The 55792-nt window shown below is 43.8% G+C and carries 72 protein-coding genes, 1 rRNA gene and 1 other annotated feature (1 of these 74 cut by a window edge); of the genes, 70 read left to right on the top strand and 3 right to left on the bottom strand.

Annotated features, from left to right (window positions below; genetic code table 11):
* The 4 genes from clpC to pssA form a co-directional block, all read left to right on the top strand.
* A protein-coding gene (gene clpC / locus AC58PV_RS33720) for an ATP-dependent protease ATP-binding subunit ClpC (protein WP_310502688.1) crosses the window boundary here: on the top strand, positions 1–1522 show its 3' portion. It extends 923 nt beyond the left edge of the window; 1522 of the gene's 2445 nt are visible here — the last part of the coding sequence; its start codon lies beyond the left edge, outside the window; the stop codon is at positions 1520–1522.
* A gap of 246 nt (positions 1523–1768) precedes the next feature.
* Positions 1769–3136 carry a DNA repair protein RadA gene (gene radA / locus AC58PV_RS33715; RefSeq protein ID WP_497437362.1) on the top strand — a complete coding sequence of 456 codons (1368 nt, stop codon included), beginning with the start codon at positions 1769–1771 and terminating at the stop codon, positions 3134–3136.
* Between the two features lie 39 nt (positions 3137–3175).
* The gene (gene disA, locus AC58PV_RS33710) at positions 3176–4255 is read left to right on the top strand and encodes a DNA integrity scanning diadenylate cyclase DisA (protein ID WP_082593528.1); all 1080 of its coding nucleotides are present in this window, start codon (positions 3176–3178) and stop codon (positions 4253–4255) included.
* Positions 4256–4340: 85 nt separating this feature from the next.
* Positions 4341–5099 (top strand): CDP-diacylglycerol--serine O-phosphatidyltransferase, encoded by a 759-nt coding sequence (pssA, locus tag AC58PV_RS33705; protein ID WP_068661861.1) that lies wholly within the window; start codon positions 4341–4343, stop codon positions 5097–5099.
* 78 nt (positions 5100–5177) lie between these two features.
* Here the strand turns inward: pssA and AC58PV_RS33700 are convergent, their stop codons facing one another.
* Entirely contained in the window at positions 5178–5573 is a 396-nt protein-coding gene (locus tag AC58PV_RS33700; RefSeq protein ID WP_056618352.1) for a hypothetical protein, read from the bottom strand.
* Between the two features lie 152 nt (positions 5574–5725).
* Between AC58PV_RS33700 and AC58PV_RS33695 the strand changes: the two genes are divergently transcribed.
* From AC58PV_RS33695 to salA, 62 genes are all read left to right on the top strand, one after another.
* Positions 5726–6793 (top strand): PIN/TRAM domain-containing protein, encoded by a 1068-nt coding sequence (locus tag AC58PV_RS33695; protein ID WP_497437360.1) that lies wholly within the window; start codon positions 5726–5728, stop codon positions 6791–6793.
* A 100-nt stretch (positions 6794–6893) separates the two neighbouring features.
* Positions 6894–7601, top strand: a complete 708-nt coding sequence (gene ispD / locus AC58PV_RS33690) for a 2-C-methyl-D-erythritol 4-phosphate cytidylyltransferase (protein WP_497437359.1) — start codon at positions 6894–6896, stop codon at positions 7599–7601.
* Complete coding sequence (ispF, locus tag AC58PV_RS33685; RefSeq protein WP_497437357.1) at positions 7598–8083, top strand: 2-C-methyl-D-erythritol 2,4-cyclodiphosphate synthase; 486 nt, start codon at positions 7598–7600, stop codon at positions 8081–8083. Before ispD ends, ispF begins: the two co-directional genes overlap by 4 nt.
* Before the next feature lie 36 nt (positions 8084–8119).
* Positions 8120–9577, top strand: a complete 1458-nt coding sequence (gene gltX / locus AC58PV_RS33680) for a glutamate--tRNA ligase (RefSeq protein WP_497437355.1) — start codon at positions 8120–8122, stop codon at positions 9575–9577.
* A 344-nt stretch (positions 9578–9921) separates the two neighbouring features.
* The gene (gene cysE, locus AC58PV_RS33675) at positions 9922–10578 is read left to right on the top strand and encodes a serine O-acetyltransferase (RefSeq protein ID WP_497437354.1); all 657 of its coding nucleotides are present in this window, start codon (positions 9922–9924) and stop codon (positions 10576–10578) included.
* Complete coding sequence (gene cysS / locus AC58PV_RS33670; protein ID WP_497437353.1) at positions 10575–11975, top strand: cysteine--tRNA ligase; 1401 nt, start codon at positions 10575–10577, stop codon at positions 11973–11975. The genes cysE and cysS overlap by 4 nt, the downstream gene beginning before the upstream one ends.
* Positions 11972–12406, top strand: a complete 435-nt coding sequence (locus AC58PV_RS33665) for a Mini-ribonuclease 3 (RefSeq protein WP_497437352.1) — start codon at positions 11972–11974, stop codon at positions 12404–12406. Before cysS ends, AC58PV_RS33665 begins: the two co-directional genes overlap by 4 nt.
* Positions 12407–12441: 35 nt before the next feature.
* On the top strand, positions 12442–13182 hold the full coding sequence (gene rlmB / locus AC58PV_RS33660) for a 23S rRNA (guanosine(2251)-2'-O)-methyltransferase RlmB (RefSeq protein WP_497437350.1): 741 nt from the start codon (positions 12442–12444) through the stop codon (positions 13180–13182).
* A gap of 5 nt (positions 13183–13187) precedes the next feature.
* Positions 13188–13700, top strand: a complete 513-nt coding sequence (locus tag AC58PV_RS33655; protein ID WP_497437349.1) for an NYN domain-containing protein — start codon at positions 13188–13190, stop codon at positions 13698–13700.
* Positions 13701–13819: 119 nt separating this feature from the next.
* A complete protein-coding gene (gene sigH, locus AC58PV_RS33650) occupies positions 13820–14464 on the top strand; it encodes an RNA polymerase sporulation sigma factor SigH (RefSeq protein WP_028557511.1) in 645 nt (214 codons plus the stop codon).
* Between the two features lie 223 nt (positions 14465–14687).
* The gene (rpmG, locus tag AC58PV_RS33645) at positions 14688–14837 is read left to right on the top strand and encodes a 50S ribosomal protein L33 (protein WP_079418041.1); all 150 of its coding nucleotides are present in this window, start codon (positions 14688–14690) and stop codon (positions 14835–14837) included.
* A gap of 19 nt (positions 14838–14856) precedes the next feature.
* Entirely contained in the window at positions 14857–15069 is a 213-nt protein-coding gene (gene secE, locus AC58PV_RS33640) for a preprotein translocase subunit SecE (protein ID WP_047683213.1), read from the top strand.
* 24 nt (positions 15070–15093) lie between these two features.
* Positions 15094–15627: a transcription termination/antitermination protein NusG gene (nusG, locus tag AC58PV_RS33635; RefSeq protein WP_028557509.1), complete on the top strand. Its 534-nt coding sequence runs from the start codon at positions 15094–15096 to the stop codon at positions 15625–15627.
* 134 nt (positions 15628–15761) lie between these two features.
* Complete coding sequence (gene rplK / locus AC58PV_RS33630) at positions 15762–16187, top strand: 50S ribosomal protein L11 (protein ID WP_028557508.1); 426 nt, start codon at positions 15762–15764, stop codon at positions 16185–16187.
* Positions 16188–16303: 116 nt separating this feature from the next.
* Positions 16304–16996 carry a 50S ribosomal protein L1 gene (gene rplA, locus AC58PV_RS33625; protein ID WP_028557507.1) on the top strand — a complete coding sequence of 231 codons (693 nt, stop codon included), beginning with the start codon at positions 16304–16306 and terminating at the stop codon, positions 16994–16996.
* A 54-nt stretch (positions 16997–17050) separates the two neighbouring features.
* Positions 17051–17203 (top strand) — a sequence feature (ribosomal protein L10 leader region).
* Between the two features lie 68 nt (positions 17204–17271).
* A complete protein-coding gene (gene rplJ, locus AC58PV_RS33620) occupies positions 17272–17781 on the top strand; it encodes a 50S ribosomal protein L10 (RefSeq protein WP_068661872.1) in 510 nt (169 codons plus the stop codon).
* A gap of 65 nt (positions 17782–17846) precedes the next feature.
* Positions 17847–18212, top strand: coding sequence for a 50S ribosomal protein L7/L12 (gene rplL, locus AC58PV_RS33615; RefSeq protein ID WP_057313458.1), 366 nt, complete (start codon positions 17847–17849; stop codon positions 18210–18212).
* Between the two features lie 192 nt (positions 18213–18404).
* Positions 18405–19001, top strand: a complete 597-nt coding sequence (locus tag AC58PV_RS33610) for a class I SAM-dependent methyltransferase (protein WP_497437348.1) — start codon at positions 18405–18407, stop codon at positions 18999–19001.
* A 355-nt stretch (positions 19002–19356) separates the two neighbouring features.
* Positions 19357–22896 (top strand): DNA-directed RNA polymerase subunit beta, encoded by a 3540-nt coding sequence (gene rpoB, locus AC58PV_RS33605; RefSeq protein ID WP_497412840.1) that lies wholly within the window; start codon positions 19357–19359, stop codon positions 22894–22896.
* A gap of 69 nt (positions 22897–22965) precedes the next feature.
* Positions 22966–26586: a DNA-directed RNA polymerase subunit beta' gene (gene rpoC / locus AC58PV_RS33600; protein ID WP_497437347.1), complete on the top strand. Its 3621-nt coding sequence runs from the start codon at positions 22966–22968 to the stop codon at positions 26584–26586.
* Between the two features lie 181 nt (positions 26587–26767).
* Positions 26768–27019, top strand: a complete 252-nt coding sequence (locus AC58PV_RS33595) for a ribosomal L7Ae/L30e/S12e/Gadd45 family protein (protein WP_056618306.1) — start codon at positions 26768–26770, stop codon at positions 27017–27019.
* Positions 27020–27181: 162 nt separating this feature from the next.
* On the top strand, positions 27182–27601 hold the full coding sequence (rpsL, locus tag AC58PV_RS33590; RefSeq protein ID WP_028557500.1) for a 30S ribosomal protein S12: 420 nt from the start codon (positions 27182–27184) through the stop codon (positions 27599–27601).
* Positions 27602–27645: 44 nt separating this feature from the next.
* Positions 27646–28116, top strand: a complete 471-nt coding sequence (gene rpsG / locus AC58PV_RS33585; protein ID WP_028557499.1) for a 30S ribosomal protein S7 — start codon at positions 27646–27648, stop codon at positions 28114–28116.
* 38 nt (positions 28117–28154) lie between these two features.
* A complete protein-coding gene (fusA, locus tag AC58PV_RS33580; protein ID WP_497437345.1) occupies positions 28155–30230 on the top strand; it encodes an elongation factor G in 2076 nt (691 codons plus the stop codon).
* Positions 30231–30269: 39 nt separating this feature from the next.
* Positions 30270–31460, top strand: coding sequence for an elongation factor Tu (tuf, locus tag AC58PV_RS33575; RefSeq protein WP_068661877.1), 1191 nt, complete (start codon positions 30270–30272; stop codon positions 31458–31460).
* A 413-nt stretch (positions 31461–31873) separates the two neighbouring features.
* On the top strand, positions 31874–32182 hold the full coding sequence (gene rpsJ, locus AC58PV_RS33570; RefSeq protein WP_028557496.1) for a 30S ribosomal protein S10: 309 nt from the start codon (positions 31874–31876) through the stop codon (positions 32180–32182).
* A 43-nt stretch (positions 32183–32225) separates the two neighbouring features.
* Positions 32226–32849 carry a 50S ribosomal protein L3 gene (gene rplC / locus AC58PV_RS33565; RefSeq protein WP_056618299.1) on the top strand — a complete coding sequence of 208 codons (624 nt, stop codon included), beginning with the start codon at positions 32226–32228 and terminating at the stop codon, positions 32847–32849.
* A gap of 16 nt (positions 32850–32865) precedes the next feature.
* Positions 32866–33492, top strand: a complete 627-nt coding sequence (gene rplD, locus AC58PV_RS33560) for a 50S ribosomal protein L4 (RefSeq protein WP_068661878.1) — start codon at positions 32866–32868, stop codon at positions 33490–33492.
* Entirely contained in the window at positions 33489–33779 is a 291-nt protein-coding gene (gene rplW, locus AC58PV_RS33555) for a 50S ribosomal protein L23 (RefSeq protein WP_056618288.1), read from the top strand. Before rplD ends, rplW begins: the two co-directional genes overlap by 4 nt.
* A gap of 29 nt (positions 33780–33808) precedes the next feature.
* Positions 33809–34639: a 50S ribosomal protein L2 gene (gene rplB / locus AC58PV_RS33550; protein ID WP_068661879.1), complete on the top strand. Its 831-nt coding sequence runs from the start codon at positions 33809–33811 to the stop codon at positions 34637–34639.
* Between the two features lie 84 nt (positions 34640–34723).
* Positions 34724–35002, top strand: coding sequence for a 30S ribosomal protein S19 (rpsS, locus tag AC58PV_RS33545; RefSeq protein ID WP_068661880.1), 279 nt, complete (start codon positions 34724–34726; stop codon positions 35000–35002).
* Positions 35003–35031: 29 nt separating this feature from the next.
* Positions 35032–35364 (top strand): 50S ribosomal protein L22, encoded by a 333-nt coding sequence (gene rplV / locus AC58PV_RS33540; protein WP_028557490.1) that lies wholly within the window; start codon positions 35032–35034, stop codon positions 35362–35364.
* A gap of 13 nt (positions 35365–35377) precedes the next feature.
* A complete protein-coding gene (rpsC, locus tag AC58PV_RS33535) occupies positions 35378–36040 on the top strand; it encodes a 30S ribosomal protein S3 (protein ID WP_028557489.1) in 663 nt (220 codons plus the stop codon).
* Positions 36041–36043: 3 nt separating this feature from the next.
* Entirely contained in the window at positions 36044–36478 is a 435-nt protein-coding gene (rplP, locus tag AC58PV_RS33530; RefSeq protein ID WP_068661881.1) for a 50S ribosomal protein L16, read from the top strand.
* Positions 36468–36665: a 50S ribosomal protein L29 gene (gene rpmC, locus AC58PV_RS33525; protein WP_028557487.1), complete on the top strand. Its 198-nt coding sequence runs from the start codon at positions 36468–36470 to the stop codon at positions 36663–36665. Before rplP ends, rpmC begins: the two co-directional genes overlap by 11 nt.
* Before the next feature lie 27 nt (positions 36666–36692).
* Positions 36693–36956 carry a 30S ribosomal protein S17 gene (rpsQ, locus tag AC58PV_RS33520; RefSeq protein ID WP_068661882.1) on the top strand — a complete coding sequence of 88 codons (264 nt, stop codon included), beginning with the start codon at positions 36693–36695 and terminating at the stop codon, positions 36954–36956.
* 35 nt (positions 36957–36991) lie between these two features.
* Positions 36992–37360, top strand: a complete 369-nt coding sequence (gene rplN / locus AC58PV_RS33515; protein ID WP_028557485.1) for a 50S ribosomal protein L14 — start codon at positions 36992–36994, stop codon at positions 37358–37360.
* A gap of 55 nt (positions 37361–37415) precedes the next feature.
* Complete coding sequence (gene rplX, locus AC58PV_RS33510) at positions 37416–37769, top strand: 50S ribosomal protein L24 (RefSeq protein ID WP_081787661.1); 354 nt, start codon at positions 37416–37418, stop codon at positions 37767–37769.
* Between the two features lie 33 nt (positions 37770–37802).
* Positions 37803–38345, top strand: a complete 543-nt coding sequence (gene rplE / locus AC58PV_RS33505; RefSeq protein WP_057313451.1) for a 50S ribosomal protein L5 — start codon at positions 37803–37805, stop codon at positions 38343–38345.
* A 36-nt stretch (positions 38346–38381) separates the two neighbouring features.
* The gene (locus AC58PV_RS33500) at positions 38382–38567 is read left to right on the top strand and encodes a type Z 30S ribosomal protein S14 (protein WP_029196455.1); all 186 of its coding nucleotides are present in this window, start codon (positions 38382–38384) and stop codon (positions 38565–38567) included.
* Positions 38568–38600: 33 nt separating this feature from the next.
* On the top strand, positions 38601–38999 hold the full coding sequence (gene rpsH / locus AC58PV_RS33495) for a 30S ribosomal protein S8 (protein ID WP_028557481.1): 399 nt from the start codon (positions 38601–38603) through the stop codon (positions 38997–38999).
* A gap of 29 nt (positions 39000–39028) precedes the next feature.
* Positions 39029–39571, top strand: a complete 543-nt coding sequence (gene rplF / locus AC58PV_RS33490; RefSeq protein WP_497437342.1) for a 50S ribosomal protein L6 — start codon at positions 39029–39031, stop codon at positions 39569–39571.
* A gap of 101 nt (positions 39572–39672) precedes the next feature.
* Positions 39673–40041 (top strand): 50S ribosomal protein L18, encoded by a 369-nt coding sequence (gene rplR, locus AC58PV_RS33485; protein WP_497260051.1) that lies wholly within the window; start codon positions 39673–39675, stop codon positions 40039–40041.
* A 28-nt stretch (positions 40042–40069) separates the two neighbouring features.
* Positions 40070–40567, top strand: coding sequence for a 30S ribosomal protein S5 (gene rpsE, locus AC58PV_RS33480; protein ID WP_028557478.1), 498 nt, complete (start codon positions 40070–40072; stop codon positions 40565–40567).
* A gap of 11 nt (positions 40568–40578) precedes the next feature.
* Positions 40579–40767 carry a 50S ribosomal protein L30 gene (gene rpmD, locus AC58PV_RS33475; RefSeq protein WP_028557477.1) on the top strand — a complete coding sequence of 63 codons (189 nt, stop codon included), beginning with the start codon at positions 40579–40581 and terminating at the stop codon, positions 40765–40767.
* A gap of 36 nt (positions 40768–40803) precedes the next feature.
* Positions 40804–41244 carry a 50S ribosomal protein L15 gene (rplO, locus tag AC58PV_RS33470; RefSeq protein WP_497437340.1) on the top strand — a complete coding sequence of 147 codons (441 nt, stop codon included), beginning with the start codon at positions 40804–40806 and terminating at the stop codon, positions 41242–41244.
* Positions 41244–42548 (top strand): preprotein translocase subunit SecY, encoded by a 1305-nt coding sequence (secY, locus tag AC58PV_RS33465; RefSeq protein WP_497437338.1) that lies wholly within the window; start codon positions 41244–41246, stop codon positions 42546–42548. Before rplO ends, secY begins: the two co-directional genes overlap by 1 nt.
* A gap of 86 nt (positions 42549–42634) precedes the next feature.
* The gene (locus AC58PV_RS33460; RefSeq protein ID WP_068661885.1) at positions 42635–43285 is read left to right on the top strand and encodes an adenylate kinase; all 651 of its coding nucleotides are present in this window, start codon (positions 42635–42637) and stop codon (positions 43283–43285) included.
* Positions 43285–44037: a type I methionyl aminopeptidase gene (map, locus tag AC58PV_RS33455; protein ID WP_497437337.1), complete on the top strand. Its 753-nt coding sequence runs from the start codon at positions 43285–43287 to the stop codon at positions 44035–44037. The genes AC58PV_RS33460 and map overlap by 1 nt, the downstream gene beginning before the upstream one ends.
* 9 nt (positions 44038–44046) lie before the next feature.
* Positions 44047–44352, top strand: coding sequence for a KOW motif-containing protein (locus tag AC58PV_RS33450; protein ID WP_441991593.1), 306 nt, complete (start codon positions 44047–44049; stop codon positions 44350–44352).
* A 2-nt stretch (positions 44353–44354) separates the two neighbouring features.
* Positions 44355–44573: a translation initiation factor IF-1 gene (gene infA / locus AC58PV_RS33445; protein WP_009676800.1), complete on the top strand. Its 219-nt coding sequence runs from the start codon at positions 44355–44357 to the stop codon at positions 44571–44573.
* 103 nt (positions 44574–44676) lie between these two features.
* A complete protein-coding gene (gene rpmJ, locus AC58PV_RS33440; RefSeq protein WP_003333770.1) occupies positions 44677–44790 on the top strand; it encodes a 50S ribosomal protein L36 in 114 nt (37 codons plus the stop codon).
* An 18-nt stretch (positions 44791–44808) separates the two neighbouring features.
* Complete coding sequence (rpsM, locus tag AC58PV_RS33435) at positions 44809–45177, top strand: 30S ribosomal protein S13 (RefSeq protein WP_497437336.1); 369 nt, start codon at positions 44809–44811, stop codon at positions 45175–45177.
* A gap of 18 nt (positions 45178–45195) precedes the next feature.
* Complete coding sequence (gene rpsK, locus AC58PV_RS33430; protein WP_028557470.1) at positions 45196–45591, top strand: 30S ribosomal protein S11; 396 nt, start codon at positions 45196–45198, stop codon at positions 45589–45591.
* A 126-nt stretch (positions 45592–45717) separates the two neighbouring features.
* Positions 45718–46662: a DNA-directed RNA polymerase subunit alpha gene (locus tag AC58PV_RS33425; RefSeq protein ID WP_056618255.1), complete on the top strand. Its 945-nt coding sequence runs from the start codon at positions 45718–45720 to the stop codon at positions 46660–46662.
* 24 nt (positions 46663–46686) lie between these two features.
* Complete coding sequence (gene rplQ / locus AC58PV_RS33420; protein ID WP_057304263.1) at positions 46687–47052, top strand: 50S ribosomal protein L17; 366 nt, start codon at positions 46687–46689, stop codon at positions 47050–47052.
* Positions 47053–47193: 141 nt separating this feature from the next.
* Complete coding sequence (truA, locus tag AC58PV_RS33415; protein WP_497437335.1) at positions 47194–47955, top strand: tRNA pseudouridine(38-40) synthase TruA; 762 nt, start codon at positions 47194–47196, stop codon at positions 47953–47955.
* Positions 47956–48129: 174 nt separating this feature from the next.
* Complete coding sequence (gene rplM, locus AC58PV_RS33410) at positions 48130–48567, top strand: 50S ribosomal protein L13 (protein WP_057313445.1); 438 nt, start codon at positions 48130–48132, stop codon at positions 48565–48567.
* Positions 48568–48585: 18 nt separating this feature from the next.
* The gene (rpsI, locus tag AC58PV_RS33405; RefSeq protein WP_057313444.1) at positions 48586–48978 is read left to right on the top strand and encodes a 30S ribosomal protein S9; all 393 of its coding nucleotides are present in this window, start codon (positions 48586–48588) and stop codon (positions 48976–48978) included.
* A 224-nt stretch (positions 48979–49202) separates the two neighbouring features.
* On the top strand, positions 49203–49895 hold the full coding sequence (locus tag AC58PV_RS33400) for a phosphoadenylyl-sulfate reductase (protein ID WP_497437333.1): 693 nt from the start codon (positions 49203–49205) through the stop codon (positions 49893–49895).
* A gap of 80 nt (positions 49896–49975) precedes the next feature.
* Positions 49976–50737 (top strand): N-acetylmuramoyl-L-alanine amidase CwlD, encoded by a 762-nt coding sequence (cwlD, locus tag AC58PV_RS33395; protein WP_497437332.1) that lies wholly within the window; start codon positions 49976–49978, stop codon positions 50735–50737.
* A gap of 54 nt (positions 50738–50791) precedes the next feature.
* Positions 50792–51880 carry an iron-sulfur carrier protein/transcriptional regulator SalA gene (gene salA, locus AC58PV_RS33390; RefSeq protein ID WP_497437331.1) on the top strand — a complete coding sequence of 363 codons (1089 nt, stop codon included), beginning with the start codon at positions 50792–50794 and terminating at the stop codon, positions 51878–51880.
* A 51-nt stretch (positions 51881–51931) separates the two neighbouring features.
* On the opposite strand, the gene gerD is transcribed toward salA, so the two are convergent.
* The gene (gerD, locus tag AC58PV_RS33385; RefSeq protein ID WP_497437329.1) at positions 51932–52702 is read right to left on the bottom strand and encodes a spore germination lipoprotein GerD; all 771 of its coding nucleotides are present in this window, start codon (positions 52700–52702) and stop codon (positions 51932–51934) included.
* Positions 52703–52841: 139 nt separating this feature from the next.
* Between gerD and AC58PV_RS33380 the strand changes: the two genes are divergently transcribed.
* Complete coding sequence (locus tag AC58PV_RS33380) at positions 52842–53438, top strand: KinB-signaling pathway activation protein (RefSeq protein WP_497437328.1); 597 nt, start codon at positions 52842–52844, stop codon at positions 53436–53438.
* 37 nt (positions 53439–53475) lie between these two features.
* On the opposite strand, the gene pdaB is transcribed toward AC58PV_RS33380, so the two are convergent.
* Positions 53476–54258: a polysaccharide deacetylase family sporulation protein PdaB gene (gene pdaB, locus AC58PV_RS33375; RefSeq protein WP_057313438.1), complete on the bottom strand. Its 783-nt coding sequence runs from the start codon at positions 54256–54258 to the stop codon at positions 53476–53478.
* A gap of 114 nt (positions 54259–54372) precedes the next feature.
* On the opposite strand from pdaB, the gene AC58PV_RS33370 reads away from it, so the two are divergent.
* The 3 genes from AC58PV_RS33370 to AC58PV_RS33360 form a co-directional block, all read left to right on the top strand.
* The gene (locus AC58PV_RS33370; protein WP_497437327.1) at positions 54373–54984 is read left to right on the top strand and encodes a stage II sporulation protein M; all 612 of its coding nucleotides are present in this window, start codon (positions 54373–54375) and stop codon (positions 54982–54984) included.
* A gap of 148 nt (positions 54985–55132) precedes the next feature.
* Positions 55133–55363: a hypothetical protein gene (locus AC58PV_RS33365; protein WP_056618222.1), complete on the top strand. Its 231-nt coding sequence runs from the start codon at positions 55133–55135 to the stop codon at positions 55361–55363.
* 320 nt (positions 55364–55683) lie between these two features.
* Positions 55684–55792 (top strand): 16S ribosomal RNA (locus AC58PV_RS33360); the annotation flags it as partial.

Here is a 55792-nt window from a genome sequence, read left to right as displayed (position 1 = left end):
GTTGCAATGTATCGGTGCTACAACGCTGGATGAGTACCGCAAATACATTGAGAAAGATGCTGCCTTGGAGCGTCGTTTCCAACCGATTACGGTAGATCAACCATCACCGGAAGAAGCGGTGCAAATACTCTATGGATTGCGTGATCGTTATGAAGCACATCACCGTGTGAAAATTACGGATGCTGCAATTCAAGAGGCGGTAAAGCTATCGGATCGTTACATCACGGATCGTTTCTTACCGGATAAAGCAATCGACTTGATCGACGAAGCGAGTTCCAAAGTGAGATTACGTTCTTATACGACGCCACCTTCATTGAAGCAGCTTGAAAGCAAGCTAGAGAATATCCGTAAAGAGAAGGATGCTGCGGTTCAAAGCCAAGAGTTCGAGAAAGCAGCAGGACTTCGTGATACGGAGCAAAAGCTTCGCGAAGAACTAGACTCCACGAAGAATGAGTGGAAAGAGAAACAAGGCCGTCTGGATACAGAAGTAACCCCAGATGATATTGCACAAATTGTAGCGAGCTGGACGGGAATTCCGGTTAGCAAGCTTGCTGAAGAAGAAACAGATCGTTTGCTCAAGATGGAAGATATCCTTCACGAGCGCGTCATTGGACAAGAAGAAGCGGTTAAAGCAGTAAGCCGTGCGATCCGCCGCGCAAGAGCTGGTTTGAAGGATCCGAAGCGTCCGATGGGCTCCTTTATCTTCCTTGGACCAACAGGTGTTGGTAAAACTGAGCTTGCACGTGCCTTGGCAGAATCCCTCTTCGGGGACGATAACGCTGTTGTTCGTATCGATATGTCCGAGTACATGGAGAAACATTCGACTTCTCGTTTAGTCGGTGCGCCTCCAGGGTATGTAGGGTATGAAGAAGGCGGTCAGCTGACTGAGAAAGTTCGCCGTAAGCCATATTCCGTTGTCCTACTCGATGAAATCGAGAAAGCACACCCTGAAGTGTTCAACATCCTGCTGCAAGTGTTGGAAGATGGTCGTTTAACGGATTCCAAAGGTCGTACCGTTGATTTCCGTAATACACTGATCATTATGACTTCCAACGTCGGTGCGGATATGATTAAAAAGAATTCTTCACTGGGCTTTACTGCTGCACTGGATGCGGGTAAAGACTATAGCAACATGAAAGACAAAGTGATGGGCGAATTGAAGAAAAGCTTCCGTCCTGAATTCCTTAACCGGATCGATGAAATCATCGTATTCCACTCTTTGGATGAAGCGCACATTGCTCAAATCGTTAGCTTAATGGCTGATGATCTGCGCAAGCGCCTGAAAGAGCAAGAGGTTGATTTCTTGTTAACGGATAAAGCAAAGATGTTCCTCGCTAAGGAAGGCTTTGATCCAACTTATGGTGCTCGTCCATTACGCAGAGCGATTCAGAAGCATATTGAAGATCGCTTATCAGAAGAATTGCTAAGAGGCAATATTGCCAAAGGCGATTCACTCACGATTGATGAGAATGAAGGCGAACTGGTTGTCCTGAAGGGCGAAGGCGTCTCATTAACGAAATAAAGGCAAGTGAAGAAGCATTTCACATCATCCGATAAGGATGGGGTGAAATGCTTTTTGTTTCAAATCGCAAATACTACTGGTATGACAGGATGCATTGGACAAAATCCCTTATGTGTGTTGCCTGTCCTATGGGACAGTGTCGTCGTTTATTTTGTTTGGGCACTTTCATGAGAAACATAAAAATGGTAAACTTTATGGTAAGGATAACCAAAAAGGATATCCCGATGTTAAGGAGCAATTTCTTCTATGAGTAAACAAAAAACTAAATTTAGTTGTCAAGAATGCGGTTATGAATCACCGAAATGGATGGGCAAGTGCCCAGGTTGCCAGTCATGGAATACGATGGTGGAAGAAATTGAAACGGTCGTTCGCACACAAGGTATGACATCTTCAATTCCCAAAACGAAAGAAAAAGCGATCCCCATCATACATATAGAAAGCAGCTCTGAACCGAGAGTTGTCACAAGTAACAAAGAATTAAATCGCGTCCTAGGCGGCGGAATTGTCCCTGGGTCACTTATCCTCGTTGGTGGAGATCCCGGAATTGGGAAATCAACCTTGCTTCTGCAAACGTCCTTCGAACTCACACAAGCCCAGCAAAAAGTCCTTTATATATCAGGAGAAGAGTCCATTAAGCAGACCAAGCTTCGTGCCGACCGCTTAAATGCGTCATCCCCGCTGTTATACGTATTATGTGAGACGAACCTCGAACTCATTGAGGAAGCTATACAAGAAACGAATCCTGATTTTCTCGTTATTGACTCGATCCAAACGGTATTCCACCCGGCGATTACATCGGCACCTGGAACCGTTTCACAGGTTCGAGAATGCACAGGCCATTTTATGAGAATAGCTAAGGGTAAGGGAATTGCAACGGTCCTAGTCGGGCATGTGACGAAGGAAGGGGCAATAGCAGGGCCTAGAATGTTGGAGCATATGGTTGATTGTGTGCTCTACTTTGAAGGGGAGCGGCATCATTCCTATCGTGTGTTAAGAGCGGTAAAGAATCGTTTCGGTTCAACCAATGAAATCGGTATCTTTGAAATGCAAGAGGTTGGTCTCGTAGAAGTGAACAACCCATCGGAACTATTTCTTTCCGAAAGGCCTCTAGGTGTGGCAGGTTCTGCCGTTGTGGCTAGTATGGAAGGGACGCGTCCCGTTTTAGTGGAGATTCAAGCGCTGGTGTCCTCGACAAATTTCCCATCTCCGAGAAGGATGGCGACGGGTGTTGACCACAATCGACTCTCCTTAATTATTGCCGTACTAGAGAAGCGTATGGGCATGTTCTTGCAAAATCAAGATGCTTATCTCAACGTGGCAGGTGGAATCAAGCTGGATGAACCAGCCGTGGATCTAGCTATAGCAATCAGCATTGCTTCCAGTTTCCGAGATCAACCGACGCAGCCATTTGATGCAGTGTTCGGTGAAATCGGCTTAACGGGAGAAGTCCGCGGTGTCTCTCGCATTGATCAACGTGTGAAGGAAGCAGAGAAGCTTGGTTTCCGCAGAGTGATTATGCCTGAGAAAAGTTTGAAGGGGTGGACACATCCGAAAGGGATGGAGATTATTGGGGTTAACACGGTAGCTGAAGCATTGAAAGCAGCACTGGGTTAGGATAAGTTCTGCAAGCTATAAGCCTTCAGGAGGAAAATGATGAGTAAAGAAGAGATGAAACGAGATGTGATGAGCCAATTGCTCCAACTGGTAGCACCTGGTACGCCATTTCGTGATGGTTTGGAGAATGTCTTACGCGCCAAAACAGGCGGACTGATCGTTGTTGGCTTCAGTTCAGAAGTAACCGAAATCGTGGATGGCGGTTTCTCCATAAATTGCGATTTTTCACCTAACTATTTGTATGAGCTTGCCAAAATGGATGGAGCGATAATCCTCAGTGAGGACATCAAGCGTATCCTTTATGCGAACACACAATTGATTCCGGATTCCTCCATTTCCTCCTCAGAAACGGGGATTAGACACCGAACAGCAGAGCGTGTGGCAAAGCAAACGAATAAATTAGTTGTTTCCATTTCACAGCGGCGGAATGTAATTACCCTATATCAAGGTAATTTGAGATATGCGCTCAAGGATATCGGTGTCATCCTGACCAAAGCGAACCAAGCGATCCAAACGTTGGAGCGTTACAAGGTTGTGTTGGATCAGTCGCTAACCAATCTAAGTGCATCGGAGTTCGAGGAACTAGTTACCTTGCATGATATTACGAATGTTATCGCCAGATTCGAGATGGTCCTACGTATCAAGGCGGAAATTAATCGTTATATTAACGAACTTGGCAATGAAGGACGATTAATTAGTATGCAATTAGAAGAACTTGTTGGGAATGCGGAACTTGAAGCGCGTTTGCTCGTAAAAGATTATGTAAGAGAATTATCAGAAGATAGAGTCAAGGAGATGCAGGCGGGTTTGAAGCGTCTGTCATCTGATGAACTGCTTGAGCCCCAGCAAATTATTCGCTTGCTAGGGTATTCTCATACCAATTCGATTGCTGAAGAGCCTGTTTCCCCACGTGGCTTCCGCATTTTAGGCAAAATTCCGCGATTACCATCCATCATTATTGGTAATCTAGTTGAGAAGTTTGGCTACTTGCCACACATGATGATGGCGACAATCGAGGAATTGGATGAAGTTGACGGAATCGGAGAAGTGAGAGCCCGCGCCATTAAGGAAGGTCTCAAGAGAATTCAAGAACAAGTGTTCATTGACAGACATATTTAAAGTGGATACAATCATAAAGTATCATTGTTAAGGTTTCATGTAGTCAAGTTTAGGGTATAGTAAATCCAGAGGTGGACAAAAACATATGTTAACGAAATCAATTCCCAGTCTCTTTACAGTAGGGAACTTATTCCTAGGCGTACTATCGATTATCCTAGCCTTCAGTGGAGAACATGGCGTAGCTGCCGTTCTTGTCATTGTCGCTATGCTATTGGATGGACTCGATGGACGTGTTGCGAGAGCGTTGAACGCTCAAAGTGAGTTTGGTAAAGAATTAGACTCCTTATCCGATGTGATCTCTTTCGGTGTCGCTCCTGCTTTCATCATGTACGTCGTTGCATTCAACGATCCAACAGTCATTAGCCCAGCTTTCGCTTGGATTGTCACAGCGATCTTCCCGATTTGTGGAGCGCTGCGTCTAGCTAGATTCAATGTCGTTGCCGGTACGCCTGGCTATTTCATCGGTTTACCGATTCCAGCAGCAGGCGGTGTTCTCTGTACATTAGCTCTTTTCGTGAATGATATTAACGTGTATGTGCTTCTTGTAAGTACAGTCCTATTGTCATACTTAATGGTTTCCACAGTGAAATATCCGAATTTCAAAAAAGCGGGTATTCCTAAGGCTGCGATTTGGATTACGCCAATTATCGTTGCAGCAGCAATTCTAATTGCAATCAAATGGCCAGAATCCATTTCCAAAATGATTTTCGTACCGCTTCTTGGGTATGCGCTCTACGGCCTAAAAAAAAACGTTGATGGGTACTTCATCCGTCTCCGTAATCTTCGCAGAAAGAACAAAAGACGTGGCGTAGATGACAACAATTCAGTGAAATCTGACGTGTAAGCACTTTGTTCGAAAATAAAAAGCATTTATTTTCTCCTGATATCAGGAAGAAAATAAATGCTTTTTTTGTTTTCATCATCATGACATGTTGAATAGGCCTAGTGTTGTACATTTCTTTGATTCATTCTCAACGACTTGCTCCAAATTAATATCAAGAATGTTACTTAGGGCAGACATGTAGAAGAGATTCCTGCCTAGCTCGCTACTCACGACCTCGATGCATTGTTCACACAAGTGACCAGATACATGGGTGCCTAGAACATCCTTAGCCTCATCCAAGGTCATCTCTGGATGATACTCTTGCTTAGCTGCATGGACTTGGATACATCCACATTCCGTAATGGATTTCACCACGGAACGGTTGGCAGCTGCGCCTGATTGTTGAAATTTGGATAAGACATCAAGCAGACTGCGGTGACGGAGTAACAATTCAGACACTTGATCTTGAAACTGCTTTAAAGTCAAGGAGCTCATTCCATCCACCTCGGGTAGGTTGGTAACTTCCATTTCATTATAATGGATGCCCTCTAATATTTCAATTTTCCAACGAAAGAAGTGATTAACGTTGCATAAATTGGAACATAATTGTAATAAGGCTTGAAAAATGTGATCCAGGAGGTGAATCTGTGATGAAGAAATGGGTACAAATCATTTTAGCAATCATGGGTGGCAGTTTAGGTTATAGGTGGAGTGATTCGTTCTTACAAACGACGGATATGACAAGTCAAGCAGGACAAGTATTTTGGATTAATATGTTATGTGCAGTAGGGATGTTTTTGATTTCAGCGTGGGTAGCTAACATTGGCATGAACTTGCTGATGAGAGGTGAGCGCAATGTCACGGATATTCCCGTGTCGGACTTGCTTTCTGGTACATTAGGACTCGTGATTGGGCTATTGGTTTCAGTCATGCTATTTCCCGTGCTTGAGCAAGCCAAATGGGCAGGGCCTTTCTTACCTTTCCTCGTATCAGCTGTATTGGGCGTTATGGGCTTCCGTATCGGCTACAGCAAGCGGGAAGAACTGGTGCAGGTTATTGCGAAGAGCCGATCTGGCGGTCCTGAGAAGCAGACACATCGTCCGTATGAGGAACATAAGATTTTGGATACGAGTGTCATCATCGATGGCCGAATCGCGGATATTTGCAAAACAGGATTTATCGAGGGAACCCTGGTTATCCCGGAGTTCGTCTTGGAAGAGTTGCAGCATATTGCGGACTCATCCGATCTCTTGAAGCGAAACCGTGGGCGTCGCGGGCTGGACATTTTGAACAAAATCCAAAAAGAACTTGAAGTGAAAGTCCTCATCTATGAAGGGGATTTCGAAGAAATCGCGGAAGTGGACAGCAAGCTGGTGCGCTTAGCCAAAGTGCTTCAAGGGAAAGTAATTACGAATGATTTTAACCTGAATAAAGTGTGTGAACTGCAAGGTGTATCGGTGCTTAATATCAATGACCTTGCGAATGCGGTGAAGCCAGTTGTTCTGCCGGGAGAAGAAATTATTGTTCAAGTCATTAAAGACGGCAAAGAACATGGACAAGGTGTTGCTTATCTGGATGATGGCACGATGATCGTTGTTGAAGGTGGACGCGATTTCATCGGTATGACGCTGGAAGTGATGGTAACGAGTGTGCTTCAGACTTCGGCGGGACGGATGATTTTTGCGAAACCAAAACTATTGGAAAAAGCACAGTAAAACCAGTATGATAAGGAGATGTAACATAGCTCTTTCAAGTTGACTTGGGCTTATGATTACGAAGAAAGCTTTCGTGTGAAAGCGCCAAGTTGGAGGACTTATGGGGAAGCTAGGAGTTATCATCGTAGCAGCGGGCAAAGGTTCGCGCATGGGTACAGCAGAAAGCAAACAATACCTGCAACTGGGACAGAAGCCAATTCTGGTACATACCTTGCAATTATTTCAAAACATACATGAAGTGGATGAAATTATTCTCGTTGTGGGTGCCCATGATGTGAATCGCTGTAACGGTTATGTCACGAGCTATGAACTTACGAAGGTTACAAGTGTGCTAGCTGGTGGCGCAGAGCGGCAAGATTCCGTTAGACAAGGTCTCCAAGCATTACAAGAGGGCACGCATTGGGTACTTGTGCATGACGGTGTTCGCCCTTTCGTGAAAAAAGAACATATGTTCGAATGTCTGGAGAAGGCACAAGAACTAGGAGCAGCGGTCTTAGCCGTTCCGGTCAAAGATACAATTAAAGTCGTGGATGCCGCAGATAAGCGCATTCAATCAACACCGGATAGACGAAGCTTGTGGGCGATCCAAACGCCGCAGGCTTTTCGTCTTTCTCTCCTGCAGGAGGCCCATGAGAAGGCGCAGCAAGATGGGTTCATGGGGACGGATGACGCGAGTTTAGTGGAGCGTTTAGGTGCTGCAGTGCATGTGGTAGAAGGGGACTATTATAATATCAAGATAACGACCCCAGAAGATTTACCTTGGGCAGAATGGATTTTACATAACGTAAGGGGAGAGGAACGCACATGATTCGTGTAGGAAATGGATTCGATGTTCATCAATTAGTAGAGGGTCGTAAATGCATCATTGGAGGCGTAACGATTCCTTATGAAAAAGGGTTGCTGGGGCACTCCGATGCGGACGTGCTGTTGCATGCTGTTAGTGATGCGATTCTAGGCGCACTAGGTCTTGGTGATATCGGGAAGCATTTCCCAGATACGGCTGCCGAGTACAAAGATGCGGATAGTTTAGTCTTGTTGAAGCGGGTATGGCAATTAGCGAAGGAGAAGGGCTACAAATTGGGGAATGCAGATTCCACGATTATCGCTCAAAAACCGAAGATGCTGCCGTATATCCCGCAAATGGTTGAGATTATCGCCGCTGCTTTGGAGGCAGAGGTGGATCAAGTCAATGTGAAAGCGACGACGACAGAGTGGCTTGGTTTTACAGGACGTGGCGAAGGAATCGCAGCACAATCGGTTGTTTGTTTAATTCGCGATGTGATAAAATAGCAGATATTGCATGGAAGAAGAAAAGGGGATACAACGATGAGTCAGCCTTTACGCGTGCGTTATGCACCTAGTCCGACTGGACATTTACATATTGGCGGTGCCCGTACAGCACTGTTTGATTATCTATTAGCTCGTAAGAATAGCGGCGCATTTGTTGTGCGCTTTGAAGATACGGATCAAACGCGTCATAAGGAGTCTGGTATCGAAGACCAGTTGAATGGTCTGAGATGGCTTGGCCTAGAGTGGGATGAAAGTGTGGATATCGGAGGCCCTTACGGTCCTTACCGTCAGATGGAGAGACTAGATATCTACAAGACATACTTAGATAAATTGTTGGAGAGCGGTCATGCCTACGGTTGCTATTGCTCCGAAGCAGATTTAGAGCAAGAACGCGCGGAACAAGAGGCTAGTGGTGAAATGGGCGGCTATTCCGGCAAATGCCGTAACTTGACGCCTGAGCAAATTGCTGCGTACCAAGCGGAAGGCCGTGTGCCTTCAACGCGTTTCCGTGTGCCAGCAGATCGGATCATTGCCATTGAAGATAAGGTTCGTGAGCATGTAGAATTCGATTCCAATGGAATTGGCGATTTCATTATCGCGCGTCCAGATGGTATCCCTACTTACAACTTTGCTGTAATCGTGGATGATCATTTGATGAAAATTAACTTGGTTATTCGTGGGGAAGAACATTTATCTAATACACCTAGGCAGATTCTGATGTACGAAGCGCTGGATATGCCGATACCGGAATTTGCACATTTGTCTTTGATTTTGAATACAGATCGTAAAAAGATGAGCAAACGGGATGAGTCCATCATCCAGTTCATTGAGCAGTACAAAGAGCTGGGCTATCTGCCTGAAGCAGTAGTTAACTTTATTGCCCTTCTTGGTTGGTCTCCAGGTGGAGAAGAAGAGATGTTCACGAAGGAAGAATTGATCGCGCAGTTTGATCTGGATCGTGTATCCAAGAGCCCGGCTGTGTTTGATATGGATAAATTGAATTGGATGAACAATGCTTATCTGAAAAAGGCGCCACTGTCCCGCATTGTAGACCTTTGTCTGCCGCATTTGCGCAAAGCTGGCTACCTGCAACAAGGTGACTTGGACGCGACTACTGGGGCATGGGTCGAGGCATTGGTTGGCCTCAATCAAGAAAGAATGCGCTACGCGGCGGAAATCGTGGACTTGTCTGCGATCTTCTTCAAGGAAGAACTGGTCATCGACGAGGAAGCAGCTGCCATCCTGAAAGAAGAGCACGTGCCAGTCGTGTTGACGAGCTTCTTGGCGCAGGTCGAGCAAGCGGAAGCTTTCACGGTTGAAGCGATGCCAGCGCTGCTGAAGGCCGTGCAGAAGGAAACAGGATTCAAAGGGAAGCAACTGTTCATGTCTGTTCGCTCTGCGCTGACAGGTCAAGTCCATGGACCGGATCTGAATGTGTCCCTTTTCTTGCTTGGAAAAGAAAAAGTTGTTTCACGCCTTCGGAGCTTATTGTAAAGCGAGGTTCTTTTCGCTATACTTAACTCAATGTAATAGGAAATGCGATGATCAGGAGAGTATGGTTCCGTGAGGATTTGTCAGAGAGGATAATCAAGGCCGTGAGGCTTTGGCTGTGAGTTATCCAATCCTTGTAATCAGAAATGCACCTGGGAGCAGCCGCGCCGAATACTCGTTAGGAGTAGGGTAGGCGCAGCCGGCACACCCACGTTACGGGTTTGAGTTGGGAGACTTCCGAGTCACCAAGCAGAGTGGAACCGCGATAACCACGCCTCTGCAGCCTTAGGGCTGCAGGGGCTTTTTTTAATTTATATCAACATTATTCTAGCAAGAAGGTGAGCAGTATGTGGTCAACGATCAAATCTGATATATCCGCCGTGTTCGATAACGACCCTGCAGCACGAAGTTGGTTTGAGGTTGTTTTTACGTATTCGGGGCTTCATGCGATTTGGTCGCATCGGATTGGGCATTGGTTTTATACAAGAAGGATGTATACCCTGGCACGTATCGTTTCTCAAATAAGCAGATTCATGACAGGCATCGAGATCCATCCAGGAGCTACAATTGGCAAAAGGTTGTTTATTGACCACGGGATGGGTGTGGTCATCGGAGAGACCTGTGAGATCGGTGATGATGTCATCTTGTACCAGGGTGTAACTTTGGGTGGAACGGGGAAAGAGAAAGGTAAGAGACACCCAACAATTGGCAATAATGTAGTTATTGGGTCTGGTGCCAAAATTCTCGGATCCTTCCTCGTAGGTGAGAATTCACGTGTTGGGTCGAATGCGGTTGTGATTCAGGAAGTTCCCCCTAACAGCACGGTGGTTACGGTTCCGGCCAAGGTCGTGAAACGAGATGGTGTTCGTGTAAACCGGTTGGACCATGGCAATTTGCCTGATCCCATCGTTGATATTTTTCAAGAATTGCAGCAACAAATTAATGAGTTGAAATTCCAGTTAGAAGAAGAACGGAAGCAGAATGGAGAATTGAGGAGAACATGACACTCAAAGTATATAATACCTTAACGCGCAAGAAGGAAGAGTTCATTCCGATTGAGCCTGGCAAAGTGAAGATGTACGTATGTGGTCCAACCGTATACAACTATATTCATATTGGTAACGGCCGGCCTGTTATATTTTTCGACGTCGTTCGCCGTTATTTGGAATCGCAGCAGTATGAGGTCAACTACATTACTAACTTTACCGATGTGGATGATAAAATGATTCGCAAAGCCGAGGAGATGGCGGTTTCCGTACCCGAACTTGCCGAAACGTTCATCGCGGCTTTCTTAGAAGATATTCAATCTTTAGGCGTTCATGAAGCGACGTTGAACCCGCGTGTAACGGAGAACATTCAAGAAATCATCGATTTCATAGCTGCGCTTGTAGAGAAGGATTTCGCCTATGAAGCTCGTGGCGATGTTTACTATCGGACTTCTAAATTCATGGATTACGGCAAGCTTTCCAAACAAAATTTGGAAGAGCTTCAGCACGGAATTCGGATTGAAGTGGATGAGCGCAAAGAGAATCCTCAAGACTTCGTCCTATGGAAAGCGGCGAAGCCAGGAGAGATTTATTGGGATAGCCCTTGGGGCCAAGGTCGCCCAGGCTGGCATATTGAGTGCTCTGCGATGGTGCGCAAATATTTGGGCGAAACGATTGATATTCACGGAGGCGGGCAAGATTTAACATTCCCTCACCATGAATGTGAGATTGCTCAAACCGAAGCGGTAACGGGTCATCCGATGGCCAATTATTGGTTGCACAATGCTTTTCTAAATATCGATAATGAGAAAATGTCGAAATCACTCGGAAATGGTATTTTAATTCGAGATCTCATTAAACAAATTAAACCGGAAGTATTCCGCTTCTTTATGTTATCCGCCCACTATCGGAATCCACTTAATTTCAGTGACGAGAGCTTGAAGCAAGCGACCAATGCGTTGGAACGGATTCAGAATGCTTACGATAATATGAAGCACCGATTAGCTACGGCATCTGCAACGGGTGAAGTTGAAACGGGTATCACAGATAAACTGCAGTCCATATCGAATCAATTTGTGGATAAAATGAATGATGATTTCAATACGCCGGACGCGATTACAGCGGTGTTCGATCTAGTTGCGGAAGCGAACTTGTACTTGCAACAGGAGCGGGTGAACGCGGATGCCGTGAAGCTATTCATGGAGCAGTTAGAAGCATTCGATGCAACGCTCGGCATTCTTTCTCAACAAGCGGATGAATTGCTGGATGAAGAGATTGAACAACTGATCCTTGAACGGACAGAGTCTCGGAAATCGAAGAATTGGGCGCGCGCGGATGAAATTCGTGACTTGCTGACGGAGAAAGGGATATTCCTTGAAGATACACCGCAAGGTATTCGCTGGCGCCGCAAATGACCGAAATGAAGCTAGACGCTGCTAACTTATTTTTGTTCCCTCCATCGAAAAGTCCGCATTTATTAAACCCGCTAGTGTTAGCGTATATTGGGGATGCGGTGTATGAAGTCTACATTCGGCAATATGTCATCTCGGGGGCGAATCATCGCCCTAATCATTTGCATAAGGCCTCTACGGGATTCGTCTCGGCCAAAGCGCAGTCCAAGTTATTAACGGCCTTGATGCCAACACTAACGGAAGAAGAAGTGGACATCGTGAAGCGGGGGCGTAACGCCAAATCGGGAACAACAGCCAAAAACGCGGATGTGTTGGAATATCGACACAGCACCGCGTTTGAGTGCTTAATCGGATATTTATATTACAAACAATCCTTTGAACGATTGAAAGAGATTCTAGACTTTGCAATCACGTTTAATGATAAACAGAAATAGATAAGCATTCGCACGTACTTTTAGGAGGAATTAGGATGGATGAAGACATTATCGGCGGGAAGCACTCCGTATTGGAGGCGCTTCGTGCCGGCCGGACGATTAATAAAATATGGATTGCCGAAGGCGCTCAGAAGCAGTTCGCAGGACCGATTGTGGCGGAAGCCAAAAATCTAGGCATTATTGTTCAATTTACGGACAAGCGTAAACTGGATCAGATGGCAGAGGGGCTGCAGCATCAAGGTGTTGTTGCCCAAGTTGCTGCGTATGCTTACGTGGAAGTTGAGGATATCTTAGCCAAAGCGAAAGCGCTGGGGCAAGAGCCGTTCATTTTGATACTCGATGAAATTGAAGATCCGCATAACCTAGGTTCCATTCTGCGTACCGCCGATTGTACGGGAGTTCATGGTGTAATTATACCGAAACGCCGATCCGTAGGGCTAACAGCAACGGTGTCCAAAACCTCAGCAGGCGCAGTAGAGTATGTGCCGGTGGCGCGTGTGACGAATATTTCGCAAACAATTGAGCAACTAAAAGAACAAGGTGTTTGGGTTGCAGGTACCGATGTTTCAGCCGCTCAAGATGTCTATAAAGCTAACTTTACGATTCCGATTGCCCTAGTTATTGGTAACGAGGGTAAGGGTGTTGGCCGACTTATTAAAGAGAGATGTGACTTCTTAGTCAAACTGCCAATGGCGGGACATGTTAATTCGTTGAATGCCTCAGTTGCCGCGGGTGTATTGATGTACGAAGTGGTTAGACAGCGCAATAAGGGCTAAATAGGATGGAACAGATCCTAATTGTAGATGGATACAACATTATCGGCGCCTGGCCCGAGTTAAGCAAATTAAAGGATACCGATCTTGAAGGTGCGCGTGACGGTCTGATTCATATGCTTGCGGAGTTTCAATCTTTTTCAGGTATGAAGGTTTATCTCGTTTTTGATGCGTATATGGTACCTGGATTGGGTAAGAAATATGTACAGAATAAACTGGCTGTGCTCTATACCAAAGAGAAGGAAACCGCAGATGAGCGAATCGAACGATTAGTGACGAATCTGATGGGTAGGCGCAAGGAAATATTCGTGGCGACGTCGGATATGATTGAGCAGCATGTCATATTTGGCAAAGGGGCGCTTCGGATGCCCGCAAAAGAGTTATTAGTGAAAATTAAACAAAATCGTAAAGATGTTCGTGAGCGCATAATACCGGAAAGAACAACCAAACGAAATCCATTCGGAGGCAAGCTGAGTGACGAGATGAAAGCGGAGTTAGAACGATGGCGAAGAGGGGAGTAAATCCTCCAAATGCTAGAAATGGTGGGGTTCCCCGTTGACGGTGTGAGATTTCATCATGTATACTTAACCTAACTTTTATAGTGAAATCTGGGTAGTCTTGCAGGCCGGAGGGATTGTTGGTGAGTGTCGACCTCAAAGAACTGAGAATGTATGATTATGACCTCAAGCCAGATGAAGACATTGTCGAAGCAGTCCGTGAAGGCAGTAGCGAAGCTTTGGAATATCTTATCAATAAGTATAAGAATTTTGTTCGTGCTAAAGCACGTTCATATTTTTTGATAGGTGCAGACCGAGAAGATATTGTGCAGGAAGGCATGATAGGTTTATATAAATCTATCCGCGACTTCCGAGGAGACAAGCTTGCTTCATTCAAAGCCTTTGCTGAACTGTGTATCACGCGGCAGATCATCACGGCGATTAAGACAGCAACTCGTCAAAAGCATATACCTCTTAATTCCTACGTGTCACTGGATAAGCCCATCTATGATGAAGATTCTGATCGTACGCTGCTTGATGTTATTAGCGGCTCCCGGGTGACTGATCCTGAGGAATTGGTTATTAATCAAGAAGAGTTTACGGGACTTGAAGATAAAATGGGAGAGATTTTAAGTGACTTAGAGCGTAGAGTGCTTATGCTCTATCTCGATGGCAGATCCTATCAAGAAATTGCTGTGGATCTCGACCGCCATGTGAAGTCAATTGACAATGCTCTCCAACGTGTTAAGCGCAAGCTTGAGCGGTATTTAGAAGTTAGAGATTTGTAGAAATGCCCGTGCTGCTTGAGCTGTACGGGTGTTTTTCTTTCTTCGTATGTTTAGTAACTCTCGGGAGAGTCTATACTGGTGATACTCTTGCATTTGTGAGACTTCTACCTTGACACTCGGGGGGCAGTTGTGATAAAGTGTTTCAGGTAGCCCTAAAAGTCGCTTTCTTTTTGATGCGCTTAGAAGGGCTTTAATTAGAAAGTGTCTGTAGGAGGTGTACATCATGCGGGTCATCATCACATTAGCGTGCACAAATTGCAAACAAAGAAACTATGCATCCACTAAAAATAAGCGCAACAATCCCGACCGTATTGAGTTGAAGAAATATTGCAAATTTTGCAATGAACATACTGCTCATCGCGAGACTAGGTAGTTCTTTGGAGGTGTAGTTTGTGGCGTTCTTGGCTAGAATGAGACAAAGCTTCGGATCCACTTTTTCCTTCTTCACCGACAGTTGGTCAGAACTCAAAAAGGTCAAGTGGCCAAGTCGCAAAGAGATGACTACTTATACGCTTGTCGTTATAGGTACAGTAACTTTTGTTGCTATTTATTTTTTTGTGCTGGATCTAGGAATTTCTGAGTTGCTGCGCCTTGTTTTTAAATAAACAGGACTATAGGTGAATTTATTCATGGAAAAAAGATGGTACGTCGTACATACCTATTCAGGGTATGAGAACAAAGTGAAAGCCAACTTAGAGAAGCGCGTTGAGTCTATGGAAATGACGGACAAGATCTTCCGTGTGCTTGTGCCTATGGAAGAGGAATTGGTAAACAAGGATGGCAAGAAGAAAGTTGTCATGCGTAAAGTTTATCCAGGGTATGTCCTCGTAGAAATGATTCAAACAGACGACTCTTGGTACGTAGTACGTAATACGCCAGGAGTAACTGGATTCGTAGGTTCTACTGGATCCGGCTCTAAACCAACTGCATTATTACCTGAGGAAGTTGAATCAATCCTGAAGCATATGGGAATGGAAGAGCCGAAGGAAGTAATTGACTTCGAACTCAAAGAGACTGTACGCGTTAAGGTTGGTCCATTTGCGAACTTTGTTGGCTCTGTCGAAGAGATTATTGCCGATAAGGGGAAGCTGAAGGTACATGTCAACATGTTTGGAAGAGAAACACCGCTTGAGCTCGATTTCGACCAAGTTGAGAAACTCTAAGGACATGACAACCAAAAGGCTCTACCAGGTCTATTCCTTGGGATAGACCTACGTTAGTGGGATCGCTTAGATTCATGAGTAGTGAGGCTTTGATTCGTCAAGGACTCCTATATTACTGCAAGGAGGTGTCTATCATGGCAAAAAAGGTTATTAAAATCGTGAAGCTTCAAGTTCAAGCTGCGAAAGCAAATCCAGCACCACCGATCGGTCCAGCATTGGGTCAAGCAGGTGTGAACATCATGGCTTTCTGTAAAGAGTTTAACGCTCGTACTGCTGATCAAGTTGGTCTAATCATTCCAGTTGAAATCACAGTTTTCGAAGACCGTTCCTTTACATTTATCACTAAAACGCCTCCGGCTGCAGTTCTGCTTCGCGTCGTTGCTGGTATCGAAAAAGGATCAGGCGAACCGAACAAGAAGAAAGTTGCAACTGTGAAACGCGCGAAAGTTCGCGAAATCGCTGAACAAAAAATGCCTGACCTAAATGCTGCATCCGTTGAGGCTGCAATGCGTATGGTTGAAGGTACTGCTCGCAGCATGGGAATCGTCATCGAAGATTAATTCCGCAAGGAATGCGACTGCGTAAGCACGATGCTTACAGAAATGTTTTCTACGAAAACACGGAGGTCGCTCGGTGGGAGGATTATCCGCTAATACCACTAAGGAGGATAAATATTATGCCTAAACACGGTAAAAAATACCGCGAAGTAGCTCAGCTTGTAAATGCTGAAACTTTGTATGATCCGTCAGAAGCAATCGAGCTTGTTAAGAAAACAGCTCCTGCTAAATTCGATGAAACTGTAGATGTTGCAGTTCGTCTGGGTGTAGACCCAAGAAAACAAGATCAGGCTGTTCGTGGTGTCGTTGTACTTCCACACGGTACTGGTAAAACAAAACGCGTTCTCGTATTTGCAAAAGGCGAGAAAGCAAAAGAGGCTGAAGCAGCTGGTGCAGATTTTGTTGGTGATGCAGACATGATCAACAAAATTCAACAAGGTTGGTTCGAGTTCGATGTTTGCGTAGCTACTCCTGACATGATGAGCGAAGTTGGTAAACTGGGTCGTATCCTCGGGGGTAAAGGTCTAATGCCGAACCCTAAAGCAGGAACAGTTACTTTCGACGTTACTAAAGCTGTTCAAGAGATCAAAGCTGGTAAAATCGAATACCGTCTTGATAAAGCAGGTCAAATTCATGCTCCACTTGGTAAAGTATCTTTCGATGCAGACAAGTTGAACGAAAACTTCAAAGCATTGGTTGATGCACTTGTTCGTGCGAAACCAGCAGCAGCTAAAGGTGTATACCTTAAGAACATCGCTGTATCTTCCACAATGGGTCCAAGCGTACGTGTGAACCTGTCATCCTTCAGATAAGTAAAAGGTTCCAGTTGACTTCGGTTACTGGGCGTGATACTCTATCAAAGGTCCTAAAAATGAATATGCAAACCGTAGACAGTAGGTGCCGATGGCTTAATTTCCTACCGAGGTGTTATGATATATATAACGATTTCTTTGTACATCAGGGAAAAAGTGAACACATCATGCCTTCGTAGCGTCTACGAAGGCATTTCTTATTCATAGATAAGAAATGCTAATGCTCCTACTGTTTGCGATCTTGAAAGATAAATGCATAAGAAGTGAGGTGTACTATGGCAAACGCGAAAATTCTTGCAGAGAAAGAACAAGCAGTAGCCGAAGTGACTGAGAAGTTTAAAGCTAGTGCTTCTACAATCATAGCGGACTACCGCGGTTTGAACGTAGCTCAAGTAACTCAGCTGCGCAAAAGCTTGCGCGAAGCTGGTATTGAATTCGTAGTTCTCAAGAACTCGTTGGCTAGACGCGCATCGGCGAATGCTGAACTTAGCGCATTGGATGAGTACCTAACAGGTCCAACTGCTATTGCTTTCAGCAAAGACGATCTAGTTGCTCCAGCGAAAATTTTGACTGAATTTGCGAAAAAGAATGATAAATTGAGCGTAAAAGGTGGCGTGGTCGAAGGCCGCGTAGTTGGATACGATCAAATCAAAGCACTTGCAGAACTTCCATCCAGAGATGGTCTTCTCTCCATGTTGCTTAGCGTTCTTCAAGCTCCAGTTCGTAACTTTGCTCTTGCTGTTAAAGCAGTTGCAGAGAAAAAAGAAGCTGAAGGTCAAGCTTAATAGTAACGAACGATTTGTTTTACAAACCCAAAAACTAATTTATTAATGATAATGGAGGTTTAACCATGAGCACAAATGCAACGATCCTAGAAGCAATCAAAGGCATGACAATCTTGGAATTGAACGACCTGGTTAAAGCAATCGAAGAAGAGTTTGGCGTAACAGCAGCAGCTCCAGTAGCAGCTGGCGGCGGCGCAGCAGTAGCAGTTGAAGAAGCTCAAACTGAGTTTGACGTTATCTTGACAAGCGCTGGCGCATCCAAAATCAACGTAATTAAAGTAGTTCGTGAAATCACAGGTCTTGGCCTGAAAGAAGCGAAAGACCTTGTTGACGGAGCTCCAAAAGCAGTTAAAGAAAAAGTTAGCCAAGAAGAAGCAGACGCTGTTAAAGCTAAGCTTACTGAAGCTGGCGCTTCCGTAGAAGTTAAGTAATTTCTTTTCGTGAGAAACCTCTTGAAGCTTGACTTCAAGAGGTTTTTTTCAACATATAAGTATGAAAAGTTTCACAGGATATGAACGGCGGTAATGCCGTTTGTTGTGCCTAAGTTTGTACCCTTAGGAAAGCCTTAGAAACGCACGTGGTTATTTGTTTTTCCTATAGGTAGAAAAGGAGGGAATTCAAACGTGTCAGAGCATTACTACACAAAGCAGCCGACCGTAAAGAGTGATGTGCACACAACGCAGGAAACACTTCGTGGTAAGACATTTACTTTTCTAACGGATGCGGGAGTGTTCTCAAAAAAAGGTGTCGATTATGGCAGTAAACATTTAATAGAAACGATGGAACTATCGGAAGCTGATCGTGTTCTTGATGTAGGGTGTGGCTATGGCCCGATGGGGCTGAGCGCAGCGGTGATGTGTCCGAAGGGACATGTGACAATGGTCGACATTAATGAAAGAGCAGTCGAACTTTCGGTGGAGAATGCGCGGCGAAATGGTATTACGAATGTTACCATTCTACAAAGCGATCTATTGGAGCAGGTGAAAGGCAAGCAATTTGATGCTGTTCTGACCAATCCGCCAATTCGTGCGGGGAAAGAAACGGTTCATAAGATTTTCGTGGATGCTTATGATTGCTTGATAGATGGAGGTTCTCTGTGGGTTGTCATCCAGAAGAAGCAAGGGGCGCCTTCGGCAGTGAAGAAGCTGGAGACCATGTATAGTGAAGTGGTGGAAGTTTCGAAGGATAAAGGGTACCGGATTCTTAAAGCAACGAAGTAAATCTTCGCGAGTATACGTGGGAATTTATTTGACTTGACATTTCAAATGTGATATTATTAAAAAATGTCGGTATTAAGATGGGACACATGTCTTTAGTTAGTAAAAATGTCAAGTCTTTTTTTCAGCTGTTATGAATAAAATTCGAACCTGTAACGTATAATGTTTGAATTTTGGGAAATTCTAACAGGATGGAGACAATTTCTTGATAAAGTTATTGAATACAGAGAAAAACCTTCATCCATACAGTCGCTTAATTCGGACGGGCTCCACTAACGGAGGCGTCCTGAGTGTACGTCGGTCGAAGTTTTTCTTCTTTCTTTTTATTTATTGAGTAGAGTTGAGGGGTGAATGAAAGTTGGCGGGACATCTTGTTCAATTTGGACGACGTAAACGCAGGACTTATGCACGAATTAATGAGGTTCTGGGCATTCCAAACCTGATTGAAATCCAGCAAAAATCGTATGAGTGGTTTTTGGAAGAGGGACTTCGTGAGATGTTTCAAGATATCTCCCCGATTCAGGATTTTACAGGGAACCTAGTACTGGAGTTCATTGACTATAGCTTAGGCGATCCTAAGTATTCTGTTGATGAGTCCAAAGAACGCGACGTAACTTATGCGGCGCCGTTAAGAGTCAAAGTCCGTTTGATTAATAAGGAAACTGGCGAGGTCAAAGAACAAGAAGTGTTCATGGGGGATTTCCCTATTATGACCGATACAGGGACGTTCATTATTAACGGTGCGGAGCGTGTAATCGTCTCCCAGCTCGTTCGTTCTCCCAGTGTTTATTATAGCACGAAAGTGGATAAAAACGGCAAAAAAACTTACACGGCTACAGTGATTCCTAACCGTGGAGCATGGCTGGAACTTGAGACAGATGCGAAAGATATTATCTATGTTCGTATTGATCGCACGCGTAAAATTCCAGTTACGGTATTGCTTCGTTCATTAGGATTTGGTACGGATGCTGAAATTCTAGATTTGCTTGGCGATAACGAATATATTCGTAACACGCTAGATAAAGATAACACGGATTCTACGGAAAAAGCGTTAATCGAGATCTATGAGCGTCTTCGTCCAGGTGAGCCACCTACGCTTGATAATGCAAGAAGCTTGATCGTTGCTCGTTTCTTTGATCCGAAGCGTTATGATTTGGCTAACGTAGGTCGTTACAAAATCAATAAAAAATTACACATCAAAAACCGCTTATTCAATCAACGCTTGGCTGAAACTTTGGTAGATTCCGAAACGGGAGAAATCATTGCTGAAGCTGGACAGTTGTTGGATCGTCGTGTGCTAGATGAAATCCTGCCTTTTATCGAAAAAGGTGCGGGATATAAAGAGTTTACGATTCCTAAAGGTGTAACTGGCGCGGATACAATCCCTGTTCAGTGCATTAATGTTTATTCGCCAACAGAAGAAGGCAAGGTAGTTAAGGTTATTTCTAACGGTGTAATTGATAAAGCTGTCAAGAACATCACGCCTGCCGATATCATCTCTTCCATTAACTACTTTATTAACTTACTGCATGGTATTGGAAATACGGATGATATTGACCATCTAGGTAACCGTCGACTTCGTTCTGTAGGTGAGTTGCTGCAAAATCAATTCCGTATCGGTCTATCCCGTATGGAGCGTGTTGTTCGTGAGCGTATGTCGATTCAAGACGCTAACGTGATTACGCCGCAAGCGTTGATCAACATTCGTCCAGTAATCGCATCAATCAAAGAGTTCTTTGGTAGCTCCCAACTTTCTCAGTTTATGGACCAAACGAATCCGCTTGCTGAATTGACGCATAAGAGACGTCTATCTGCACTCGGACCCGGCGGTTTGACGAGAGAGCGCGCAGGGATGGAAGTTCGTGACGTGCATCACTCTCACTATGGCCGTATGTGTCCAATTGAGACGCCTGAGGGACCGAATATTGGTCTGATTAACTCCTTGTCAACGTTTGCCCGTATTAACGAATATGGCTTCATTGAAGCTCCTTATCGTTGGGTAGATCCGAAGACTGGTTTGGTTACGGATCAAATCGCGTACCTGACAGCAGATGAAGAAGATAACTACGTTATCGCACAAGCGAATGCGAAATTGACGGAAGATAATAAATTCGTCGAAGACGCGATTATCGTTCGTTACAAAGATGACAACTTAACACTTCCGGTAGAACGTGTCGACTACATGGACGTTTCTCCGAAGCAAGTTGTATCCGTTGCGACAGCGTTAATCCCGTTCCTTGAAAACGATGACTCCAACCGCGCGTTAATGGGTTCCAACATGCAGCGTCAAGCAGTTCCGCTTCTTATCCCTAAAGCACCGCTTGTAGGTACGGGAATGGAGCACAAGGTTGCTAAGGACTCAGGAGTATGTATTGTCTCCAAATTTGACGGAATTATTGAGAAAGCTGCTGCGAATGAAATTTGGTTGCGTCGCCAAGAAATGGTTGATGGCAAACTAGTCAGCGGCAACATCGTGAAATATAAGCTTCACAAATTTATGCGTTCTAACCAAGGTACTTGTATTAATCAACGCCCGATTGTTAAAAAAGGTCAATTGATTAAAGCAGGGGATATCCTTGCTGATGGACCATCGACAGAACAAGGCGAATTGGCGCTTGGGCGTAACGTAGTCGTAGCTTTCATGACTTGGGAAGGTTACAACTATGAGGATGCGATCTTGCTAAGCCAAAAGCTAGTTAAGGAAGATGTGTACACCTCCATTCATATTGAGGAGTACGAGTCCGAAGCTCGTGATACGAAGCTTGGACCTGAAGAAATTACTCGCGACATCCCGAACGTAGGGGAAGACGCACTTAAGAATCTTGATGAGCGCGGAATCATCCGTGTTGGTGCTGAAATTGGCGCTGGCGACATTCTCGTTGGTAAAGTAACGCCGAAGGGTGTGACGGAGCTGACAGCGGAAGAAAGATTGCTGCACGCAATCTTCGGTGAGAAAGCTCGTGAGGTTCGTGATACGTCCCTACGCGTACCGCATGGTACAGATGGTATCGTGGTTGATGTGAAAGTATTTACACGTGAGAACGGCGATGAGCTGCCTCCAGGTGTTAACCAACTCGTTCGTGTCTATATTGCTCAAAAACGGAAAATTTCCGAGGGCGATAAGATGGCGGGACGTCATGGTAACAAAGGGGTAGTTGCTCGTATTCTCCCTGAAGAAGATATGCCCTTCCTTCCAGATGGTACACCAGTAGAAGTCGTTCTGAATCCACTAGGGGTTCCTTCCCGGATGAACATCGGTCAAGTACTTGAAGTTCACTTAGGTATGGCCTCCAAGTATTTGGGCATCCACGCTGCTACACCGGTATTCGATGGAGCGCGTGAGTATGACGTATTTGATGCCATGGAAGAAGCAGGTATGCAACGTAGCGGTAAAACGATTCTGTACGATGGTCGTACTGGTGAGTCCTTCGAGCGTGAAGTAACCGTTGGCGTTATGTACATGATCAAACTTGCACACATGGTTGACGATAAAATCCATGCCCGTTCCACAGGACCTTACTCCCTTGTTACTCAGCAGCCGCTGGGTGGTAAAGCGCAGTTCGGTGGACAACGTTTCGGGGAGATGGAGGTATGGGCACTCGAAGCTTATGGAGCTGCTTATACATTGCAAGAAATTCTTACCGTTAAGTCAGATGACGTCGTGGGCCGTGTGAAAACATACGAATCCATTGTCAAAGGCGAGAACGTTCCAGAACCAGGCGTTCCGGAATCCTTCAAAGTTTTGATCAAAGAGCTTCAAAGTTTAGGAATGGATGTTAAGATCCTGTCTGGCGACGAAGAAGAGATCGAAATGCGCGAAGCGGATGACGACGATGAAGTGACTAGTGATAAATTAAACCTAAACATCGAGGGCACCGAGCTTGGGGTCAACGAATAGTAACATAGCATTAGATCGAGAACGATTCACTGTAAAGTGGGTTTAAATTTCTTAAAGGAGGGTTGCTCCTTGATGGACGTTAACAACTTCGAGTTTATGAAAATCGGCTTGGCATCACCCGATAAAATTCGCTCTTGGTCCCGTGGGGAAGTAAAGAAGCCGGAAACGATTAACTACAGAACCTTAAAACCTGAGAAAGAAGGTCTTTTCTGTGAAAAGATCTTCGGACCTACGAAAGATTGGGAATGTCATTGCGGTAAATACAAACGCGTTCGTTATAAAGGCGTCGTTTGTGACCGTTGTGGCGTTGAAGTAACCCGTCAAAAAGTACGTCGTGAACGCATGGGGCACATAGAGCTTGCTGCTCCTGTTTCACACATTTGGTACTTTAAAGGGATTCCTAGCCGTATGGGTCTTGCATTAGATATGTCTCCAAGATCATTGGAAGAAATTATCTACTTTGCATCCTACGTAGTAACGGATCCAGGTGATACGCCACTTGAGAAGAAGCAACTATTGTCTGAGAAGGAATACCGTAGCTATCGTGAAAAATACGGCTATGCTTTCCAAGCAGGCATGGGTGCGGAAGCTGTCAAAAAGCTGCTTATCGATATTGATATCGAGCGCGAAGTAGACACACTTAAAGAGGAACTCAAAACAGCACAAGGTCAACGTCGTAATCGTGCGATTAAGCGTTTGGAAGTTATGGAAGCATTCCGTAATTCCAAAAACCTACCTGGTTGGATGGTACTGGATGTACTTCCTGTAATCCCTCCAGAGCTTCGTCCGATGGTGCAACTTGATGGTGGTCGTTTTGCGACATCCGATTTGAATGATCTGTATCGTCGTGTAATTAACCGTAACAACCGTCTGAAGAGATTGCTCGACCTAGGCGCACCGGATATCATTGTTCAAAATGAGAAACGGATGCTTCAAGAAGCGGTTGATGCTTTGATCGATAACGGTCGTCGCGGCCGTCCAGTTACAGGTCCGGGTAACCGTCCATTGAAATCCCTCAGCCATATGCTGAAAGGTAAACAAGGTCGTTTCCGTCAGAACTTGCTCGGTAAACGTGTCGACTACTCCGGTCGTTCTGTTATCGTAGTAGGACCTAACCTGAAGATGTACCAATGTGGTCTTCCGAAGGAAATGGCGCTTGAATTGTTCAAGCCTTTCGTCATGAAAGAGCTTGTGAATAAAGGTTTGGCTCATAACATCAAGAGTGCGAAACGTAAAGTCGAGCGCGTAAGTCCAGATGTTTGGGATGTTCTAGAAGAAGTTATCAAGGAACACCCGGTTCTTCTGAACCGTGCCCCTACGTTGCATAGATTGGGTATTCAAGCTTTTGAACCGATTCTGGTTGAAGGCCGCGCTATTAAACTTCACCCGCTTGTATGTACAGCTTACAACGCTGACTTCGACGGTGACCAAATGGCCGTTCACGTACCATTGTCCTCAGAAGCTCAAGCTGAAGCTCGTTTGCTCATGTTAGCATCGGGTAACATTTTGAATCCGAAAGACGGTAAGCCAGTTGTTACGCCTTCACAGGATATGGTCTTGGGAAGCTTCTACTTAACAACGGATAATAAATTTGCTAAAGGTGCAGGTTCTATCATTAGAACGGTTCATGAAGCAGTTTCTTCCTACCAATCGGGCAAAATGGCACTACATGCACGCGTAGCGATTCCTGCTAAAGCATTGAACAAAACTAGTTTCACTGAGAAGCAACAAAACGCTATGTTGATCACAACAATCGGTAAAATCATTATGAACGAAATCTATCCTGCTGATTTCCCATTCATTAATGAACCGACCAAAACGAACTTACTGAATGGTATTCCAGACTCCCACTTTGTCTTTGATAAAGGTGCCGATCTGAAAGCAATCATGTTGGAACGTGATGAGAACAAAGCGGTAGGTAAAGAATATTTAGGGTCGATTATTGCAGAGTGCTTCCGTAAGTACCATACAACGCAAACGTCGATGATTCTTGATAAAATTAAAGAGCTTGGATTCACGTATTCCACTAAAGCGGGTATTACCGTAGCGGTCTCTGACGTTGTAGTTCCAACTGAAAAAGTAGCAATCCTAAAAGATTGTGAAGAGAAAGTACGCGTAGTTACGAACCAATATCGCCGTGGTTTGATTACAGATGAAGAGCGTTATGACCGCGTTATTGCGATCTGGAGTAAAGCGAAGGATGAAATCACTGAGATTTTGATGAAATCCCTAGATAAATACAACTCCATTTCCATGATGGTTGAATCCAAAGCACGGGGTAACAAATCTCAGATTACACAGCTTGGCGGTATGCGTGGTTTGATGGCGAATCCATCCGGTAAGATTATGGAGTTGCCGATTAAATCGAACTTCCGTGAAGGTCTGACAATCTTGGAGTACTTTATTTCCACGCACGGAGCGCGTAAAGGTCTTGCCGATACAGCACTTCGTACAGCGGACTCCGGTTACTTGACTCGTCGTCTCGTTGACGTAGCACAAGATGTTATCGTTCGTGAAGACGATTGTGGTACAGACAAAGGCTTCATGGTTAGCAAAATTCAAGATGGTAAAGAGGTTATTGAGGATCTTTACGATCGTATTGAAGGACGCTACGCCTACGAAACGCTTCGTCATCCACAAACAGGTGAAGTCATTGTACAACGCAATGAGCTTATTGAATCTGGTATTGCAGATCGTATTATTGAAGCAGGTATCGAGAAACTTCAAATTCGTTCTGTACTTAGCTGCCGCACCAATCATGGTGTTTGTAAGAAATGTTATGGTCGTAACTTGGCTACTGGTCAATTCGTTGAGGTTGGTGAGGCAGTTGGTATTATTGCCGCGCAATCCATTGGTGAGCCAGGAACACAGTTGACGATGCGTACATTCCATACCGGTGGTGTTGCCGGAGACGATATTACACAAGGTTTGCCGCGTATTCAAGAGCTCTTTGAAGCCCGTAATCCGAAGGGGCAAGCGATCATTTCCGAAATCGACGGTGTCGTGAAGGAAATTCGTGAAGCGAAGGATCGTCGCGAAATTGAAGTTCAAGGTGAAGCGGAATCCAAAGTATATGCTGTTCCTTACGGATCTCGTGTACGTGTTTCGTTGAATCAACAAGTTGAAGCTGGTGACGAGTTGACGGACGGATCTATCGATCCGAAAGAAATGCTTCGCATCAAAGGTATTCGCGGCGTTCAGAACTATATTCTTCAAGAAGTTCAACGTGTTTATCGTAACCAAGGGGTAGAAATTAACGATAAACATATTGAAGTTATGGTTCGTCAAATGCTACGTAAAATCCGCATCGTAGATGCTGGTGATACTACGCTACTACCTGGTTCATTTGTTGATATCCATGAGTATGAAGCAGCTAATAAGGTTGCTTTGTTCGCTGGTAACGAGCCTGCGGTTGCTCGTCCAATCTTGCTCGGTATCACCAAAGCTTCCCTTGAGACGGACTCCTTCTTGTCTGCAGCCTCTTTCCAAGAGACGACACGTGTCTTGACAGATGCAGCGATTAAGGGGAAAGTCGACCAATTGTTAGGTTTGAAAGAGAATGTTATTATCGGTAAACTGATCCCTGCGGGAACAGGTATGCCAAGATATCGTAACATTCGCATCACGAACCCGAACGAGGTTGTCGTTTTGGATGAAGATTTGGAAAAAGAAACAGTTGCCGTTGAGTAATTAAATATATGTAAAGAGGTAGCCACTTGATTAGGGGTGGCTATCTCTTTTTGTGTAAACAAACTGGCTTAGGTCATTGTAGAATAACTTAAACTAGCCCTTGACACTGGCTAATCAAAATGCTAATATATCGTAGTGTGCCTAAGTCGATATTCTTTCCTTTCTTTGAAGGGGGTGCCTAATGTCATATGAAATAGTCAAACAGGCGAAGAATAGATGTGTAGGCACGAAGAAAGTTACAAAAACAGTCGAGCAAGGTAAGGCGATAGAAGTTTTTGTTTCTAAAGATGCAGATCCGCGATTGACGATAAATCTGGTAGCTCTCTGTACGCAGATGGGTGTGCCTGTAACCTACGTAGATTCTATGAAGATGCTAGGTAAAGCATGTGGAATTGAAGTTGGAGCTGCGGTAGCAGCTGTTGTAAATGAATAAGTGCTAAAGGTGTTTTTGTTAGTGGAAGATGATTGTGTAAGTTCTCGTGACTTTGGCGACTCTTCATAACAAAGACTTTCTCTTTGCTCATTTATGACTCGCCTGGATCTGTGGGCTTGCAAGAAGCACATCATGTTATGAATGTAGGGAGGAGGTGGCGATATGCCAACAATTAACCAACTAGTACGTAAAGGTCGTCAAGCGAAGGTGGATAAGTCCAAATCACCAGCTTTGCAAAAAGGTTTTAACGCTTTGAAAAGAGAAGCAACGGATTTGAGCGCTCCTCAAAAACGTGGTGTCTGCACGCGTGTAGGTACTATGACTCCTAAGAAGCCTAACTCCGCACTTCGTAAATACGCACGTGTTCGTTTGACGAACCGCGTAGAGGTGACAGCTTATATCCCAGGTATCGGTCACAACCTGCAAGAACACAGCGTTGTATTGATCCGTGGTGGTAGAATTAAAGATCTTCCAGGGGTACGTTATCACATCGTGCGTGGAGCACTTGATACTTCCGGTGTTAACAACCGTAAGCAATCCCGTTCCAAATACGGTACGAAACGTCCGAAAGTTAAAAAATAAGAGATAATAATCAGGAATGATTCTTATAAGAAAGGGGGATAACTATGCCTCGTAAAGGTCCAGTTACTCGCAGAGACGTATTGCCAGATCCTATTTATAATAGCAAACTAGTTACTCGTCTTATCAATCGTATTATGGTTGATGGAAAAAGAGGGGTAGCACAAACGATTCTATACAACGCTTTTAACCTCGTGAAAGATCGTACAGGTAAAGAGCCGATGGAAGTGTTTGAAGCTGCTATCAAAAACATTATGCCAGTACTAGAAGTTAAAGCTCGCCGTGTTGGTGGAGCAAACTATCAAGTACCTATCGAAGTTAGACCTGACCGTCGTTCGACTTTAGGTTTGCGTTGGTTGGTTAACTATTCCCGTCTTCGTGGTGAGAAGACGATGGAAGAAAGATTGGCTTATGAAATTATCGATGCTAGCAATAGCACTGGTTCTTCCGTTAAGAAACGTGAAGATACACACAAAATGGCTGAAGCTAACAAAGCGTTCGCTCACTACCGTTGGTAGAATTCTAAATTAATAAACGAAAGGAGACATAACGACTTATGGCTAGAGAGTTCTCCTTAAAAAACACACGTAACATCGGGATCATGGCTCATATCGATGCTGGTAAAACGACTACTACAGAACGTATCTTGTTCTACACTGGTAAAGTTCACAAAATCGGAGAAGTCCACGAAGGTGGCGCTACGATGGACTGGATGGAGCAGGAGCAAGAGCGCGGAATTACGATTACTTCCGCCGCTACAACTGCGCAATGGGAAGGTCACCGCATCAATATTATTGATACCCCGGGGCACGTTGACTTTACCGTAGAGGTAGAGCGTTCCCTGCGTGTGTTAGATGGAGCAGTTGGTGTATTTAGTGCGAAAGAGGGCGTTGAGCCTCAATCGGAAACAGTTTGGAGACAAGCTGATAAATACAACGTTCCACGGATTGCTTACGTAAACAAAATGGATATCATCGGTGCAGACTTCCTGCAAGTTGTTGAGTCCATGCGTCAAAAACTTGGTGCAAATGCTGTAGCTATTCAACTTCCGATCGGTGCTGAAAGTGATTTCAAAGGCATCATCGACTTGGTAGATGAAGTTGCATATATGTACAAAGACGATCTTGGTAAGGATATCGAGAAAATCGAGATTCCTGCTGAGTTCAAAGATCAAGTTGCAGAACTTCGTTTGGAACTAATCGAGAAAGTTGCTGAGCTTGATGAAGAGCTTACAATGAAGTACCTCGAGGGTGAAGAACTTACTGTTGATGAGATCAAAGCAGCTCTGCGTAAAGGTGTCTGCGAAGTGAAAATCTTCCCAGTTATCGTAGGGTCTTCTTACAGAAACAAAGGTGTTCAATTGATGTTGGATGCGGTAATTAATTACCTGCCATCACCACTTGATGTACCTGACATTAAAGGTGTACTTGACGATGGTACTGAAGTGGTTCGTAAGTCTGCTGATGATCAACCTTTCTCAGCGCTTGCATTCAAAATCATGACAGATCCTTTCGTTGGTCGTCTTACGTTCTTCCGTGTTTACTCTGGTACCTTGAACTCCGGTTCCTATGTCTCTAACGCGACAAAAGGCAAACGTGAGCGCGTTGGTCGTATCCTGCAAATGCATGCGAACAGCCGTCAAGAGATCAGCATTGTATACGCCGGTGACATCGCCGCGGCCGTTGGATTGAAAGATACAACGACTGGTGATACACTTTGTGATGAGAAACATCCAGTTATTCTTGAGAAAATGGTCTTCCCTGAACCGGTTATCCAGCTTGCTGTTGAACCGAAGACGAAAGCCGACCAAGATAAAATGGGTATCGCATTGCAAAAGCTTGCTGAAGAAGATCCTACTTTCCGTGCTTCCACAGACGAAGAAACAGGACAAACGATCATCGCAGGTATGGGTGAGCTTCACCTTGAGATCCTAGTTGACCGTATGCTTCGTGAGTTCAAAGTAGAAACCAATGTAGGTAAACCGCAAGTTGCTTACCGTGAAACATTCCGCGCAGCAGCTAAAGTTGAAGGTAAATTCGTTCGTCAATCCGGTGGTCGTGGTCAATACGGACATTGTTGGGTGGAGTTCGAACCTCAAGAAGCTGGAGCAGGTTTTGTTTTCGAAAGCAAAGTAGTCGGCGGATCTATTCCAAGAGAATACATCGCACCTATTCAAGCTGGTATCGAAGAGTCCATGAAAAACGGTGTAATCGCAGGATTCCCGCTTGTGGATATCAAAGCTACTGTTGTTGATGGATCGTACCATGATGTTGACTCCAATGAAATGGCGTTCAAAATCGCGGGATCCATGGCACTTAAAGCTGCTAAAGAAAAATGTAAACCGGTTCTTCTTGAGCCAATCATGAAGGTTGAAGTTACTGTACCAGAAGAGTACATGGGCGATGTTATGGGTGACCTTAACTCCCGTCGTGGACGTATTGAAGGTATGGATAACCGTCATGGCGCGCAAATCATCCGTGCTAAAGTGCCTTTGTCCGAAATGTTTGGATATTCCACAACACTTCGTTCAAGAACACAAGGCCGTGGTGTTTACTCCATGGAACTTTCGCATTATGAAGAAGTACCTAAGTCCATTGCAGAAGAAATTATTGCAAAAGGCAAAGGCGCTTAATATAAAACTAATAGTCACTCTAAGGAGGAATCGTTTAAAATGGCAAAGGCTAAATTTGAACGTAACAAACCGCATGTTAACATCGGTACTATCGGTCACGTTGACCATGGTAAAACAACTTTGACAGCTGCTATCACTACAGTATTGTCCAAACGTTATGGCGGTGCTGCAGTAGCATTCGACCAAATCGATAAAGCACCAGAAGAGCGCGAGCGTGGTATCACAATCTCCACAGCACACGTTGAGTACGAAACTCCTAACCGTCACTATGCACACGTAGACTGCCCAGGACATGCTGACTATGTTAAAAACATGATCACTGGTGCTGCTCAAATGGACGGCGCTATCCTAGTTGTATCCGCAGCTGATGGCCCTATGCCACAAACACGTGAGCACATTCTTCTTTCCCGTCAAGTAGGCGTACCTTACATCGTGGTATTCCTTAACAAATGTGACATGGTTGAAGACGAAGAGTTGCTTGAATTGGTTGAGATGGAAGTTCGCGACCTTCTTAACGAATATGAGTTCCCAGGCGATGATACTCCAATCATCCGTGGAGCAGCTCGTGAAGCTCTTCAAAACCCAGATGGCGCATGGGCTGATAAAATTATCGAATTGTTCGAACAAGTTGATACTTATATCCCAACTCCTGAGCGTCAAACTGACAAGCCTTTCCTTATGCCAGTTGAGGATGTATTCTCAATCACTGGTCGTGGAACAGTTGCTACAGGCCGTGTAGAGCGTGGAACTGTTAAAGTACAAGAAGAAGTTGAAATCGTTGGTATCGCTGAAGAAACTCGCAAATGCGTAGTAACAGGCGTAGAGATGTTCCGTAAATTGCTTGACTCCGCTCAAGCAGGTGACAACATTGGTGCCCTTCTTCGTGGTGTTGATCGTAAAGATATCGAGCGTGGACAAGTACTTGCTAAGCCAGGTTCAGTTAAACCACACACGAACTTTACAGCTCAAATCTACGTTCTAACTAAAGAAGAGGGTGGCCGTCACAAGCCTTTCTTCACTGGTTACCGTCCACAGTTCTACTTCCGTACAACTGACGTTACTGGTATCATCAACCTTCCAGAAGGAACAGAGATGGTAATGCCAGGTGATAACATCACTGTTACTGTAGAACTAATCAACCCAATCGCTATCGAAGAAGGTACTCGCTTCGCGATTCGTGAAGGCGGACGTACTGTTGGTGCGGGCGCGGTTGCTACAATTCAAAAGTAATCTCTCTTTGAGAGATCGAACATCCATCGATTTATCGGTGGATGTTTTTTTTTGTTTCTTATGATAATTGCGATAAACTTAAACAGCCCAATCACGTATATCAAATGGAAACAGAATGCAGTGGTTTTAATAATAATCTTTTATTATAATGTAGGAACGGATTCAGAAAACGACAGCGGATGCTTACTTATATAGAAGGAAAAATAGCTTGGCGAATAAATATGTGTGTTTGCCTAAAATTTCGCTTGCATTTCGTTTTATAATTTTATATAATATTAAACGTTGGTCTGTGACGTTGCGATGATGTGAAAGGTTGCCGACACACCAGGCCCCTTTGCCATGGGGATGGCTGTTGGAGAATTTTCACGGAGTATGTCCGATACTAAATTGGGCGATAGAAGGAGGGACTTTAAATGGCAAAGCAAAAAATTCGTATCCGTTTGAAGGCGTATGATCACAGAATTATTGATCAATCAGCTGAGAAAATCGTGGAAACTGCCAAGCGTTCCGGTGCAGGTGTATCCGGTCCGATTCCGCTTCCGACAGAGAAGCAAATCATCACGATTCTTCGTGCGGTGCACAAGTACAAGGATTCGCGTGAGCAATTCGAAATGCGTACGCATAAGCGTCTAATCGATATTGTGAATCCAACACCACAAACAGTTGATGCTTTGATGCGTCTAGACTTACCGTCTGGCGTTGACATCGAGATCAAACTGTAAAACAACTATAGAGTTAACAATGGAAGGAAAAGAGGTGTCAACGATGAAAGGTATCTTAGGAAAAAAACTTGGGATGACACAATTGTTTACTCCGGAGGGTAACGTAGTTCCGGTAACTGTCATTCAAGCGGGACCATGTGTGGTACTGCAAAAGAAAGATGTGGATAACGATGGTTATGAGTCGATCCAAATCGGTTTTGATGATGTAAAAGCTAGCCGTATCATTAAACCAGAGCTTGGCCATGCGAAAAAAGCAGGGGCAACGCCTAAGCGCTACGTTAAAGAAATTCGTGGCATTCAGTTGGGTGACTATGAAGTAGGTCAAGAACTGAAGGCAGATCTGTTCGCAGAGGGCGAATTCGTTGATGTAACGGGTACTTCCAAAGGTAAAGGTTTCCAAGGTAACATCAAAAGACATAACCAATCCACTGGGCCAATGGCACACGGATCACGTTATCACCGCGGACCAGGTTCGATGGGTTCCATTCAAGCAAATCGCGTTCCTAAAGGTAAGAAATTACCAGGACATATGGGTAACGAAACAGTAACACTACAAAATCTTCAAATCATTAAAGTAGATGCTGAGCGTAATGTATTGCTAGTTAAAGGTTCCATTCCGGGTCCTAAAAACAGCTACGTTAGCGTGAAGTCTGCTGTTAAAAAGTAAGAAAGGAGGAAGACAGATGCCAAAAGTAGCTTTATATAATGTAACAGGTGCTCAGGTAGGAGAAATTGAACTGTCTGATGTTGTTTTCGGAATTGAACCTCACGTTCATGCGATTCACGAAGCTGTTCTTTTGCAACAAGCAGCTGTGCGTCAAGGAACTCACAAAACAAAAGGTCGTTCAGAAGTTCGCGGCGGTGGTCGTAAACCTTGGAAACAAAAAGGTACAGGTCGTGCGCGTCAAGGTAGTATTCGTGCTCCACAGTGGAAAGGCGGCGGTACCGTATTCGGACCAACTCCTCGTAGCTATGGTTTCAAATTGCCTAGAAAAGTTCGTCGCTTAGCGATCAAATCCGCTTTGTCCTCGAAACTTATCGATAACAACTTGATCGTTCTGGATCAACTTCAATTGAATGCTCCGAAAACGAAAGAATTCGTTGCAATTTTGAACAACCTGAAAGTAGATCGCAAAGTTTTAGTTGTAGGCGTTGCTAACGACTCCAATGTTGCTTTGTCTGCTCGTAACATCCCAGGTGTGAAATTCGTTGCTGCTGATGGAGTTAACGTTCTTGATGTCATGCTTTATGACAAATTGATCTTAACGCAAGAAGCTGTACAGAAAGTTGAGGAGGTGCTTGCACAATGAAAAATCCACGCGACATTATCAAGCGCCCGATCATCACTGAGCGTACAAGCGACCTAATGGCTAATAAAAAGTATGTTTTCGAAGTGGATCTTCGAGCTAACAAAACAGAAATTAAACAAGCTATCGAAGCAATCTTCAAAGTTAAAGTTACAAATGTAAACACACTCAGAATGCCAGCTAAGCCTAAACGTTATGGCAAACACTCTGGTTACACTTCCATCTGGAAGAAAGCTATCGTGTCCCTAAGCGCAGAAAGCAAAGAATTGGAATTCTTCGAAACAGTATAATCCATTTCTCAAAGTAAGGAGGAAACAGAGTGCCAATTAAAAAATACAAACCAACCTCACCAGCTCGTCGTGCGATGTCGGTTTCTACTTTTGAAGAAATCACAACATCAACACCCGAGAAATCATTGCTTGCTCCTTTGTTCAAGCATGCTGGTCGTAATAACCAAGGTAAAATTACGGTTCGTCACCATGGTGGTGGACACAAACGTAAATACCGTATTATCGATTTCAAACGTACTAAAGATGGAATACCAGGACGCGTTGCTACAGTTGAGTACGATCCTAACCGTTCCGCAAACATCGCATTGATTCATTATGCTGATGGCGAAAAAACATACATCATCGCTCCTAAAGGCCTTAAAGTGGACGATCGTATCGTTTCTGGACCACAAGCTGATATCAAAGTAGGTAACGCACTTCCATTGGAAAACATTCCAGTTGGTACAGTTATCCACAACATTGAGTTGAAACCTGGTAAAGGTGCACAATTAGTGCGCGCTGCTGGTACTGAAGCTCAATTGCTTGGTAAAGAAGAGTCTTACGTAACAATTCGCCTATCTTCTGGTGAAGTTCGTAAAGTACTAAAAGTTTGCCGCGCAACAATCGGATCTGTTGGTAACGAAGATCACGAACTCGTGAAAATCGGTAAAGCAGGACGTAACCGTTGGAAAGGCAATCGTCCACAAGTTCGTGGGGTTGTTATGAACCCGAATGATCACCCACACGGTGGTGGTGAAGGACGTGCACCAATCGGACGTAAATCACCTATGTCTCCATGGGGTAAACCGACGCTTGGTTTCAAAACTCGTAAAAAAGGTAAAGCATCCGATAAATACATTGTACGTCGTCGTACGAAGTAATCACGATAAAATGAATCGAATAAATGTTTCAATTTATCTAGGATATAGATATTCTCTTGAGGTTCAAGGAAGGGAGGAACACCCATGGGTCGCAGCTTAAAGAAGGGTCCATTTATCGATGGTCACTTACTGAAAAAAGTAGAAGACTTAAACACTGCGGAAAAGAAAGTTGTTGTTAAAACGTGGTCCCGTCGTTCTACAATTTACCCGCAATTCGTTGGTCACACTTTCGGAGTTTATGACGGAAGAAAACACGTGCCAGTATATGTAACGGAAGATATGGTTGGGCATAAGCTTGGTGAATTTGCTCCAACACGTACGTATAAAGGTCACGATGACGATAAGAAAACCGGAAAACGTTAATTCATTTTTAACCGAGAGGAGGTACTACCATGCAAGCTAAAGCAATATTGAACCACGCTCGGATTGCTCCTCGTAAAGCAAAGCTAGTTGTTGACTTGATTCGGGGAAAAGCGGTAGGTGAAGCGATCGCAATTCTGCGTCATACACCAAAAGCAGCTTCTCCAATTCTGGAGAAACTATTGAATTCCGCAATTGCCAATGCAGAGCATAACTATTCATTAGATCCAAACAAACTTGTTGTTTCCGAGACTTTCGTAAATCAAGGGCCAACAATGAAAAGATTCCAACAACGTGCAATGGGCCGCGCTAGCGCGATCAAAAAACGTACCAGCCACATCACAATCGTGGTATCTGAAAAATAAGGAGGGGTAACGTGTGGGTCAGAAAGTACACCCGATAGGTTTTAGAATTGGTGTCATTCGTGATTGGGAGTCCAAATGGTTTGCAGAAAAAGATTTCGGAACTCTGCTGCTTGAAGACGTCAAAATCCGCGAATACTTAAAGAATAAACTTAAAGATTCTGCAGTTTCCCATATCGATATCGAGCGCGCGGCTAACCGTGTTAACGTAACGATTCATACTGCTAAACCAGGAATGGTTATTGGTAAAGGCGGAGCTGAAGTTGAAGTTATTCGTAACTACATCGCAGCTATGTCGAACAAAAAAGTTCATATCAACATTTCTGAAATCAAACACCCAGATCTTGATGCTATCCTAGTAGCTGAAGCTGTTGCACTTCAATTGGAGCGTCGTGTTTCTTTCCGTCGTGCGATGAAGCAAGCTATGCAAAGAACAATGAGATCCGGAGCAAAAGGTATTAAAGTTGCAACTAGCGGACGTCTTGGCGGTGCTGAGATTGCTCGTACGGAAGGATATAGCGAAGGAACTGTTCCACTTCATACACTTCGTGCGGATATTGACTATGGTACAGCTGAAGCAGCTACTACTTATGGACGTATTGGTGTAAAAGTATGGATTTATCGTGGAGAAGTGCTTCCGACAGCTAAGAAAAAGGCTCAGCCGGAAGGAGGAAATTAAATCATGTTAGTACCTAAACGTGTAAAACACCGCAAAGAACACCGCGGTAGCATGAAAGGTCGCGCTAAAGGCGGTACGGAAGTTGCTTTTGGCGAATTCGGATTGCAAGCGACAGAGCCGGCATGGGTAACCAACCGTCAAATCGAGGCAGCTCGTATTGCCATGACACGTTACATCAAACGTGGCGGTAAAGTTTGGATTAAAATCTTCCCAGCTAAACCAGTTACACAAAAACCGCTTGAAGTCCGTATGGGTAGTGGTAAAGGTAGCGTGGAAAAATGGGTTTCCGTTGTAAAACCGGGCAAAATTTTGTTTGAACTTGCTGGTGTAAGCGAAGAGGTTGCTCGCGAAGCAATGCGTCTTGCAGCTCACAAGCTTCCAATCAAAACGAAGTTCGTGAAAAGAGAAGAAGTAGGCGGTGAAGCAAATGAAGGGTAGTGAATTCCGGAACTTAACCACTGCTGAAATCGAGCAAAAAGTTAATGGTTTTAAAGAAGAACTCTTTAACCTCCGTTTTCAATTAGCTACTGGTCAATTGGACAACCCGACTCAAATTCGTGATTTGCGTAAAGAGATCGCTCGTGCCAAGACTATTTTGCGTGAAAGAGAACTGGGTATTGGGTAACCAAATCTAGAAGGGAGTGTTCCTTAGATGGCTGAACGTAACGATCGTAAAGTTCTGATCGGTAAAGTTGTCAGCGATAAAATGGATAAAACCATTGTTGTTGCTGTTGAAACTTACAAAAAACATGAACTCTATCACAAGAGAATCAAACATACGAAAAAGTTTAAAGCGCATGACGAAAACAACCAAGCTAAGATTGGTGACACTGTGAAAATCAGTGAAACTAGACCGTTGTCCAAAGATAAAAGCTGGAGACTGGTTGAAATTCTTGAAGTGGCAGTTGTTATCTAATATTCTAGATATGAACCCCGAAAGGAGGGAATACGATGATTCAACCATTTACTCGTTTGGCTGTCGCTGACAACTCAGGTGCGAAACAATTGATGTGTATCCGCGTTTTGGGTGGTACTGGTCGTCGCGTTGGTCACATTGGTGATTTGATCGTATGTTCAGTAAAAGAAGCAACACCAGGTGGCGTTGTCAAAAAAGGTGACGTTGTTAAAGCAGTTATCGTTCGTACGAAGAGCGGTGCTCGCCGTAAAGACGGTTCATATATCTCATTCGATGAGAATGCAGCTGTTATCGTGAAAGAAGATAAGAGCCCACGTGGTACTCGTATCTTCGGACCAGTTGCTCGCGAACTTCGCGATAGAGACTTCATGAAGATCGTATCCTTGGCTCCAGAAGTTATCTAAGACGTGTTACGATGTTGTTTTCCTAACCGGAGAACCCCAGGAGGTGTAGAAGCTAATGCCAAGACTTAAAAAGAGACTTGAGTCTCATAACAATAAATTGCACGTGAAAAAAGACGATACAGTTTTCGTTATCACTGGCAAAGACAAAGGTAAGAAAGGCCGCGTAATCGCTGCTTACCCTCGTCAAAATCGTGTTCTTGTTGAAGGTGTAAACATGGTTAAGAAACATGCGAAACCATCCCAACTTAACCCACAAGGCGGTATCTTGAATCAAGAAGCTGCTATCCACGTTTCTAACGTGATGCTGATTGATCCTAAGAGCGGCAAACCTACTCGCGTAGGATACAAAGTATTAGATAACGGAACGAAAGTTCGTATCGCGAAAAAATCCGGCGAAGTTATCGACTAATACACACATGTAAGGAAAGGAGGAAACTAAGTCATGACAGTAAGATTGAAAGATCGTTACTTGAACGAGATTACACCAGCTTTAATTCAAAAGTTCAACTACACGACAGTTATGCAAGTACCGAAAATTGAGAAAGTTGTTATCAACATGGGTGTTGGTGAAGCTGTTTCAAACTCCAAAGTACTTGATACTGCAGTAGAAGATCTTCAAAAAATCTCTGGTCAAAAACCAGTTGTAACTAAATCCAAAAAAGCGATCGCAGGTTTCAAACTTCGCGAAAACATGCCGATTGGTGCGAAAGTAACTCTTCGCGGCGAGCGCATGTACCACTTCTTGGACAAATTGTTTAACGTATCACTTCCACGTGTACGTGACTTCCGCGGTATCTCCAACAAAGCATTTGATGGTCGCGGTAACTACACGCTTGGTTTGAAGGAACAACTCATTTTCCCAGAAATTGAGTATGATAAAATCGATAAAGTTCGTGGTATGGATATTGTTATCGTAACGACGGCTAAGTCCGACGAGGAAGCTCGCGAGCTTTTAACACAACTCGGAGCGCCTTTCGTAAAATAGGTTACCAGTCGTACCTATCAGGAGGTGTTATATTAAGTGGCAAAAACTTCGATGAAAGTCAAACAGCAACGTACCCCGAAGTTTAAAGTGCAAGCATACACACGTTGTGAGCGCTGCGGACGTCCGCATTCAGTGCTTCGCAAGTTCAAAATTTGTCGGATTTGTTTCCGCGAATTAGCACACAAAGGTCAGATTCCAGGCGTGAAAAAAGCAAGCTGGTAATCACCCTATTTTCGGGAAGGAGGTTTACACAAAATGGTCATGTCAGATCCAATTGCAGATATGCTAACACGCATTCGTAATGCGAACATCGTACGTCATGAGACAGTTGAAATCCCAGCTTCAAAAGTGAAGAGGGAAATCGCTGAAATCCTTAAAAAAGAAGGATTTATCCGTGATGCTGAGTACGTTCAAGATAGCAAACAAGGTATCATTCGTTTGTTCCTGAAATATGGTTCAAACAATGAGCGTGTTATCTCTGGTTTGAAAAGAATTTCGAAACCAGGTCTACGCGTTTATACAAAATCACAAGAAGTCCCTCGTGTTCTGGGCGGTTTAGGGATTGCCATCATCTCCACGTCTCAAGGAGTTATGACGGATAAAGATGCTCGTCAATCCAAAGCTGGCGGAGAGGTTATCTGCTACGTTTGGTAATACAATTGTAATTGAATGGAGGTGCAAACATGTCTCGTATTGGTCGTAAACCAATCACCATTCCAAGTGGTGTAAATGTAACACTAGACAATACTCAAATCACGGTTAGTGGACCTAAAGGTTCCCTGTCTCGTGTACTTCATACTGATATGAAAGTAAACGTTCTGGATAACGAGATTTCCGTTGAGCGTCCTTCCGATAACAAGCTCCACCGTTCCCTGCATGGTACAACACGTAGTGTTGTTGCCAACATGGTAAGTGGTGTTACGGAAGGGTTCACGAAATCGTTGGATCTAGTAGGCGTTGGTTACCGTGCAAACAAAAGCGGTGACAAATTAGTTCTTAACGTTGGGTACTCCCATCCAGTTGAGATCAATCCTGAGAACGGTATTGAATTTGATGTTCCTACGAACACCAAAATCATCGTTAGAGGTATTGATAAAGAGCTAGTTGGCGCAATGGCAGCGAAAGTTCGTTCCGTACGTGAACCAGAGCCGTATAAAGGTAAAGGTATTAAGTATGAAGGCGAACGTATTCTTCGTAAAGAAGGTAAAGCTGGTAAGAAGAAATAAGATCGAAAGATCGCGGGTAATAGCTAAGAGTTTTCTGATGAAAACTTGCTACGTAAGCATAAGCCTCGCATCATAAGATGATGAAAGGAGTGTAAGTATAGATGATTACTAAAAGCGATAAAAATAAAGCTCGTCTGAAAAGACACCTTCGTGTTCGTAAGAAAATTGAAGGTACAACTCTTCGCCCACGTTTGAACATTTTCCGTTCATCCAAACATATGTACGCTCAACTTATCGATGATACAACTGGTGTAACAATCGTTGCAGCATCGACTCAAGATAAAGAGCTTAAAAGTGAAATTGGTAACGGTGGTAACGTTGAAGCTGCTCGTAAAGTTGGCGCATTAATCGCGGCACGTGCGAAAGAAAAAGGTGTAGAACAAGTGGTTTTTGACCGCGGTGGATACCTTTATCATGGACGTGTTCAAGCATTAGCTGACGCAGCTCGTGAAGCTGGACTTGAATTCTAAGAAATAGTTTAATAAGGAGGTAAAAGACTTGCGTGTAGATCCTAATACTTTAGAGCTAACAGAAAAAGTTGTAAATATTAATCGCGTAGCTAAAGTAGTAAAAGGCGGACGTCGTTTCAGCTTCAGCGCACTTGTTGTCGTTGGCGATGGCAATGGCTGGGTTGGTGCAGGAATCGGTAAAGCTTCCGAAGTTCCAGATGCAATCCGCAAAGGCATCGAAGATGCGAAAAAGAACTTGATTCACGTTCCAATCGTAGGCACTTCGATTCCTCACCTTGTTACTGGTAAATTTGGCGCAGGACGCGTTCTATTGAAACCAGCATCCCAAGGTACAGGAGTTATCGCTGGCGGACCAGTTCGTGCAGTACTTGAACTTGCTGGTGTAGGCGATATCTTAACAAAATCCCTAGGTTCATCGAACTCCATGAACATGGTTAACGCAACGCTTGAAGGCTTAAGCCGTTTGAAAAAAGCGGAAGAAGTTGCAAAGCTACGTGGAAAATCAGTTCAAGAGCTATTAGGTTAGGAGGGGTAAACATGGCTAAACAATTACAGGTTACCCTAAAACGCAGCTTGATCGGCCGTCCTGAGACGCAACGCGTTACTGTGAAAACACTTGGTCTTCGTAAGTTGAACCAAACTGTTCTTCATCAAGATAATGCTGCAATCAGAGGCATGGTTAATCAAGTAAGCCATTTGGTAGAAGTTAAAGAAATCGAAGCATAGAATTACGAATTTAAGATCTAGAGGAGGTGTGCAACGATGAAGTTACATGAGCTAAGTTCTGCTACTGGCGCTCGTAAAACACCTAAGCGTGTTGGACGTGGAACAAGTAGTGGTATGGGTAAAACATCATCTCGCGGACATAAAGGTCAAAACGCTCGTTCCGGTGGAGGCGTTCGTCCTGGATTTGAGGGTGGACAAAACCCATTGTACCGTCGTTTACCTAAACGTGGATTCACGAACCGTTTCCGTACGGAGTACGCGATCGTTAATCTTGAAGACTTGAACAGTTTCGCAGCTGGTACTGAAGTTACTCCAGAAGTATTAATGGAGACTGGTATTGTTAAAGCTCCTAAAGACGGCATTAAGATTTTAGGAAACGGTGAAATCACAGTAAAATTAACCGTTAAAGCGAACAAGTTCTCTCAATCAGCGATTGAGAAAATCCAAGCTGCCGGCGGTCAAACCGAGGTGATTTAATGTTCAATACCATAGCCAACATCTTCAAAGTAGAAGATTTACGCAGAAGGATTCTCTTCACGCTTATCTTGCTAATCGTCTACCGTTTGGGTGCCTTTATTCCGGTCCCAAACATTAATACAGATGTTCTGAAACTTCAAGATCAAGCGAATCAGAGCGATGTCTTTGGTTTGCTTAACACGTTCTCCGGCGGTGCGCTCTTCCAATTCTCCATCTTCGCGATGGGAATTATGCCTTATATCACGGCTTCGATCATTGTTCAGCTTTTGTCCATGGATGTTATACCGCGCTTTGCGCAGTGGGCAAAAGAAGGAGATGTAGGAAGAAAGAAAATGACGCAGGTGACTCGTTACGGTACGATCGTTCTAGGGTTGATTCAAGCCTTCGGATTATCAATTGGCTTTAACCGCCTATACAGTGGTTTGGTTATTGATGCTGGGTTTACAACTTTCGCACTAATCGCTATCGTGTTGACAGCTGGTACAGCTTTCTTGATGTGGCTAGGTGAGCAAATCACGGAATACGGTATTGGTAACGGTATTTCCATTATCATCTTTGCTGGTATCGTTTCAGCGATTCCAACAAGCATACAACAAATCTATAAATCACTCTTTGCAACCGAGGGAGCCCTGTTCCTGAACATTGTGAAACTAATCATTATCGCGTTAGTTGTTATCCTGATTATTGCTGGCGTTATATTCGTACAACAAGGTGTTCGTAAGATACCTGTACAATATGCAAAGCGAGTAGTTGGTCGTAAAATGTATGGTGGGCAAACAACACACATTCCACTTAAAGTGAATGCTGCTGGTGTTATCCCTGTAATCTTCGCATTATCACTTTTGATGTTTCCTCCAACCATTGCAAGTTACTGGAGAGGGAATGTAGTCGCAGAATGGATTATTAACAACCTGAGTATTAACCAAACTGCACCATTAGCGATTGTACTGTATGTACTGCTGATTATCGGTTTCACCTACTTCTACACCTTCGTACAAATTAATCCTGTTCAAATGGCTGATCAGATGAAGAAGAATGGCGGATACATACCAGGTATCAGACCAGGTAAAACGACTTCAACTTATCTGACACGCGTAATGACTAGAATTACTCTTTCTGGAGCTTTGTTCCTATCCGCAATTTCGATTCTTCCAATGTTATTTGGAGGACTTGCTGGATTGCCTAGTTCGGTTCAAATAGGTGGTACATCTTTACTTATCGTAGTAGGCGTTGGTCTTGAGACAATGAAGCAAATCGAGAGCCAATTGATTAAGCGTCATTACAAAGGGTTCATCAATAAATAGCTAATAGGTACTGATGGGGCAAGTTCTGCGACATCGGCACCTATTGTGCTGTTCGTAATGCCGAGTGCGATGGGGAGGTTTTAATTGTGAACGTAATATTTATGGGGCCTCCTGGTGCAGGCAAAGGTACGCAAGCAGAGAAAATCGTTTCGGAGTTTCAAATTCCTCATATTTCAACTGGCGATGCATTCCGTGCAGCCATGAGCCAAGGAACACCAATGGGTATCGAAGCTAAGGGATATGTAGATAAGGGACTTCTTGTTCCTGATGAAATTACGAATGGTATTGTGAGAGAGCGTCTTGCTCAGCCGGATTGCGATAAAGGATTTTTGTTAGATGGGTTTCCTAGAACGGTAGCTCAAGCTGATGCATTGTCTGATATCGTTGATTCACTTGGTAAGAAGATTGAGGTCGTAATCAATCTAGCTGTTGATCGCAGTTATCTGTTAGCACGACTAACTGGCCGAAGAATTTGTAAATCCTGTGGTTCTACGTATCATGTCATCTTCAACCCACCTCAGCAAGAAGGCGTATGCGATAAATGTTCCGGTGAGTTGTACCAACGATCTGATGATACGGAAGAGAAAGTCGGAACACGTTTGGATGAATACATCAACAAAACGGCTCCGCTTCTGGATTACTACCAAAAGAGGGAATTATTGCGTGAGGTTAACGGGGAACAAGACATTCATGCGGTAACCGAACAAATTAGCTCACTGCTACGAGGTCTAGCGTAATGATCATTTGTAAGTCCGAGGTTGAACTAGACCTAATGCGAGAAGCAGGTCGTATCGTAGCCGAAACGCACCGCTTATTGGCAAGGGCGATTCGTCCGAACATTACAACGAAAGAACTTGATCAGATCGCAGAGGAATTCATTCGCAGTCAGGGAGCAATTCCATCTTTCAAAGGTTACAATGGTTTTCCTGGGAGCATTTGTGCTTCAGTCAACGAAGAATTAGTTCATGGTATTCCTGGTCCAAGAAAGCTAGTTGAGGGCGACATTATCTCTATTGATATTGGTGCTCAATATAAAGGTTATCATGGAGATTCTGCTTGGACATATCCAGTTGGTGAAATTTCTGACACAGCTCAGCGTTTGTTGACCGTTACAGAAGAGTCACTCTACCGAGGTATTGCACAAGCTAAACCGGATGCTAGACTCTACACGTTGTCGCATGCAATCCAAACTTGTATTGAAGACGCAGGCTTCTCCGTGGTTATAGAGTATGTCGGTCATGGTATTGGAACGGATCTTCACGAAGAACCACAAATTCCGAACTATGGTATACCTGACAAGGGTCCTCGACTCAAACCAGGCATGGTCTTAGCCATTGAACCCATGGTGGTTGTTGGCGAAAGATTCGTCCAAACACTCGAAGACGATTGGACCGTAGTCACTTCAGATCGTACCCTATGTGCTCATTTCGAACATACGGTTGCCATAACGGCAGCTGGTTATGAAATACTAACTTTGCCTAGATCGTAGGTGAATTGAGTGGATAGCAAGATTCCGCAAGTGGGTCAAATCGTAAAGGTGCTTCGCGGTAGAGATCCCGGAGAATATGCGGTCGTGATTCGTATTGAAGATCATCGTTTTGTCTGGCTTGCCGATGGCGATCATCGTAAATTCGATCAACCGAAGAAGAAGAACCTGAATCATCTTCATTTACAAGAAACGATCAGCAGTGAAGTAGCGTCAAGCATTAGGGAAACAGGTCGTGTGACTAATGGGAAATTGCGCTTTGCAATCGCCAAATTCGTTGAACTTATGCAAGTTGAAGCACAAGAGAAAGGAGAATGACTGTGGCCAAAGAAGATGTAATTGAAGTAGAAGGTACAGTGATTGAACCTCTTCCGAATGCAATGTTTAAAGTTGAATTGGAAAATGGTCATAAAATCCTAGCCCATGTTTCAGGAAAGATCAGAATGCATTTTATTCGCATTTTGCCTGGAGATAAGGTTACCGTAGAATTATCGCCTTATGATTTGACGAGAGGCCGTATAACCTACCGTTTCAAATAAATGTTCGGCTTAGAAGTAATACTCTCTCAAGGCGTATGCTTACGAAGCAAGTTTTCTAACGAAAACGCAACATGGTTGCTTACGATAAAAAGGAGGGCTTAAAATGAAAGTAAGACCGTCTGTAAAACCGATTTGTGAGAAATGTAAAGTAATTCGCCGTAAAGGCAATGTAATGGTTATTTGCGAAAACCCTAAGCACAAACAAAAACAAGGTTAAAAGGAGGTGCATCTGTAGATGGCACGTTTAGCTGGAGTTGACTTACCTCGTGACAAACGAGTTGTAATTGCGTTGACTTACATTTTCGGTATTGGTAACACTACTGCTCAAAAAATCATTGAGTCCACTGGAATCAATGGAAGCACTCGCGTTCGCGACCTTACGGAAGATGAAGTGAGCAAAATCCGTGATGTAATTGACAAAACCCTTAAAGTAGAAGGCGATCTTCGTCGTGAGATTTCCCTTAACATCAAACGTCTAATCGAAATCGGATCCTACCGTGGTCTTCGTCACCGCCGTGGTCTTCCTGTTCGTGGTCAACGTACTAAAACTAACGCTCGTACACGTAAAGGTCCTCGTCGTACAGTAGCTAATAAGAAGAAATAATAAAGGGGGTTAGAGCTAATGGCAAAACCTAAAAAAGTCGTCCGTACGAAACGTCGTGACCGGAAAAATATTGAGAGCGGTGTAGCACACATCCGTTCAACATTTAACAACACGATCGTTACGATCACGGATCCGCATGGTAACGCAATTTCTTGGGCAAGTTCAGGAAACCTTGGATTCAAAGGTTCCCGTAAAAGTACTCCTTTCGCAGCACAAATGGCAGCTGAGAAAGCAGCTAAAGCAGCAATGGAGCATGGCTTGAAAACTGTTGAAGTTATGGTTAAAGGTCCAGGCGCTGGCCGCGAAGCAGCAATCCGCTCTTTGCAAGCAGCAGGTCTTGAAGTAAACCTGATTAAAGACGTGACGCCGGTTCCTCATAATGGCTGCCGTCCTCCAAAACGTCGTCGCGTATAATTCAGGATCACTTTGTAGTATAATTATTTCAAATCCGTGAATAATGGATTGAAGGATAGGCATACTATGAAATTTAGTGGCGGAGTATCCAGAGGGAACCGACGTATTGAATGGAGGGTACATTTCATGATCGAAATCGAAAAGCCAAAAATAGAAACTGTAGCATTAAGTGAAGATGGCGCTTATGGTAGGTTTATCATTGAACCATTGGAGCGTGGCTACGGTACAACCTTAGGAAACTCACTACGTCGTATCTTACTGTCCTCTTTACCGGGGGCAGCAGTAACCTCTGTCCAAATCGATGGCGTTTTGCACGAATTTTCAACGATTCCAGGTGTGCTTGAGGATGTTACGGAAATTATCCTTAATCTCAAAGGTTTGTCGTTGAAGATTCACTCCGATGAGGAGAAAGTGCTAGAAATTGATGCTGAAGGAGAAGGTAATATTACAGCGGCTGATATCCGCGGTGATAGTGATGTTGAAATCCTTAACCCGGATTTACACATCGCTACCTTGTCTCCAGATGCACGTCTTCACATGAGGATTCATGCGGGCAGAGGGCGCGGTTACGTCCAGTCAGACAAAAATAAGCATGAAGAACAGCCAATTGGTGTTATTCCAATTGATTCAATCTACACGCCTATTACTCGGGTAAACTACGCAATTGAGAATACTCGCGTCGGTCAAGTGACTAACTATGATAAGTTGACTCTCGAAGTGTGGACCGATGGAAGTATTCGTCCAGAAGAAGCAGTAAGCTTGGGCGCGAAAATCTTAACAGAACATTTGCTCTTATTCGTTGGTTTGACGGACGAAGCAAAAGACGCTGAGATCATGGTTGAAAAAGAAGAAGATAAGAAAGAAAAAGTTCTTGAGATGACGATCGAAGAATTAGATCTTTCCGTTCGTTCTTACAACTGTCTCAAACGTGCTGGGATTAATACCGTACAAGAGCTGATTACCAAAACAGAAGAAGACATGATGAAAGTTCGGAACTTAGGTCGCAAATCCCTTGAAGAAGTTCAAGAGAAGCTCGAAGAGCTGGGTTTAGGTCTACGTACTGAGGAATAGTCTTGTCAGAAGGAGGTTAACTCAATGAACTACAGAAAATTGAACCGCGATTCCAGTAATCGTAAAGCATTATTTCGTGATCTGGTAACGGATCTGTTCATACATGAGCGCATTCAAACAACAGAAGCAAAAGCTAAAGAAATTCGTTCAATCGCTGAGAAGTTAATTACTCTTGCGAAACGCGGAGATCTTCACGCACGCCGTCAGGTTGCTGCTTTTGTTCGTAGAGAAGCTGCTAACGAAAATCAAGATGCGATTCAAAAACTATTCTCTGATTTGGCTACTCGTTATTCCGAGCGTCCAGGCGGATACACACGTATCCTTAAACTGGGACCACGCCGCGGTGACGCAGCACCAATGGTTTACCTAGAGCTAGTAGATCGCGCATAGAAGACGGATGGGAAAGGGTGGACGGAATCTACTTAGATTCTGGTGAAGCCCTTTTTTTGCAGTCTTGGATCGCATTCTAGTGGATTGAGGTGCATAGCACCTCCGGCTAGGTAGGAAGGATGACTCATGGAGGAACAAGCCTTGAGAAATCTACGTTTTACCATAAGCTATGATGGGTCATCGTATTCTGGCTTTCAGATACAGCCTAGATCCGACACGGTACAATACCGTTTAGAGCAGGCCGTTTTCTTGTTGACAGGTGAGACGGTGAAAGTCATTTCTTCAGGGCGTACAGATGCCGGTGTTCACGCGAAGGCGCAGGTTATTAATTTTACAACAAGTTCTAAGATTCCAGTAGAACGTTGGTGTTTAGCTCTAAATGCTAGACTACCCAGGGACATCGTCGCACATACCGCTGAAGAAGTTCTCCCTACTTTTCACTCTCGCAAAGCCGCGAAACGTAAAACTTATTGTTATACAATTCGTTCGGCGCGCTTCCCTGATGTCTTTCACCGCAACTTCGAGTATCATCACCCCACGCATTTAAATGTGGAAGCCATGAGAGAGGCGCTCCCTTGCTTGCTAGGTGAGCATGATTTTACTTCGTTTTGCACAGTGAGAACGGATAAGGAAATCAAAGTGAGGACCTTATATGAGGTACGTATGGAGACGGAATCGGATGAGTTGCTGGCGACAGGTAAAGTAGAACGTATCCGGTTAATCATAACGGGAAATGGTTTTCTTTATAACATGGTCAGGATCATCGTAGGGACGCTAATTCAGATCGGTGAGGGTAAGAGACCACCTAGCGATATGCAGCGTGTTCTCGAGGCCAGAGATCGTTCTCAAGCGGGGCCTACAGCTGAAGCCATGGGATTGACCTTGTGGAAAGTCGACTATTAAAAAGTTGTCATCACTACTTGATTATTAAGACTTTATCGTGTAAAATATAACTTGGCGTTTGGCGATCGGCTACCCCACAGCCCCTGATCACAAATGACCATAACTATCCATCGCTTATGAATAAATGACAACTATAACTTATGTATTTCAGATATATTTTTAGGAGGATTAAGCATGCGCACCACATATATGGCTAAGCCAAATGAAGTAGAGCGTAAATGGTACATTGTTGACGCTGCAGGCCAAACACTTGGCCGTCTTGCAAGTGAAGTTGCTAGCATTATCCGCGGTAAGCACAAACCGGAGTTCACTCCACACGTAGATACTGGTGATTTCGTTGTTGTTATCAATGCTTCCCAAATTAAGCTTACTGGTAAGAAAATGCAAAACAAAATGTACTACCGTCACTCTTTGTACCAAGGTGGTTTGAAAGTGACTTCCGCTCAAGACTTGCTTAACAGCAAGCCTGATCGTATGATCGAGTTCGCAGTTCATGGTATGCTTCCTAAGAACCGTCTTGGCGACAGCTTGAAAACTAAGCTTAAAGTCTACGGTGGAGCAGAGCACCCGCACACAGCACAACAACCAGAAGTTTGGAATCTTCGCGGTTAATATAAGGAGGAACGTTTCGTGGCACAAGTTCAATATTATGGAACGGGTCGTCGTAAGCATTCGGTAGCGCGTGTGCGCTTAGTACCGGGCGAAGGACGCATCATCATCAATAAACGTGATCTAGATGAGTATTTCGGTCTAGAAACATTGAAGCTAATCGTTAAACAACCACTTGCACTAACTGAAACTATCGGTCAATACGATGTTCTTGTTCTTGCAAATGGTGGTGGAATCAGCGGACAAGCTGGCGCAATTCGTCACGGTATTTCCCGTGCATTGTTGAAAGCTGATCCGGAATACCGTGGATCCTTGAAAAAAGCTGGATTCCTAACACGTGATTCCCGTATGAAAGAGCGTAAAAAATACGGATTGAAAGCAGCACGTCGTGCTCCTCAATTCTCCAAACGTTAAGATATGGTGCCTCCGGCACGCAAGAAAACCTTTTCCGCCTTTGGCAGGAAAGGTTTTCTTTTATTATACGGACTTAAATTCGGGATCAGCATATATCTGTATGGAGGCAACGAAAGTTAATACCAAAATGATAAAAAGTCATTGACACCTTGCAGAAGTCAGATATAATAAATATAAATCATACAATATCAGTCGGGATTATCGACTATTGGAGGAATCGGACGATGAATCTATTTGAGAAAGAAGCATTTGTAACGAAAGCTGCGGAAGAATTCGAGAATCAATCGCCTGAAGCCTTATTGCAACTTGCCGTAGAGACGTTCGGAAGTTTGACCTTAGCTTGTAGCTTTGGAGCTGAAGATGTCGTGTTGGTCGATATGCTCCAAAAAGTTAATCCTAACGTTGATATTTTTTATTTAGATACAAATGTACATTTTGAAGAAACATACGAAACGAAAGACAGACTTGAGCAACACTATGGTATGAAGTTCATTCAAGTATTGCCTAAACTTACACTGGATGAGCAGGCTGAGAAATTCGGGGATGAGCTTTGGAAGATTGATGCGAATCAATGTTGTAACATTCGTAAAGTTGACCCGCTTACTGAGATCCTTGGTAAATACGATGCCTGGATTACAGGGATTCGCCGCGATCAAGCACCTACACGTGCAAATGCTAAGAAAGTGGAGTATGATGTGAAATTTGGCTTGATCAAATTCAATCCTTTAGCTAATTGGACATCAGAAGATGTATGGCAATACATTCGCGACAATGATGTTATTTACAATCCATTGCATGATCGTAATTATCCAAGTATCGGATGTTCGCACTGCACACGCCCAGTCGCTGAAGGTGAAGATCCACGTGCTGGACGCTGGGCGACTATTGAGAAGACGGAATGTGGTCTACACAAGTAAAGTTGAAAGTCAGGTATATTTGTCCACCCTGTCCCATATAGATGTTACAGAGTCTATAGGGGAACAGAGGTGGATTTTTTATGCGCAAAAGGAAGAAAAGGTTGGTGGTATGGCTAACCTTTCACAGCGGTCTGAAGCTAATGCTTTCAGCGATGCTGGTTGCATTGGTTGTCTTTATTTATGCGTACGAGCTCCCTACAACGAAGACATGGTCAGACTGGACGTTACCTTTATCGGGCAAGACCATTGCGCTAGACGCCGGTCATGGGGGGCCAGATGGTGGAGCAGAGAGCAAGGACGGTATCATTGAGAAGGATATTAATTTAGCTATTACTTTGCGATTGCGTGATTACTTACAACAGGCCGGTGCGATCGTAGTTTTAACAAGAGAAACGGATACTGATCTAGCGGAGTCAGGTACGAAAGGTTATAGCAAACGCAAAACGCAAGATCTTCATAACCGTGCGGATTTGATTGAAAATAATAATGCCGATATGTTTTTAAGTATACATTTGAACAGTATTCCGTCTGAGAAATGGAGGGGCGCACAAACGTTCTACTATTTGAATAACCCTGATAATCCTAACCTAGCGGCGCTCATTCAATCAGAGCTTAAGCGCAATTTAGAGAATACCGATCGTGTCGCTAAACCAGCTGATAAGACGGTGTATCTATTGAAAACGCTGAAAATCCCAAGCGCACTTGTTGAAGTAGGCTTCCTCTCAAACCCAGAAGAGGCTAAGTTATTAGCGGATGAGAACTATCAGAAGATGTTGGCAGCTTCAGTGTATCAAGGAATTTTGAGATATTATGCAGGTGAAAAAGTGGGTTCTGCTTCATAATGTGTTATAATGAAAGCCGCGAATACAATGTCCCAATAAAGGTGTGATGTGGCTATGGTACATAAAGATCAAATTCTAGAAGCGTTGAATAAGCTGATTGATCCCCAGTTTAACAAAAGTGTAGTGGAATTAAATTTGATTCGTGATGTAATGGTGAAGGAAGATGCGGTATCCTTAAGTTTGCTCGTATTATCCGAAGATGAAGGGTATAAGGAGCAAGCCAAAGCATTCATTCAACAATCTTTAGCTAATATAGGAGTACCTCAAGTTCATATCCGATTTAGGTTGTTGACGGAGCATGAACGGAGTCATTTGGAAGGGGCTTCACATTCGTCGGATGCCAATCCTCAGAAGCATGTTCAACCTCCAATTCAGCAGCCGATTCTTGGACAATCCTCTACGGTTGAGTTTATCGCTGTAGCGAGTGGGAAAGGTGGCGTTGGTAAATCAACAGTCACAGTTAATCTAGCAGTCGCCCTGGCTCGTAAGGGGAAAAAGGTAGGGATTATCGATGCGGATATATATGGATTCAGTATTCCAGATATGATGGGGATTGAAGAACAGCCGCAGCTCGTAGAAAACGTGATTATTCCTGTTGAGAAATTCGGAGTCAAAGTGATATCAATGGGTTTCTTTGTCCAAGACAATGCGCCTGTTGTATGGCGTGGGCCGATGTTAGGCAAAATGCTTCGCAATTTCTTCAATGAAGTAAATTGGGGAGATGTGGAATACATCCTCCTAGATCTTCCTCCAGGTACGGGAGATGTCGCATTAGATGTGCATCAACTCATTCCGCAAAGTAAAGAAATCATTGTAACGACTCCACATGCTACTGCGGCATTCGTAGCTGCTAGAGCGGGGGCGATGGCCATTCAAACGAATCATGAGATTTTGGGTATCGTTGAGAACATGTCCTACTATGAGAGCAAAGATGGCAGCATTGAGCACATTTTTGGTAGAGGTGGAGGAGCTAAGCTTGCTGAAGATCTTCATAGTGAGCTGTTAGCGCAAATTCCATTAGGGGCTCCTGATAATCATATTTCTGAAAAGGATTACTCGCCATCGGTGTATAAGGCAGAATCCAAAGCGGGGAAAATCTACTTAGAGATAGCGGATCGAATGATTGCGAAGTTGGATAAATAGCACAAAAAGGAAGAGGAAGCAGAGAGTGTCTGCCAACTCTTCCTTTTTTGTTTAAGAATCAGAACCTCCGTCTTTCTTTTCACCCTGTTTCTCGGAGTCCCCAGAAGACTCTTCCTTCTGCTTGTCATCTCCGCCTTCTTCTTTTTTATCCCCTTCTTTTGCTTTATCATCACTTTTTTCGGTGCTCTTTGCGGAAGGCATTTGCTCAGGTTTGCTTTGTTGGGCAATTGCCGATTTAAGTAATTCAACCATTTGTGCTCTGAACAGTGGACTTTGAATGGATTCTTCCATGACAGTCATCATTTGTTGGCGATAGGGAGCTGTTTTCATGACATCCAGAACCATTTTCTCGTAATCCGGATTCTTCATAACATCTATGAGTGATTTCTGATAGGTAGGGTCTTTGAGTAATTCCTTGAACATCTGTTTGGTTTCTTTCTGAATCGCCGTAGCGAAATCCCCAGCAAATTTAGGATCCTTCATCATATCGGTCAAAAACATATTATTTTCCTTGGCAGTCAGTACATCTTTGACGGCCATTTGAAGCTGGAGGGACTCATTGGCTGAAAGTAGCTTGATTTGCGATTGGCCAGCAACGCTATTAGCCCCTACATCACCATTCATAATACTGCGATTTGCAGCACTTATTGCCTTCTTACCGTCATCGGACTTCAAAATATCGAGAATCATCGTCTTTTGCTCTTTGTACGTATTGGCTTGTGATTGGCCTTGAGACGAGTTATCTGTACCACATGAAGCTAGAAGAAAAGCCAAAGAAATAGCCGGTAGGACTTGAAGCTTTTTAAGTCTTGTCTTTAACATAACTACATGCTCCCTTCCCTGAACTTTAATGGTCTTAGTATGTGTGGTTAGGGTCAGAATATAAGGGGACAATATTGGCTTTTTATCGCAAAGGTTGGTACAATTAACAATTAGAGTTGATGTGTGGAGGTAATTAAACGTGACATTACGTAAATGGTTTCACTTATTTTGGACAACATTAGTATTAGGAATTGTAGTTTCAACAGGGGTTGGACTTATTCTTCAATTTTCAGACAAAGAATTTTCTGTAATGGGCTTATCAGCAGTTGGTTTTAATTTGGTCAATATGATTCTTGGTGGAGCTACGATAAGCGTGTTAAGTCAAATGGGCTTCTTCGCATATCTGATCGTAAGATTTATTGCGGTCGGTATCATACGTTCCAAAACAGTGTGGGATTTGCTGCAGCTTGCAGTTGTTATTGTTGTATTGTTCGACCTTGTCTACTTGAGAAAGACGAATTTCAACACTTCTGAATCGCTGATTGGATATTTCATCTTGCCAACATGCGTACTTGCGATATCTTTAGCAGTAAGCTATTGGAAGGTCAAAATGACGAATAAGAACGCATTTATTCCAACTTTATTTTTCATGACGGCAGTTACTGTGCTTGAGGCTGTACCGGCGTTAAAATTGGATAACTCAGCATCGAGTCTATTTATGTTGGCACCGTTATTCGTTTGTAATGCATGGCAGATTCTTACCTTACATAAAATATTGGATAACAAAAAGAGCTAATCAGATTAGCTCTTTTTTTCAAATCTATTCATAGATATTAATGAATTTGTTTCATGGCCTGATCTTCGACAGGGGTTGTTTCCACTTGAGTTTGCTTGATGAGCTCACTCACGCTTACGAACTGATAGCCCTTCGCTCGTAGTTGTTGGATGATGGCAGGTAGAGCCTCGTGTGTTTGTTGAGAAGAGTCGCTAGCATGGAGAAGGACGATATCACCAGGATGTGCTTTACTTACTACGCGGTTTACAAGGGTGTCGACGCCTTTATTCAGCCAATCTTGAGAGTCTGTATCCCATTGAATGACTGAATAACCGAGATCATCAGCAATACGTAACACGCGCTTGTCAAAGTCGCCATTAGGCAGACGAATGAGGTTAGGTTCCTTTCCGATTAATTCTGTCAAAATGCCATGTGCAGTAGAAATTTCGTTTCGGATTTCCTCATCACTTAGATCGCTGTAGTTGTCGAACTTGTTTCCGTGGCTACCGATTTCGAATCCATAGCTTTTGATATGTGAGACAATATCGGGATGACTCTTACTCCAGGGGGAAGACAAGAAGAAGGTTGCATCCTTAACACCATTGTCTTTTAGGATTTTTAAAATCGGTTCAGCCCGAGTATCCCCCCAAGAAATATCAAAGGTTAGGGCGATGACTTTCTTTTCAGTCTGCACGCTGTAAATGGCCGAAGGCTCCGAGTTCATGAAGACAGAAACATTACTTTGTTCGGAATATACAATGGCCGCGGAGAAGATGATGGCGAGAGCAATGAATAAATATTGCTTGAATTTGCGTGCGTTGATTACAAAAAAGTAATTCATAAACAGCTTGTACCTCCTTTATGTCAAGCTTTGGATAAGCTTGTATAACCTTTAGTAAATAATGTATGCTCGTACACAAGGTACTTATGCTTCCGAAATTGGAGGAATTACAAAATGAATTTTTCCGCGTTGCTTAGACATTTTAAAGAAATGAAGCATTACTTTATTGTGGTTGTTCTTGTATTTGGTTTTAGCTTGTACATGGGATGGGCAAATTCCGAGCAATTTTCGCATTTCCTGGAGGAGCAATTAAAGGGGCTTCAACCCATGATTAAAACGATAAACGCGAAGGACAATCCGCAGGTGTGGCTATTTATCTTTATCTTTTTAAATAATGCGATTAAGTCGGTTCTTATCGTTTATTGTGGAATTTTACTAGGTGTGTTACCGCTCTTTATGTTAATCGCTAATGGAATGATCCTGGGGTATGTACTGTCTTTACAGACGCACGAAAGTACATTCTCCATCGTTCTTAAAGGAATATTGCCGCATGGTATCATTGAGATTCCTGTTATATTACTCGCGTGTGCGTATGGATTGAAGATAGGAATGTTAGTCTGGAAAATGGCTATACAGCTGCTCGTACCAGCAGAGAAAAGAAGTGCTCGAATTGAATTGGTTCGTATATTTCAATTAACCAAACCGCTAAGTATTGCAATCGTTGTCCTTCTTTTGATAGCAGCAATTATTGAAAGCACACTTACCTACTGGTTGGTGCATTTGTAAAATATTTTCAATCCCTCGTCATAAAATTGGCAAAATCTGAGCATAACAATAAGGCGGAAATGAGAAGGGGTGAATAGCTCCTACATGTCTGTCTAACGAACTGTTAGTGCCATGAATCTCTACAGTCGAGAGGGGTTTGGATGGATGTATGCTCGGATTTTTGTTCAATGAGAGAGAATGCAGAGAATTAGATTATGTATTGCGCAAAGAATTAGACGAAATGCTTTTCGATCTCAATGACAAGAGAATTGATCAAGAGATAAAGGGCGCTATAGAATCCAGATATAAAGTTATCTTCAGAATGTATGCTCGCTTAGCGACACCGAAGGAAATATCGAAGTACGCAAGAAACCGTAATTATCAAGCTCAAAAAAAATAGGGGGTAAGCGCTTGACTTACCCTCTCCATCTATGTTATTTTATAACTCGTCACTTCGGAACTAAGTGAGTGAGCCTAATTGAAAAGATGTTCACATAAATCTTTTTGAAAAAAAGACTTGCAATCTTCGATTCGACTGTGGTATATTGAAAAAGTCGCCGCTAAACGGATGGCGATGAAGAAGAAAGAAATTGATCTTTGAAAACTGAACAACGAGTGAGTAAGCACAGTCGAGTAATCGACTATAAATGAGATTAATAATCTCGCTAGCTTCAAATGAGCAAATTAAGCTTTTTCAAATAGGACGAGCAATCGTCCACTATTATGGAGAGTTTGATCCTGGCTCAGGACGAACGCTGGCGGCGTGCCTAATACATGCAAGTCGAGCGGGTTTATCCTTCGGGGTAAGCTAGCGGCGGACGGGTGAGTA

The sequence above is a fragment of the Paenibacillus sp. J22FR83 genome, from assembly GCF_059691955.1.
The sequence above is the reverse complement of the archived record's forward strand: the minus strand, read 5'-3'. Positions and strand labels throughout refer to the sequence as shown.

Excerpts from the sequence above, each read along its gene's own strand:
- radA (WP_497437362.1), top strand. The coding sequence starts at position 1,769 with ATGAGTAAACAAAAAACTAAATTTAGTTGTCAAGAATGCGGTTATGAA.
- disA (WP_082593528.1), top strand. The coding sequence starts at position 3,176 with ATGAGTAAAGAAGAGATGAAACGAGATGTGATGAGCCAATTGCTCCAA.
- pssA (WP_068661861.1), top strand. The coding sequence starts at position 4,341 with ATGTTAACGAAATCAATTCCCAGTCTCTTTACAGTAGGGAACTTATTC.
- AC58PV_RS33700 (WP_056618352.1), bottom strand. The coding sequence starts at position 5,573 with ATGAGCTCCTTGACTTTAAAGCAGTTTCAAGATCAAGTGTCTGAATTG.
- ispD (WP_497437359.1), top strand. The coding sequence starts at position 6,894 with ATGGGGAAGCTAGGAGTTATCATCGTAGCAGCGGGCAAAGGTTCGCGC.
- ispF (WP_497437357.1), top strand. The coding sequence starts at position 7,598 with ATGATTCGTGTAGGAAATGGATTCGATGTTCATCAATTAGTAGAGGGT.
- gltX (WP_497437355.1), top strand. The coding sequence starts at position 8,120 with ATGAGTCAGCCTTTACGCGTGCGTTATGCACCTAGTCCGACTGGACAT.
- cysE (WP_497437354.1), top strand. The coding sequence starts at position 9,922 with ATGTGGTCAACGATCAAATCTGATATATCCGCCGTGTTCGATAACGAC.
- cysS (WP_497437353.1), top strand. The coding sequence starts at position 10,575 with ATGACACTCAAAGTATATAATACCTTAACGCGCAAGAAGGAAGAGTTC.
- AC58PV_RS33665 (WP_497437352.1), top strand. The coding sequence starts at position 11,972 with ATGACCGAAATGAAGCTAGACGCTGCTAACTTATTTTTGTTCCCTCCA.
- rlmB (WP_497437350.1), top strand. The coding sequence starts at position 12,442 with ATGGATGAAGACATTATCGGCGGGAAGCACTCCGTATTGGAGGCGCTT.
- AC58PV_RS33655 (WP_497437349.1), top strand. The coding sequence starts at position 13,188 with ATGGAACAGATCCTAATTGTAGATGGATACAACATTATCGGCGCCTGG.
- rpmG (WP_079418041.1), top strand. The coding sequence starts at position 14,688 with ATGCGGGTCATCATCACATTAGCGTGCACAAATTGCAAACAAAGAAAC.
- nusG (WP_028557509.1), top strand. The coding sequence starts at position 15,094 with ATGGAAAAAAGATGGTACGTCGTACATACCTATTCAGGGTATGAGAAC.
- rplK (WP_028557508.1), top strand. The coding sequence starts at position 15,762 with ATGGCAAAAAAGGTTATTAAAATCGTGAAGCTTCAAGTTCAAGCTGCG.
- rplA (WP_028557507.1), top strand. The coding sequence starts at position 16,304 with ATGCCTAAACACGGTAAAAAATACCGCGAAGTAGCTCAGCTTGTAAAT.
- rplJ (WP_068661872.1), top strand. The coding sequence starts at position 17,272 with ATGGCAAACGCGAAAATTCTTGCAGAGAAAGAACAAGCAGTAGCCGAA.
- rplL (WP_057313458.1), top strand. The coding sequence starts at position 17,847 with ATGAGCACAAATGCAACGATCCTAGAAGCAATCAAAGGCATGACAATC.
- AC58PV_RS33595 (WP_056618306.1), top strand. The coding sequence starts at position 26,768 with ATGTCATATGAAATAGTCAAACAGGCGAAGAATAGATGTGTAGGCACG.
- rpsL (WP_028557500.1), top strand. The coding sequence starts at position 27,182 with ATGCCAACAATTAACCAACTAGTACGTAAAGGTCGTCAAGCGAAGGTG.
- rpsG (WP_028557499.1), top strand. The coding sequence starts at position 27,646 with ATGCCTCGTAAAGGTCCAGTTACTCGCAGAGACGTATTGCCAGATCCT.
- fusA (WP_497437345.1), top strand. The coding sequence starts at position 28,155 with ATGGCTAGAGAGTTCTCCTTAAAAAACACACGTAACATCGGGATCATG.
- tuf (WP_068661877.1), top strand. The coding sequence starts at position 30,270 with ATGGCAAAGGCTAAATTTGAACGTAACAAACCGCATGTTAACATCGGT.
- rpsJ (WP_028557496.1), top strand. The coding sequence starts at position 31,874 with ATGGCAAAGCAAAAAATTCGTATCCGTTTGAAGGCGTATGATCACAGA.
- rplC (WP_056618299.1), top strand. The coding sequence starts at position 32,226 with ATGAAAGGTATCTTAGGAAAAAAACTTGGGATGACACAATTGTTTACT.
- rplD (WP_068661878.1), top strand. The coding sequence starts at position 32,866 with ATGCCAAAAGTAGCTTTATATAATGTAACAGGTGCTCAGGTAGGAGAA.
- rplW (WP_056618288.1), top strand. The coding sequence starts at position 33,489 with ATGAAAAATCCACGCGACATTATCAAGCGCCCGATCATCACTGAGCGT.
- rpsS (WP_068661880.1), top strand. The coding sequence starts at position 34,724 with ATGGGTCGCAGCTTAAAGAAGGGTCCATTTATCGATGGTCACTTACTG.
- rplV (WP_028557490.1), top strand. The coding sequence starts at position 35,032 with ATGCAAGCTAAAGCAATATTGAACCACGCTCGGATTGCTCCTCGTAAA.
- rplP (WP_068661881.1), top strand. The coding sequence starts at position 36,044 with ATGTTAGTACCTAAACGTGTAAAACACCGCAAAGAACACCGCGGTAGC.
- rpmC (WP_028557487.1), top strand. The coding sequence starts at position 36,468 with ATGAAGGGTAGTGAATTCCGGAACTTAACCACTGCTGAAATCGAGCAA.
- rpsQ (WP_068661882.1), top strand. The coding sequence starts at position 36,693 with ATGGCTGAACGTAACGATCGTAAAGTTCTGATCGGTAAAGTTGTCAGC.
- rplN (WP_028557485.1), top strand. The coding sequence starts at position 36,992 with ATGATTCAACCATTTACTCGTTTGGCTGTCGCTGACAACTCAGGTGCG.
- rplX (WP_081787661.1), top strand. The coding sequence starts at position 37,416 with ATGCCAAGACTTAAAAAGAGACTTGAGTCTCATAACAATAAATTGCAC.
- rplE (WP_057313451.1), top strand. The coding sequence starts at position 37,803 with ATGACAGTAAGATTGAAAGATCGTTACTTGAACGAGATTACACCAGCT.
- rpsH (WP_028557481.1), top strand. The coding sequence starts at position 38,601 with ATGGTCATGTCAGATCCAATTGCAGATATGCTAACACGCATTCGTAAT.
- rplF (WP_497437342.1), top strand. The coding sequence starts at position 39,029 with ATGTCTCGTATTGGTCGTAAACCAATCACCATTCCAAGTGGTGTAAAT.
- rplR (WP_497260051.1), top strand. The coding sequence starts at position 39,673 with ATGATTACTAAAAGCGATAAAAATAAAGCTCGTCTGAAAAGACACCTT.
- rpmD (WP_028557477.1), top strand. The coding sequence starts at position 40,579 with ATGGCTAAACAATTACAGGTTACCCTAAAACGCAGCTTGATCGGCCGT.
- rplO (WP_497437340.1), top strand. The coding sequence starts at position 40,804 with ATGAAGTTACATGAGCTAAGTTCTGCTACTGGCGCTCGTAAAACACCT.
- secY (WP_497437338.1), top strand. The coding sequence starts at position 41,244 with ATGTTCAATACCATAGCCAACATCTTCAAAGTAGAAGATTTACGCAGA.
- map (WP_497437337.1), top strand. The coding sequence starts at position 43,285 with ATGATCATTTGTAAGTCCGAGGTTGAACTAGACCTAATGCGAGAAGCA.
- rpmJ (WP_003333770.1), top strand. The coding sequence starts at position 44,677 with ATGAAAGTAAGACCGTCTGTAAAACCGATTTGTGAGAAATGTAAAGTA.
- rpsM (WP_497437336.1), top strand. The coding sequence starts at position 44,809 with ATGGCACGTTTAGCTGGAGTTGACTTACCTCGTGACAAACGAGTTGTA.
- rpsK (WP_028557470.1), top strand. The coding sequence starts at position 45,196 with ATGGCAAAACCTAAAAAAGTCGTCCGTACGAAACGTCGTGACCGGAAA.
- AC58PV_RS33425 (WP_056618255.1), top strand. The coding sequence starts at position 45,718 with ATGATCGAAATCGAAAAGCCAAAAATAGAAACTGTAGCATTAAGTGAA.
- rplQ (WP_057304263.1), top strand. The coding sequence starts at position 46,687 with ATGAACTACAGAAAATTGAACCGCGATTCCAGTAATCGTAAAGCATTA.
- rplM (WP_057313445.1), top strand. The coding sequence starts at position 48,130 with ATGCGCACCACATATATGGCTAAGCCAAATGAAGTAGAGCGTAAATGG.
- AC58PV_RS33400 (WP_497437333.1), top strand. The coding sequence starts at position 49,203 with ATGAATCTATTTGAGAAAGAAGCATTTGTAACGAAAGCTGCGGAAGAA.
- cwlD (WP_497437332.1), top strand. The coding sequence starts at position 49,976 with ATGCGCAAAAGGAAGAAAAGGTTGGTGGTATGGCTAACCTTTCACAGC.
- salA (WP_497437331.1), top strand. The coding sequence starts at position 50,792 with ATGGTACATAAAGATCAAATTCTAGAAGCGTTGAATAAGCTGATTGAT.
- gerD (WP_497437329.1), bottom strand. The coding sequence starts at position 52,702 with ATGTTAAAGACAAGACTTAAAAAGCTTCAAGTCCTACCGGCTATTTCT.
- pdaB (WP_057313438.1), bottom strand. The coding sequence starts at position 54,258 with ATGAATTACTTTTTTGTAATCAACGCACGCAAATTCAAGCAATATTTA.
- AC58PV_RS33370 (WP_497437327.1), top strand. The coding sequence starts at position 54,373 with ATGAATTTTTCCGCGTTGCTTAGACATTTTAAAGAAATGAAGCATTAC.
- AC58PV_RS33365 (WP_056618222.1), top strand. The coding sequence starts at position 55,133 with ATGCTCGGATTTTTGTTCAATGAGAGAGAATGCAGAGAATTAGATTAT.